This window comes from Bacillota bacterium (assembly GCA_012842395.1).
GTDB lineage: Bacteria > Bacillota > SHA-98 > UBA4971 > UBA4971 > UBA6256.
Map to the genome: position 1 here is coordinate 1 of DUSX01000002.1, position 57,671 is coordinate 57,671.

Genomic DNA, 57,671 nt, shown 5'->3' on the forward strand with positions numbered 1-57,671 from the left:
ACGGGTGACCGAACTGCCACGCCGACAGAACGACCCGGGGGAGGAATGTTGTGGTACGCGAGACTCGTATGCCTCGAAACCCAATGATGACGAGGCCTCACAGAAATGAGGTGTCAAACGCCAGTCCGAGAAATACCCCGCAACAAATGCGAAGAACCCATCCAGGTCGCACTCGTCGAAGTCGTTCACACTGAGCGAGTCTTTCCACGGCACCTCGCCGGTGAGGCCCTCGAGGGCGCCGTGATGGTCGTGAATGTCTTGCGCCAGCCGAAGGACCAGAAGTCGCTTTGTCGGCAGCTGGTCGCGCGGAACCTCCCACTGTTCCAGGAGCGTCGCGGCCATGTACGTGAAGAGTGCAGAACCCAGTGGAGCGTGGTTCACTCTCGGACCGCGCCCTAGGATGTGCGCCTGCCATTGCGACCTCGCTTTGCCTGCGTCGTGAGCGAGACCCGCCAGGAAGCCAAGCTTTGAGTCTATATCGCCCTCCGGGCTGCCACACCCCCGCGCGACCTCTAAAAGATGTGCCGACAGGAGGTGGCGTGTTCCCTGCTCGCTGTCGGGTCGGGCAAGACACTCCCGAAAAGCGATTACCTTCTGGTCCGGCATGGCGTTCCCCTCACTCTATCCTGCCTTAGCTCCTTATATCTCGCTAGAACGTCCTCGCTTTCACCATCTGCGATCCTCTTCTTGTGCCGGGCGCGTGGGAGCGCACCCATGCCGAATAAGGGCAAGGCAGACCTCTGGTTGCCGAGTTTCCTGTTGGCAAGTGTGCGACACAGGTATATCAGCGCTGCGGCAACGACGTGACAGCGGTGCGGCAACGCTGCGGGACGCCCCGGCTGTCCTCCTCGGGGCCGACATGATAGTCCCTATGGGAAGAACGATGTGACGCACGAGATAGGGAAAGGCTATCTGAGCACAGACTACCAAAGGCAGATCACCTCTCCCGTGCTGAGCCTCAGGAACCTATATGGTCTTGCCTGTTCCGCGACAGTCTGCGCGGGCTTAAGTCTGATGGGCCGCCCTGCCACTTCATAGACGATGTTTATCGTTCCTCGGAACCTCCGGTCGCCCACGTGCTCATACTGCATCCCGCCGACACGCCCGTACTCTGAGCCCTCACAAGGAATGAGCCGGGAGATCGCGTGACTCGGTAGGACGGTACGCGTCTCGAGCACTTCGTCGGACGAGAGGAGCATGTCTTCAGCATCAACAACCGCACGGAACCTCGGGAATGTGAGGCAGTAGGCGCTCCCTAGATACGTATGGTAACGTGACCTGTTTCCCTTGATCGACGCTGCGAGACTATCGAGACTATCCCCGGCATAGTACACACGGTAGTAAGGGTTCACGACTAGTTCTATGGCCGTTGGTCTGTTGAAGTTCTGGTCGCCGCCGAAAAGCCATCCCTTGCCGTGCATCGACATCTCCTGAGATACTGTCTGGACGCGAGAGAGCAACTGCAAGCCGAACCAGTTCTCTCCCTGAAGGCGCTCCAGCCCGAGTATGGACGCCAGTAGTCCGGACAGCACGGTGCGGGTTATGAACGGGTACGATGCGTGTGTCACCGTGGTGTCCGGCCTGCGGAAGTGGCCAATGCTGCCCCGGAGATCGAATATGAGAACCTGCAACGCGTGGTCACCCCCCTTCAACGACCTACGCGTGGGACTGTCCTACCATAACCTCGCCCGCTCTCCCGGCAGTTCTCCGGTCATGGACAGGCCGGGGTGCACCCAGTACCGGATACGCGCGATTTCTTCGCTAGAGCTCCTTAACACGTCCGCGAGCTCCGACACGTCAAGCGACACGTCGTCAAGCGAAGTGGGAGGCGTTCCGCCGAGCCATACGTCTCTTTCCGGCTTCAAGGCGATGTGATCCTCCAAGTACCCGATTCTGTAGAAAGGGTCCTTGTACTCTGTGTGTACCAGTAGGAGCGGCTGTTGGATGCCTCGGCCACGAGCCTGCCTATGCTGAGTGCCTTTCCAAAGGCCCTCGAGGAGCAATTCAACATCCTGATCCGTCATCCCTGTGTCCTTCGCGATGGTGGCGTTTATGACCCCAGGCATCGCAAACACAGCGAACGGCAGTATGTACGTCGTCCAGATCGTTCCCTGAGCTTTGCCGCTTTCTTCGCCTGCGTCCGTGGCCTTTGCGTCTTGGCTCGGCATCACGACCGTCCCTTGTACGTATTTCGTTTCAACCGGGTGCAACGAATGGGCCCAGCCAAACTGCACTGGTCCAGTTTTGTGGAAGCTTGCTCCCTCCACACTGTACACTGCGCCGAAGACGCGCACATCAAACGCTGCTTTCAGCAGTGCATCTCGGACATCGGCCTCGGCGCCAAGCCCGGCTCGCTCGACCAAGGTCTTGGCCAGGCTTTCGCGACCAAGGAGTTTCCCGTCTTCCTTGCGTTCTTCCCGACAGAACACGAACCACCGCTTATCGGGCCCACCGTCGGGGTGCTTTGCAAGCACGTAGTCCCTCACGTCCCGCTTGATGCTCACATCAGAGAGGGAGATTCGTCCGTCCTCCTCACCAAAGATCCGCCTCGCATCGCTGTCGTTCAACGGATCCCTGTTTGGAATGCCATCCTTCACGCACTTCACAAAGAGGATCTCTCCACTTCTAACACTTGACATGCCGTTCCCTCCTTGACATATCCCCTCTTTGCTTGTCACGCTCTTCTACTCTCACGCATTTCTACCGCTCTGCGCTGTCGTCATGATGCTCAGTAGCTACCTGGGAACCAGCAAGGTTATGGCCCGCCCAGAATGCCGCCATGAACGCGTGCCGGTTGCGAGCGATCTCGTCCTTCGTGCGGGCGAATTCGACCAACACGACGGCAAGACGCCGACGGAAATCCTCTGGTAGATGCATATCCAACCTGCGCGCGACCTCCTCCATGCGCGCCAAGCCTCGCTCGTACACAACCGTGGGCGTGAGGTCTGTGCCGAAGGTCATCACACGATGCTTGAGGAAGTCTTTGCCCTCGCGACCCACTTTCGTCGCGTGCCAATATTGGCGCGAGAAAAGCCCTGTGAGGTGTCCACATGCAAAGCCGAGCTCCTCCGCATCACGAAAGACCATGTCCTCCGGGCGACCCCCGGAAAGCATGGCGTGAATTTCCTTCCAGTCTCTCATTTGTTCACCTCCCTTTTCGCTACGGATTTCTCGGTTGTACTCCTGGAGAAACCGCCTGAACGTCAGGTAGAAGACTATCTCATCGTTCAAACGCGCGTAGCTATCAGGAAGCTGGTGGCCGAGCTCAGACATACGCGCGGCCGAGTTTGCAAGGAAGCGCTCAGAGGCTATGTTCCCTCTATGCATGGTAGTGTTGAGAGAGTCCCAAAGAAAGGGCGCACCAAACGCTGTGCCAAGAAGGTACGGGAGAGAAGTGTAGGTGTGCCGCACGAAAGCCTCTTGTTGCTCATCCATGTTCTTGCCACGCAGCCGACGCGCAATGTCCACTGCGTACTCTCCGAGGCCACTGACGAGCTTCGTGACCTGCCTCGCAGTTGACGGAAGGACGTCTTCGATCGTCGCCCTCAAATGAACGTCGCCGCGAGATGGGTTCCCCGTGAAATATGTCAGATAGAGCCGGTACTCTTCTCGGCTGAACTCTTCTGGCAACACCATCTCGAACCCGGTGATGGCCTTTAGATGCACATCGAGCCGGCGAGCATCGTGGTGCCTAGCGAGCATCCTAGTGATCCCTTCCACGAATTCGTCGCGTGCGTCTTCGTCGCTCAGGAACTCGTCAAGAATCGGCAAGGCCACTACTGACCCCTGTATTGGGTCTATCCGCGCTGCTCTCTTAGCCATGTCCTTGCCAGTGGCACTGGCGACAGGAGAGAAGATCTCCTTGGTGAGCCATGTGTCGAAAGAGGATGACAGCTTCATGAACACGTTGGCACCGTACGAGAGGGCCTTGTAGCATTCAGGGCACACTGCAATCCCCTTGACCATGTTGGCGTTGTTGAGACCGCTCTTACCTTCAGCCCATGAAATCGGGAACGGGCAGTTCCAAGTAGGAAGAAGCCAAGGCCAGGCCTTGCAGTATGCAGAAACCACGCGGCCAGACGCATCGCAGAAGAAGCACTTGCTATCGCTTCCACACTCTTCTCCACCTTCGGTGGCCTCGTCGATCTTTGCCTCCCAGAACCTCTCGAGGACCTTTTCGAGCCTGGCCACTATGTGTTTGCCAGCGGCTATCATGCTCGGCCCCACGTAGGACATTGACGGATCCCCGACCACTATGGCGTCGGCGAGCCCGAACGGGCCATCATCTGTCAACTCCGCTAGCACAACCACGCCGAGCGCCTTCTCCGAAGGGTCGAGCGATGCCGCCCTGATGGCACGGTGCAGCTCGAGGGCTACATTCTCCAACTCGTCCGAGGACAAGGCGAAACCTATTGTCCTTTCGAGGCGCCCAGCAAGAAAGGCTTTGACGCCTTCGCAAGTAGGGCTTTCGTTGAACGCTTTGATGTCTCCATCATATATCGGGTACACGGGGACGCCGTACTTGCCCTGTGGAGTTCTGGGATTCCCGCCCTTTGGCAGAACAAACGGTGCCCCCACGCCTCTCCCAATGTCCTGAACAAACACGTTTTTCTTCCCTTTTGCCCCGCGGCTTGCCCCATATGAACCCCATTGCTGCATGGCGAGCGCCCGTGCGATGCAGCAATGGCTCACTGGTGAAGAGGCTATTGGGCTGCCATCCCGCTTGATCTCCACCACGAATACGTGCGCAAAGAAGTTCCTGGCGTTCTCCGAAGCAACATCTGATATCTGCTTTAGCACCTCGGCTGGAGAGAGCCCGCCCTTCACAAGCGGCCTTCCGAGTCTAACGAGGCTCTCTATCAGCATCGCTTACACCCCCAGAATTCTTCGTTTCCAAGGTCAGCGGGCGCCTGCAGGGCAAAGCTCGACGCATCCAAATCCTTGCGAGTTCTTGGCTCCAAAACCCGCGTCGAGCCCGAGCTGGAGGAGAGCCTGCGGCCCCTCCAACTGGAGCGTGCATGAGTATCCCTTGATCACTGTCCCTAGATACTTGACGATATGCATGCGCGGTTGGCGAAATGGCCGCACGCGGACCGTTCCGTCGGGTGCCGGGCAACCGTGGACGGCCTCGTATTTCTTCCTCAGATTGTCACAGAGCTGTTCTTCGAACTCCGGTTCTCCTGGTTGAAAGTAGCACGTGTACTTTGCACCGTCGGCTTTCGAGAGCGTGCTGTACACAACGATCGGCGACAGCGTTCGCACGATTGCCCTTTCACCGGTTATGGTGGGAGACTGCACTTCCACCTTCTCGATGCCGACCTCTTCCTTGCCGAGTAGAATCGAACCGCGCGCAAGGAGACACGTTGCAAGGGACCCGCAGAAATCATCCGATGGAGATGAGACCACCAGCTTGAGCGAGCCATTGAAGCATATCACCCCTTCTCGGGCATTAATCTCGTAAGGCCCCATGAGCCGCGAGAAGGTAAACATCTTGAAAGACCGCGATCCATGGAGAAAGCCTCGGTCATGGAAAAACGCCGCGGTGATCTGGTCGAGGTTGGCGTAGAGAGATGCCTGGAGCAGCCTGTTGTAGTGTGTGGGTAACCTCAGACTTGAGCCCGCCGGAGAGAAAGTAATACTAAGGCGCATCCAGACGACCTCCTCCTGTCACTACTGAACGGCATTCGTGCGCATTCGCTTTCGCGCTTCTGGTCTTGCGGTACCTGGCTTTGCGTCCTCGATCGTGCGTATTCGGTTCCATGCTTGTTGGGATCACAACGCAGCGACGACGCGTCGGGCATCCGACCTAGCCCGCCACTGGTTCGGCACTTGGGGCCACCCGACGGGACTATCAAGCGGCAAAGAGGGAACTTCTCGTGGAGATCTGGGCTGAGTTGACTGATGCGGCTGCCGCTCAATTCTCGCGTGGCAACTGGCTGGACGGACCACGCTCTTCGGCTGAGCCGTGTGCGCCGAGCCCGACGAATCAGCCATCCCGAGCTAGTCTCTGATTTCGCCGCGAAACGACAAGTTCCTTCCAGAGAGCACGACAAGTCTCGAGCGACGACGCCCTGGCGGCTCCGGTCCATTTCCACTTCGAACAGCATGTCGGCGCGACGGGACCCGAAACGGCGGGGTACTTGTCGAAGACCTGCCTATCCAATAGCGAAAGGGAGGCCCGACGGCGGAGAGTGTGCTATCGGTGCAAGATCCAGCGTTGTCCATGCCAGCGTTGTCCACCCCAGCCACGCCGGATCTGACGATCGTGGCAGCGGTCGGCGGGAGGGCTGGCATACACTCGAGTTCGGCGAGATAGCGAGGTACAATGGACCAAGGCAGGGGCTCGCGGGAAAAGGGGTGCGCAAACGGTGCCATGTTTGAAACAGTGCCATGCTTGAAACGAGATGAGAGCCTGATCGCAGGAACCTTCATGTCCAGACCGAACCGCTTCCTTGCAACCGTGAGGCTCGACACGCACCTCGAAACCGGCGAGGTCGGCGGTGTCGTTGCTGTTCACGTGGCCGATCCCGGGCGCCTTGAGGAGCTACTGGTGCCCGGTCGCTTGGTCTATCTCGCGAGCGCGCGCACGAAGTCGCTCGGAGGTTTCGAAGCGCCAGCACCCGACCCTGTCGCGCCCCGGCCGACGGCGGCGGGGCGTCACGGCCCACGCGAACCTCACGGCTCTCGGCGCAAAACTTCGTACGACCTAGCGCTTGTCGACCATGAAGGGCTTCTCGTGTCAGTCGATTCGAGGGTTCCCAACGACCTCGTGTTTGCCGGCTTACAGGTGGGATTCTTCCCAGACCTCGCGCTCTACTCAGAAGTCCGGCGCGAATGCGCGTACGGAGAGAGTCGCATGGACTTCCGGCTTTCAGGATCGGCCGCAGGTGACTGCCTGCTCGAGGTGAAGTCTGTGACCCTCGTGAGGGGCGGGCGGGCCCTGTTTCCGGACGCCCCGACGGCGCGGGGGTTGCGCCATGTGCGCGAGCTTGCCCGGGCCGTTGCGCAGGGGCTCAGGGCCATTGTGGTGTTCGTCATCCAACGTGACGATGCTGAGTCCCTTTCTCCCAACGACGAGACCGACCCCGCCTTTGGGGCAGGGCTCCGCGAGGCGGTACGGTCAGGGGTTGAGGTGCGCGCATACACGTGCCGGGTGGCGCTGGATAGGATCTGTCTGCACCGGGAGGTGCCTGTGCTCCTCTAGTGAGAAGGGTGCAGGGTCGTAGTGAATGCGGCAGGTAACCAAGCCCGGGCTCGGACGTTCCTTGTACGCGACGCGGAGGCGACAGATAGCAGGCGAGCCAACTGCCCCTGGGGGCGTCGTGTCAGCCTTGGAGTTGCCTACGCATACTCACCGCGGATTTCGAAGAGGGGCGTCGCCAGCCTCCTTGCCACGCCGTTAGCCTTGGCTTCTTGGACGCGGTTGGGGCCTTTCGCTCAGGATTCGAACGAAGCCCGCCGCAAGCGCGCCATCCAAGCAGAGCTACACCGGCAACCCTGGGTGAAACCGACCTTTACATGCGCGCACAACCACATGGACCCGAGCATGAGTTGCAGGATTCTCGTCCCATCACGGCGAATAGAACAGGTGCTTAGCGCCGTGTTACCTCGTCGAACTCATCTGAGCACTGCGCAAGCGGGCAGTTCTGAGGACCGCGCAAGCGGGTGATGGAGTCCGCCGTAACCGCCCGACAGGGCTGATGACTCCTGCCATGAGCAAGCCATAGGGAGGGGTCATCAGCGTAATGGATATAGCGAGAGTGTTGCTGGTTGGGCTCGGCGGTTTTGTCGGGGCTGTCCTGCGATACAGCCTTGGGGGGTTCGTGCACAGATACCTCGATGCAGCGCGGTTTCCGTACGGTACCTTCACGGTGAACCTGCTAGGTTGCCTGGCCATAGGGTTTCTGGCCGGCATGGCTGACGCGCGCGGGGCGTTTACACCTGAGCTCCGCGTGTTCGTTTTTGTCGGCTTAATCGGGGCCTTCACCACGTTTTCCACCTTCACCTATGAGACAATGAGCTTCCTGCGCGACGGGCAGGCTCTAGCTGCCGTTGTCAATGTGGCGTTGCATGTCCTGCTGGGCCTCGCTGCCGTGTGGGCAGGCGATGCGCTATCCCGATGGATGTGAGGTGATTGCGATGGTGCTTCCAGAAGACGGATTGCTTCTCAGGGTCTTCATCGGCGAGAGCGACAAGCACGATGGCATCCCTCTATACGAGTGGATCGTTCGTAAAGCCCGGGAGCACGGGCTAGCCGGCGCGACGGTCCTGAGGGGCATCATGGGTTACGGCGGTCACAGCCGGATCCACTCCGCCAAGATCCTCAGGCTTTCCGAGGACTTGCCTGTGATTGTCGAGATCGTTGACGTGCGCGAGCGGCTTGAGGCATTCCTGTCCGTCATCGACGGCGCGATACCGGAGGGGCTGGCTACGACGGGGAGCGTCCGGGTTAGGTTCTACCGCGGCGGGACAGGGCGAGGGACGACGCAAGGAACTGGGCGGGGAGTGGGATGAGGTGCAGGGCAGGGCATTGGAGAGGTCAGGGAGGGGAGGGACGCACGCCATATCGCGGCACACGACTTACTACAAACTCCGGGACGCCATGACAAAGCCGGGCTGTCCCATATGCAGGCTTGTGAGCGACGCGGTTGCTCGCTACCTCGAGACGTTCCTCTATGAGAATGTCAACGATCCCGGCATGCGGGCGGACCTACGGCGGTCCAACGGCTTCTGCCCTGAGCACGCCGAGCTGCTTCGAGAGCACGGGGACCCGCTCGGCCACGCCATCATCTACGGGGACCTCGTCGACCACGTGCTCGAGTTGCTTGAGAGCCTCCTCCGGGTCTGCGGTAGCGGCAGTGTGCGGTTGCCCGCGACTGGGACGGTCGCCTCAGTGGTGGACGACTTGCTTCCCGGGCGCAGATGCCCGGCGTGCCTTGTGGCGCGTGAGGCAGAGCAAAGGTATATCGAGGTGCTAATCGCTGAGCTGGGATCGATGAGCGACATCGGACCAAGTTCCGACCCCGGGCGGGGCACGGGTGTTGGATCCAGCGTCGGCCTCGGGTCTAGCGCCCGGCTTGGGTCGGCCGCCTTCGAATCGGGCCCCGACCTCGAGAGGGCGCTTGCGTCATCTGACGGGCTGTGTCTTACCCACCTCGTTCAGGCATTGAAGGCGTCGCGATACGGGGCGGCTGCCACGAGGCTCCTGCAGGCGTCCATAGCGAAGCTGGAGGAGCTGAAGGCCCAGCTTGCTGAGATAAGGCGGAAGCACGACTACCGCTTCTCCGGCGAGCCGTGGGGGCCCGAGAAGGACGCTTGGGCGAGGGCCGCAGCGCTTTGGAGCGGGCATCCGGCACAGAAGGGGCATACCCCTTGACACGTGATCGGCTATATAGCACTCCTAGCCCTTGTGGGCGTCAGGGCGACCATAAGCGGCGTGATCTTCGGGGCTACCATTGCATCAACCGATGAGCGTGGAATGTGGAATACAGTGGAATAGAGATGTGGCGGCAGGCTTCGTCGAGATTTCTCTTGCACCATCTAGATGCATGGCCAGTCTGTGCCCACGCGTGACGCCGCGCGGGCATTTTCCGTCGCAAGGTGGGCAAGCTACTCCTAGACTGCATTGACCCGGGGTGGATGCTCATGGGTACCAAGGACGAACGAATCGAGGAGATCATGCGCTTCGTTACGAAGCACAAGGAGTCCCAGGCAACGCGGGCCGTCTTCGGGCGCATACTCGGCCGCTACGACATGGAGGTCGGCAGCGAGTCCCTGCGCCAACTACGCGACGGGCTTGACAAAGCCAGCGACGAAGAGGTCGAATCGCTGTACTACATCGTGCGCTGACGCGCTCGTCCGCCATCACCATATGCATATATGCATGCTCTGCCGCGGTGCCATGGTTCGTTACCACGCGCGGCTGTCCGCATCCTCACATCTTCCAGCCTTGGCATTCAAGTCCACCTGTGGAAAAGGGATAGTGCACAATTCGTGTGCACCTGCACACCGAACGGTCGCACAAGAAATGTGCGGCCTACGAGCGAGCCGCCTGCGTGATGCCTCCGAGCGCGGCGGCGCCGGCTCGACTTCGCTCCTGTCCTCCTAGAAATGCCAGTTCTGGCGGCGTTCCAGCGACGCCTTTAGCTTTTGGACGGTGTTCTGGCACGCGCCTTGCGAGGATCCTTGGCCGGAAAGACCGTTGCGCAACGGCTGCATGAAAGGAGGTCCATCACAGATGAAACGCTGGCTTTCGGTGGTTATCCTGGCGGTCATGGTTTTCGGGCTGATGGGCGTTCAGGAAGCCTTCGCTGCTACGAAGCTGATCGGGGTCACGCTGCTCACAAGGGAGCACCAGTTCTACAGGGATCTCGAGGCCGGGCTTCGCAGCGAGGCTGCGAAGTACGGGTTCGAGCTGCAGGTGGTGGCGGGCGAATTCGACTTCGGCAAGCAGGCGGCGCAGATCGATGACTTCATCTCCAAAAAGGTCGACGCGCTGATCATAGCCCCGTGCGACTCGCTCGCGGTGGGAGGCTCCATCGCCGAAGCTAACAAAGCCGGTATACCGGTCTTCACGGTCGACATCATGAACCTCTCTCCCCAGGGCAAGGTGGTTTGTGCGGTGCAGTCTGACAACGTCGAAGGCGGTCGCCAGGCGGGCAGGCTTATGGTCCAGGCGCTCAAGGACAAAGGCGGCAAGGTGGTCATAATCAACCACCCTGGCGTCACGTCGGTGTTGGACAGGGTGGAGGGTTTCCGCGAGATAATCGCTCAGCACCCCGAGATCAAGATAATCGCGGACGTCCCGGCGTGGGGTCAGCGCGACAGGGCCATGGCCGCGATGGAGGACATCCTTCTCAGAGTGCCCGACGTTGCCGGTGTGTTCGGTATCAATGACGACTCCGCGCTGGGCGCGGTCGCCGCCATCGAGGCCGCAGGCAAGCTGGGCAAGATCGTGGTCGTCGGCTACGACGCTACGCCTGAGGCGAAAGACGCGATCAAGGCCGGGAAGATCTACGGCGACGCGATCCAGTACCCGACGCTCATAGGCCAGAAAGCCATCCAGGCCATTGCGGACTACTTCGCCGGCAAGAAGGTGCCAGAGAAGATCAACGTCGAGGTCGGCGTGTGGACTAAGGACAGCAAGTAAACGCCGGGCGGTGATGCTGCCTGGCTAGCGTCCGGTCTTGCGCTGAAGGTGAGGTTAGTTAAGGAAACGGGCGCCCAGTGCCAGGTGTCCTCCGGTGTCCAATGCATGGCGTTGGGTGTCAGCGCCAAGGGGCAAATGGCAAGTGCGGGCAAGCGGGCACTCGGCACTCGGCACTCGGCGTTCGGCAGGCAGCAGAGGCGGCAAGCGGCAAGCGGCAGGCGGCGCGTGGCATGCCGGGCAGGGCGAGGGTTGGAGACGCGGCCATCACGGATGGCTGCCATAGCCGGTCCCACCTTCGACCCTGACCCGGCCGACCGCTGACCGCTGTGCGCGCGCATGAGTTGTGCACGCGAGCTGGAGCGTCTAGAGCGTAGGGAACGGGGGAGGAGGGCCTCCAATGCCGGTCAAAGCAGGGCAGGCAGGGCAGGGGGATGACCAAGCGGCTCCGGTGGGCGGTGGAGCGGACCAAGCACCGTATCTTCTCGAGATGCGCAATATCACAAAGGACTTCCCTGGGGTCAGGGCGCTGGACAACGTCAGCTTCACACTGGCCCCGGGAGAAGTGCATGCGCTCGCGGGCGAGAATGGCGCAGGCAAGTCCACGCTCATAAAGATACTCGCAGGCGCCGAGCGCATGACCTCGGGGGAGATATTCATCGGTGGCACGAAGGTGGACATAACGGGGCCCCTCCATGCGAAGAAGCTCGGCATAAGCGTGATCTATCAGGAGTTCGACCTCATACCCTTCCTGTCTGTCGCCGAGAACATCCTCCTCGGGCGGGAGCCGCGCAAAGGCGCATTCATCGACTGGCGTGCGCTTTACGCGCAAGCCGGCGGGGCCCTCCAGAGACTCGGCATAGACCTTGATCTGCGCGCCATGGTAAACGACCTCAGCGTCGCGCAGAAGCAGATGACGGAGATAGCGAAGGCGGTATCCACTGACGCCCGTATCATTGTGATGGACGAACCCTCCGCTACGCTCACCCTGCGGGAGCAGGCGCACCTCTTCGACCTCGTGCGGACGCTCAAAAAGCAGGGGGTGGCCATCATCTACATCTCCCACCGGCTCGAGGAGCTCTTCGAGATAGCCGACCGCGTGACGGTCCTCCGCGACGGCAAGCGGGTCATGACAGCCCCCGTCAGAGAAGTCACGAGGGAGCAACTCGTGAAGCACATGGTCGGGCGCGAGTTGACGGGCGACTATCCGAGGAGGACTCGCCAGCCGGGCAAAGAGATCCTCCGGGTGAAGGGGCTTTCGAGGCGGGGGATCATTCATGATGTGAGTTTTTCACTTCGCGAGGGCGAAGTCCTCGGCATCACGGGGCTCGTCGGGTCCGGCCGGACTGAGATCGCCCGCGCAGTCTTCGGTGCGGACCCGGCAGATGCGGGAGAGATATACCTTGCCGGGGAGCGTCTCCATATCAGGGAGCCGCGTGCGGCCATTCGCGCCGGGATCAGCCTTGCGACAGAAGACCGCAAGGAACAGGGATTGGTCCTCATCATGAGCGTCCGCGAGAACGTGACGCTTGCGAACTTGCGCGCGCTTGCGAGGCGCGGTTTCGTGGACAGGAAGCGGGAGAACGTGGAAGCATCGCGGCTTGTCCAGTCACTTGCCATCAAGACTGCGGGTCTGGAACAGAAAGTGCAGAACCTGAGTGGCGGCAACCAGCAAAAGGTCGTCCTGGCGAAGTGGCTCTTTACCAATTCGAAGGTAGTGATATTCGACGAGCCGACCCGGGGGATAGACGTCGGGGCGAAGCAGGAGATATACCGGCTGATGAACGACCTTGCCGAACAAGGCGTCGGGATAATCATGATCTCGTCGGAGCTTCCGGAGGTCCTCGGGATGAGCGACCGCATCCTCGTGATCCACGAGGGCAGAGTGCAGGCCGAGCTGACCCGGGAGGAGGCTACTCAGGAGAAGATCATGAGTTACGCCACGGGCGGGTCTGTGGCTCCGCCGCGGGCCGGCTGAGGGCGTGGCAACGGGCGGGGGCGGCACCGGCGGGCGTCGCGTCGCGTCGCGTCGGCCGGCGCACTGGGTCTAAGGAGGGGACTACGCGTGTCGAACTTGCGCAAGAACCTGGCTCAGGTGGTGCTGTTGGGGGTGGTTGCCCCGGGTGGTGCCGGCGCCGGTTGCGACGGGCGCGGCGGCGGCGCGACCGCAAGCGCGACCACAAGCACGGGAACGAACATGGCTACAGGCGCGGGCACGAGCACGGCCGCGGCGGTGACCACGACCACTGCTGGCCCGGCGAGCCCGGGCGCAACCGTCCTCCGACGCGGGACGGGCTTCGGCGCGAGGATGGGCCGCATGTTTGAGGATTACGGCATGGCGCTGGTCTTTGCCGGGATATGCATACTCTTCACCATCTGGACAAAGGGGCTTTTCATAAGGCCCGACAACATCGTGAACGTGCTGCGGCAGATCTCGATCAACGCTTGTATCGCGACTGGCATGACGTTCGTGATAATCACCGGCGGCGTGGACCTTTCGGTTGGGTCGGTCCTCGCGGTGGTCGGGATCGTCACGGCAAAGCTCCTCACGAGACTGCCCGGGGTGGTCGGGGTGCCGCTCGCGATCATCGCATCGTGCGTCGTCGGGCTCATGATCGGTGGAGCGATGGGCGCCGTGAACGGCTTCACCATAACGCGATTTCGGGTCCCGCCGTTCGTGTCCACCCTCGCGATGATGACAGCAGCCAGGGGAATTGCGTTCCTGCTCTCCGACGGCCGCCCCGTCTGGAACCTTCCGCTTCAGTTCAATTTCATCGGACGCGGGTACGTCCTAGACAAGCTTTTCGGACCGTGGATTCCGATGCCGGTGGTCATCATGGTCGTGGTGATGGCCATAGCCCACGTCATCCTCACACGCACCCAGATCGGCCGCTACGTGTACGCAGTTGGAGGCAACGAGGAGGCCGCAAGGCTGTCCGGGATAAACGTCGCGCGCGTCAAGATGTTCACGTACAGCCTGAGCGGCGTGACCGCGGCCCTCGGCGGCATCATCCTCATATCCCGCTTGGCCTCGGGGCAGCCGGGCGCAGGGGAGTCGTACGAGCTCTACGCGATCGCGGCCACGGTGCTGGGTGGCACGTCCATGTCGGGCGGCAAGGGGACCATGGTGGGCACAGCGATAGGCGCTCTCATAATGGGGGTTCTCAATAACGGCTTGAACCTGGCAGGGGTGGAGTCGTACAGCCAGAACGTCGTCCTTGGCGCGGTCATCCTGGGTGCCGTCCTGATTGATAGGCTGAGAAAGGGCGCCTGAGAGGCAGGGACGGGGGCCGCGCGACGGAAATCCGGGGTGCAGGAATGTTCGGCGTGGTGTCGAAGTCGAAAAACGATAAAGTTGAACCAGTCTGCCGTTATCCAAGGAAGGCAGGGGGCCTCGGTCGGCGTGGTTAAGCCACTCCGCACAAGAGCGTTGCCTGGCGCAACGAGCCTGCAGGCGAGGATCATCTTGTACCTCGTTCCGCTCCTTGCTGTGCTTGTTTCCACTCTTACAATGCTCGGCATGGGCATGATCAGGCGAGGCATCATCGGGCAGATGCAGCGCGATGGCGTGGCCCTCGCGCGTTCGTATGCCTTGAGCGCCGAGAACGCCATCATACTGGGATCGGGGCTCGGTCGCGTCACGGGCGAGGCATCGCGATCGAGCGGGGTTCGCTACCTCAAGATCGTGGACGGGAAAGGCGTGGTCATCGCCCACACTCACGTGTCGGACATCGGGAAGCGCGACGTGGACCCCTGGGTCGAGGAGGCCCTCTCAGGCCCCATCACCGCCGTGCAGGTGGGGAGCCAGCCCATATCCGGGATGAGCCCTGCCGAAGGCGACTCCGGTGGCGACCAGGTTTTCAGGGTGGTAGTCCCATTGGTCGTGCTTGATTCCGTGGTCGGCGCGCTCGACCTCGGCCTCGACACCGCAGGCGTGTTCGAGACCTTGAGGCAATCCGCGCGCCAGTCGTTGGTCGTTGCTGCGGTGGGCCTCGTGTTCGGAGCCTTCTACGCCTGGTCGTTCGCGCGTGCCTTCACGCGTCCCATAGGGAGGCTGGCTCATGCCGCGGACATGATCGCCCGCGGCGACCTCGACCAGGAGGTGGCGCTCGAGTCCAGGGACGAGATCGGGAGGCTCGCCGTCTCGTTCAACCGCATGGCGCGCAGTCTCAAGGAGTACATGGGAAACCTGCGTCGCGCGAACATTGAGATCGAGGCCCGCGCGGAGACCATCCAGAAGCTCATGAGCTACACTGAGGACATCCTCGCAAACATCCCGGCGGGCGTGATTACGGTGGACCTCGATGGGAAAGTGACCGTGGCGAACGCTGCGGCTCGGAGGCTTCTGGACGGTGCCAGGGAGAGCGCCAAGAGCGCTGCTTGTGCGGCCGGCTCCATATCCTGTGGGGGTGCGGCGGCTGGGTCCGATGCAGACGCATCGTGCGGGTGCGAGGCAGGCAGCGCGCGGGACGAGAATGCGGGAGGCCCCCAGGCGCAGGCGCCCTCGGGTCGCCCGTGCGAGGTCACCGATATCATCGGGATGAATTACCGCGAGGCCTTGGCGGCCGCCCCCGCCATCGTGGCGCTCATAGACGACGCGCTCGCACAGGGGCGCACGAAGCGCGGCTGCGAGACCACGATGCCCGTCAGGGGCGCCTCCGTGGCCCTTGTGGCGAGCAGCAGCGTGCTCTTGGACCGGAACGAGATGCCTATCGGCGTGGCGGTTACCTTCGAGGACGTGACGGAGTTGCGCGACCTCCAGCGGCAGGTCCACGAGGCGGCCAAGCTGGCGGCGGTCGGCGAGCTTTCGGCTGGCCTCGCGCACGAGGTGCGTAACCCGTTGGGAGCCATAAAGGCATGTTCGCAGTTCTTGGAAGACCGCGTGCCCGAGGACGAGTCCTTGAGGCGTTTCACAAGGATACTCGTGCGGGAAGTGGACAGGCTCGACCAACTCGTGGAGAGACTGCTGGGTTTCGCGCGGCCGAAGGAGAGCGACATGCAGTATGTCGACATCCACGAGGTGCTGGACCGCATGGTGTCGCTCGTGAGCCTGAAGGCGAAACAAGCCCGGGTGGAGATCGTGCGGCGCTACCAGCCCGACCTGCCGAGGGTGTTCGCGGACCCCGAGAAGCTCCAGCAAGCATTCCTCAACATCATGTTGAACGCCATCGACGCCATGCCCCATGGCGGGATCCTCGCGGTGGCCACGGCGGCCTGCGGAGGGCATGAAGGGACCGCAGGCAGCAAGGTGAGGATAGATTTCCGTGACACGGGTGTCGGGATACCAGCGGACCAACTCGACAAAGTCTTTACTCCATTCTTCACGACCAGGGAGGGAGGAACCGGGCTTGGCCTTGCCATCGCCCGGCGTGTCGTGTCCGAGCACGGCGGCGAGATAACTGTCGAAAGCCGGCCTGGCGTGGGAAGCGCGTTCTCGGTCTTCCTTCCCATCACCAGGGACACGCTGCCTGCGGGTCACCTGACATGAACCATGTCGTGATGTGAACCATGTCGTGACCGGCGCGGCGCCCGTCCCAGAGGCGTGAGAGTGTAAGCTGAGGAGACCACGAAAGAGGCCTGTCGGGCGGGCCTTGTCCGGATGGACGGAGGCCCGGCCAGCGAGCGGTTCGAGCGCATCGGTGCGGGGGAGGGAATACTGTCATGCGGAGATGGCACGGGTGGGCTCGCGTTCTGGTTCTCCTGACCGATCTTGCGGTCATGGCCATTCTCGTCGCAGGCACGGGTGCGTTAGCGGCAGGGCCCGTCCCTGCGAAGCGCCGGATAGCGGCGTCCCTTCTCACAAGCAAGCACGGGTTTTACCAGGAACTCGAGGAGGGCCTGGTCAGCGAAGGACGTAAATACGGGTTCGAACTGGACATCACCTATGCTGAGTTCGACGCGGTCAAGCAGGCCCGCCAGATCGAGGATCTCATCGCCAAGAAGCCGGACGCCTTGATCATCTCGCCGTGCGACTCCACCTCCATCGGCGAGAGCGTCGTGAAGGCGAACAAGGCCTCGATCCCCGTCTTCACGGTGGACATCGCGAATCGATCGGGCTACGGCAGCGTGGTCTCGCATATCGCGTCCGACAACTTCGAGGGGGGACGGCTTGCGGGGCAGCTCATGGCTAAGGCGCTCGGCGGATCAGGCAAGGTCATCATCATAAACCACCCAAGCATTACATCTGTGATGGACAGGGTGAGCGGGTTCCGCGAGTATCTCGAGCAGTATCCGGGGATACAGATCGTCGCGGACATCCCGGCGTGGGGCCAGAGAAGCCGTGCTACCGCCGTCATGGAAGACGTCTTGATGATGATGCCGTACATTGACGGGGTTTTCGCGATAAACGATGACTCCGCACTCGGGGCGCTTCAGGCTATCGAAGCCGCGCGCGTGAAGCGGCGCATCATCGTGGTGGGTTACGACGGCACGGCGGAGGCGGTCAAAGCCATCCGGGCATCGAAGATATACGGTGACGTGGTTCAATACCCGAGGCAGATAGGCGTGCTGGCGATCCAAGCCATACGCGACCATTTCAACGGGGTGCCGGTGAAGCCCTACATCGCCGTGGATGTGGGGACCATTACCGCTGATAACCTGTGAGGTTCGCGGGGCTCGTGGCATGGAGGCGAAGGGCTTGACAGGCGAGGGAGGCAAGGGAACCACGACCTCCATCCTCGTCGTGGACGACGACGAGGGCATCCGTGACACGCTTGAGGCTGTGCTCTCGGAAGAGGGCTACCAGGTGGCTGCGGCGAGCACGGGCAAGGCCGCGTTGGAGCTTGCTCGCGGTCGCGAGTTTCACTTGGTGCTTCTCGACTTGAGAATGCCTGACATGAGCGGTCTCGAGATCCTCCCGCGCCTGCGTAGCGAGCTCCCGCGCGCCCCGATCATCATCATGACCGCTTACGGGACGATCAAGACGGCGGTTGAGGCGGTGAAGCAGGGAGCGTACGACTTCGTCTCGAAGCCCTTCGACCTCGACGAGATGCGCATTACGATAGAAAAGGCCCTCGCCCACGAGCGGCTGAAGATGGAGAACGAGCGCCTGCGGACCATGCTCGAGGACGAGCTCGTATTTCAGGAGATCGTCGGGAGAAGCGCCAAGATGCGAGCGGTGTTCGAGCTCATCAGAAAGGTCGCGAATCACGACGTGACCGTTCTCATCGTGGGAGAGAGCGGCACCGGGAAGGAGCTGGTGGCAAGGGCGATCCATTACAACAGCTCGCGCCGGGCGGGCCCCTTTCTGAAGCTCAATTGCGCTGCGCTGCCGGACGCGCTGCTTGAAAGCGAGCTGTTTGGCTACGAGAAAGGCGCGTTCACCGGCGCGCAGATGAGGAAACCAGGGCGTTTCGAGTTGGCAGACGGTGGCACGCTCTTCCTGGACGAGATCGGGAACATGAGCCCGTCCATGCAGGTCAAGCTGTTGCGGGTCCTCCAAGAGAAGGAGTTCGAACGGGTTGGGGGCAAAAGCACCGTCAAGGTGGATGTTCGCATACTCGCTGCGACGAACTCCAACCTCAGGTCCGAGGTGGCGAAGGGAACTTTTCGGGAGGATCTGTACTACCGGCTCAACGTGGTGCAGATCTGCGTGCCGCCGCTTCGGGAGCGCAAGGAGGACATCCCCCTCTTGGCGCAGCATTTCATCAAGGAATTCAACGTGTCCCTCGGCAAGGAGTTTGCGGGTGTGTCGCCGCAGGCCATGAACCTTCTCACAAGGTACGACTGGCCCGGGAACGTGCGGGAGCTCAAGAACGCGATCGAGGCTGCCATGCTTTTGGGCGAGGGACCGTTCATCATGCCTGAGCACCTGCCGGAGGAGGTGACCGGCACCCAGACCAACGCCGCAGAAAGAGGGCAGGTCACGCCGGCAACAGCGCCGCCCATGGCGGGCTCCCCGGATTGCGCAGTCCCCATCCCTGTCTCCTCCCGAGCCTTCGACGATCCTAGCAGTTCTGCGTGTGGAGCGGTTCCCGCTTCCGTTTCCGCTTCCGCTTGCGCTTCCGTCCCGCAATCCACAGCCATACCGAGGCCGACGCCCACGCCGACTCCGACTTCGACTCCGACTCCGACTCCGGGTTCCGGCGTCTCTCCCGTTGACCCTGCCGCGAATGCATCTCTCGATGCTGTAGAGCGGGAGCACATCCTCCGCGTGCTGAGGCAGTGCTCGTGGAATCAGTCCAAGGCCGCCTGGGTGCTCGGTGTGCACCGCAACACGCTGCGCAAGAAGATAAAGCAGTACGGCCTGGAGAGAACGAGGGTCTGACGCGTGCTTCGGCGGGGAGGGAGAGGGGCGCCGTCCCGAGCGCAGCACCGGCAACCCGTAAGTGCTGGAAACAAAGCGAAGGCTAACCCACACTCACTCGGGCGGAGGGAAGTGGGCCGTCTGGGCTGTATTGCAGAAGGAAACCTTGCTGACATGACGAATAAACAAGGGACGCCGCGGCGGAGCCCAGAAAGGGGCGTTCAAGGGCAACGTGTGCCGCCGTGGTCAGTTCTTAGGGGGAGGGTAAACGGGTATGGCAGTGTCCAGAAGGCTAGGGAAGGCATGGAGCGTTGCGTTGCTGTGCGTGCTTGTACTCGCGCTTGGGGTGTCGGTGGGCGCCGCCGCTCCGAAGGCGAGGGTCGCAGTGGTGTTCGCCACCGGAGGTCTCGGAGACAAATCCTTCAACGATTCGGGCTTTGCAGGGCTCAAGCGGGCCGAGAAGGAGCTGGGGATAGAGTCCCAGTACGCCGAGCCGCAGCAGATAGCGGAATACGAGACTTTGCTCATGCAGTTTGCGCAGACAAAGAGGTATGATCTCATCGTGTCCATCGGTTTTGACCAGGCCGACGCGCTGAAGGTGGTGGCGGGCAGATTCCCCAACCAGAAGTTCGCCATTATCGACACGGCGGTCGATGCCCCGAACGTTGCTTCATACGTATACAAGGAGCAGGAACGCGGTTTCGTGCTCGGCGTAATCGCAGGCCTCATGACCACGAAGACGGGCGACCCGCGGATCAACCCTGAGAAAGTCATAGGTGTGGTGGGCGGAATGGACATCCCGCTCATCAACGCGAACATCGCGGGATACATGGCGGGCGCGAAGTACGTGGATCCTGAGATCAATGTGCTGTATTCATACGTAGGCGCTTGGGCCGACCCCGCCAAAGGAAAGGAACTCGCCCTCGTGCAGTTCAACCAGGGGGCGGACATCGTTTGGCAGGCTGCGGGCAGGTCTGGTCTGGGCGTCATCAAGGCGGCCGAGGAGACGAACAGGTATGCCTTGGGCGCTGATTCCGATCAGTGCTATCTCGCGCCCAAGAACGTGCTGACGAACGGCATGAAGTTCGTGGACAATACCATCTACACCGCGATCGAGCAGGTCATCTCCGGCAAGTTCAAAGGCGGGACTCACGTGCTCGGCCTTGCCGAGAAGGGCCTTGGCTACACCACGAGCCTGGTACCGCCGGACGTGGCAGCAAAGGCCGACGCGCTTGCCCAGAAGGTCATCTCGGGCGAGCTCAAGGTCCCCGAGACGATACAGGACGTGGACGCGTGGTTGAAAGCCCAGAAGAAGAAGTAGGGCAGAGCGCTCAGAGCTTGGGGCCGGCCTCGGAGAAGGCGGCTTGGTAGCAGATGAAAGATCCTGGTGCAGGGCAGGGAGGCGAGGGCTTCCCTGCCCTGCCACGGAAATCGGAGAGAGGTTCGTAAGGACATGTGGGCTGTGCGCATGGAGAAAATTACCAAACGCTTCGGCCCGGTGGTGGCCAACGACGCGGTGGATTTCGAGGTCGCGCCGGCCGAGATCCATTGCCTGCTCGGGGAAAACGGTGCGGGCAAGACTACGCTCATGAGGATCCTTTTCGGACTCTACCGCAGCGATGCCGGTGAGATCTACGTGGACGGGAAACTCGTGTCGTTTTCAGGCCCGCGGGACGCCATCGCGCACGGGATCGGCATGGTTCATCAGCATTTCATGCTGGCGGGGAAGCTCACCGTGACCGAGAACATCGTGGCGGGCACCGAACCCCGCAGGGGTGTGCTGCTGGATTATGCAAAGGCCAGAGAGATGGTGCAGGAGGTCTCCGAGCGATACGGGCTCAAAGTCGACCCGGACGCCCGCGTGGAGAACATCTCCGTGGGTCAGCAGCAGAGAGTCGAGATCTTGAAGGCCTTGCTCCGCGGGGCGAAGGTGCTCATACTTGACGAGCCGACCGCCGTGCTCACGCCACAGGAGGCCGGGGATCTGTTTGACATCATGCGCAAGCTCAGGGAGAGCGGGACGACCATCATTTTCATAACCCACAAGCTCAAGGAGACGCAGGCGGTATCCGACCGGGTGACGGTGCTGCGCGATGGCAAGCGCGTGGCCACCTTGAACACGGCGGACACGAGCCCGTCCGACCTCGCTGAGCTAATGGTCGGGAGACAGATCATCCCTCCGGTTCGAAAGAACCGTGTCCCCGGCAACAGGGTGGTGCTGGAACTGCAAAACGTCTCGGTGCGGGGCGGCGCCAGCTCAGGTGCGCGCTCGGGCTCCATAGGGGGCAAGGCCCGTTTGAACAACGTCAGCCTCCAGGTGAGGAGCGGCGAGATCCTGGGCATAGCAGGTGTCGAGGGCAACGGCCAGCTCGAGTTGGAGGAGGTCGTAGTCGGGCTGCGAAAACCGACCTCCGGACGGATCCTGCTCAACGGACGGGACGTCACGCGACTGGGGCCGAGGACCATTCGGGAAATGGGCGTGGCCTGCATCCCGTCCGACCGCCTGAGGCGCGGGATAGTGGACACGTTCACCGTGGCTCAGAACCTCATCTTTGGGGAGCAGAAGTCGGCGCCGTTCGCGATAAGGGGCATCCTGCAACCCCGTAAGATAGCGGAGCACGCTGCCGAGATCGTCGACAAGTACGATGTGAGGGCCGCTTCAATTGATCAACCCGTGGGATCGCTTTCCGGCGGAAACCAGCAGAAGCTCGTGGTGGGGCGGGAGCTCTCGCGGGGCCCGGACCTCATCGTGGCAGCCCAGCCCACGCGGGGGCTGGACGTCGGGGCTACCGACTACATACACCGGCAGCTCCTAGCCATGAGGGACGCTGGCAAGGCGGTGCTGCTCATAAGCGCGGAGCTGGATGAGGTGAGGGCCCTGTCGGACCGCATCGCAGTCATGTACGAGGGGCAGATCGTCGCATTGAGGCCCGCCGAGGAGTTTAGCGAGAGGGATCTAGGCCTCCTAATGGCGGGGCAAGGGGTCGGTGTGGCGTCATGAAGCATCGAGAGCGAGAGACGGGGCGCGGATTCGCACGTGGGCGGGTGGCCGGGTTCGTCACGAGGCCGGGGGTCGCGGACATGGCGTACTCGGCGGTGGCGGTGTTGCTCGCGCTCCTCATAGGTGCGGTGCTGATCGCGGCCTCGGGGTACAGCGTCGTCGAAGCCTACACCAATCTTTTCTATGGAGCCTTCGGGAACGTCTACAATCTGGCTAACACTCTGATGATGGCCACGCCGCTGCTCTTCACGGGGCTATCCGTTGCCGTCGCTTTCCAGTGCGGGTTGTTCAATGTAGGAGGCGAAGGGCAACTGTACGTGGGCGGGCTCGCATCCGCTGCGGTAGTGCTCTCCCTGGGACCGGGCGTCCCCGGGCTGGTGCGGGTGTTTTTGGCGCTTGTGGCGGGCGCGCTCGCAGGCGCGTTGCTCGCTGCCGGGCCCGGCTACATGAAGGCGAAGCTCGGAGCGCACGAGGTCATCACCACGATAATGCTTAATTACGTGGGGACTTTTCTGACTACGTTCCTTGTGAAGACCTACCTCAAGGAACCCGGGCCGGTGGACCAAACGCCGGTGCTGCCGGTAGGGGCGAGGCTGCCCGAGCTCATCCCCGGCACGCGGGTGTCGTGGGGCATCGTCTTGGGTTTGGTCGTGGTGATCGTGATCGACTACATTCTCAGGCGCACGTCGGTTGGGTACGAGATCCAGGCTGTGGGGAGGAACGCCACGGCGGCCGAATACGCTGGGGTGAACGTGCCGGGAAGGATCGTGCTCGCCATGGTCATCAGCGGAGCAGTGGCGGGACTTGCAGGGTCGTCGGTGGTGATGGGCACGCTCTACAGGTTCATCACGAACTTCTCGCCAGGTTACGGGTTCACCGGGATAGCGGTGGCGGTCCTTGCCCGGAACAAGCCGTGGGGCGTGGTGCCGGCGGCGCTCCTGTTTGGGATGTTGCAATCGGGCGGCATGTCCATGCAGCTCTTTGCGCGTATTCCTGCGGATCTGATGACCCTTGTGCAAGGCATCGTCATCTTGTTCGTCGCGGCACCGGCCCTCGCGAGCGTCTTCCTTGCGCGAGGGGCGCGTGGGGGCGGCAAGGGAAGGGCACGGGCTTGAGAGCAAAGCCAGCGCGGCGCGGGGCGCGGGGCGCGGGGCACGCGGTTCGTGGTGCGCGGTGCGCGGGCCTCGGGAGCCTTGCAGCTGCGATGACCGCAGGGTTTAGAAGGGCTTAGAGCAGGGTCAGGTCGCTGGGGAGGACGCATGCATGACGGGGGTTCTTGACGTAATCTTCGACATCAACAACCTCACCGCCACCATCAGAATGGCGACCCCCATTGCTCTCGCGGCGATGGGCGGCGCTTTCTCCGAGCGGTCCGGGATCATCAACATCGGGCTCGAGGGCATGATCCTGACCGGCGCCTTCTGTGGCGTGCTTGGGTCGTACGTCACGGGAAGCCCATGGGTGGGCGTGGCGTTTGCGGTCGTGGGCGGTGGCCTGATGGGTGCTATTCTCGCTTTGTTTGCCATACGTCTCAAGGCGGATCACGTGGTGAGCGGCGTTGGCCTCAACATCTTGGCGCTGGGTCTCACAACATGGCTGATGCAGGTCTTGTGGAAGAACAAGGGCACGTCGGTGTCGGTGAACGGCCTGCCTGTGGTGTCTATCCCAGGTCTGCGCGACGTGCCGATCATCGGGACCATCCTCGGGACTCACTCGCCTCTCGTGTACATGATGTTGATCCTCGTGTTCTTGGGATGGGTGGTCATGTTCAAGACTCCGCTCGGCCTGCGCATCAGGATGGCCGGCGAGCATCCGGAGGCCGCCGACACGGTTGGGATAGACGTCCACGCCGTGCAGTACTTCTCCGTCATCCTGAGCGGCTGCCTTGCGGGGCTCGGCGGAGCGTACCTGTCCCTTGCCCAGCTTAACTGGTTCAGTATGAACATGTCCGCGGGCAGGGGCTACATGGCCCTTGCTGCCAACATATTCGGCCAGTGGAATCCCCTCGGAGGGCTGGGTGCGAGCTTCCTGTTCGCGTTCACCGACGCGCTTCAGATGAGGATCCAGACGTCGCCGGTCAAGCTGCCGAGCGACATCATCCAAATGCTTCCCTACATCCTCACGATCCTCGTGTTGGCGGGAGCCGTCATTCGGTCGCGCCCGCCCGCTGCGCTAGGCAAGCACTACGAGTCTGGCCGGGCCAGCTGAGTGAGGGTGCGGGTGCGCGAGCGCGTTGAACTTTCCTACATTCTGAGCCAGGAGGACGGTGTCAACGGCGCTGCGCCCTTGTCACGGCGAACACGATCGGTGTGAGCACAACCGCAGCGAAGACGGCCTCGGGCACTCCCTGGAGGAGCGCGATGGCGAGAGCCCCGTCTTTGCCCGCGAGCGGGATGTACCCGAACGCCACCGCCAGCCCTAGCGTGCCCACGGTGTTTGTGGCGCTGCCGGCGGCAGCGGCGATGGGGATGCCCCACGTCTTCTTGCCGCAGGCCCGGTATACCAGAAAAGAGACTACGCCGATGAGTAGCCTGGCTGGGATGACGACACGCGGGTCACCCAGGAACCTGAGGGTGAAGAGGCCGAATATCAGCCCTACCAGCGATCCCACCAGAGGTCCTTCGAGAATCCCGGCAAGCTCAACAGGAAGGTGCATCAGAGTGGCTGCTCCAGCGGGAGTGGGCACCGGGATGAAGCCGATGCCTGTCATGCCGAGGACGAGAGTAAGGGCTACAAGGAGTCCGGATACAACGACCTGCCTGGTACTTAGTTTCATTTTTCGACACCTCCGTTCCAGCCCCTTTGCGGGTGCCGGACGATCTCATGCACTATGCACTGGGCGCCCTTGCGCCCTGGGCGCTCGGCCGAAGATGCCATCGCGGAGCGGACGCGAGTTCCAGGTCCGACGGGATCCTGGTCTCAGGCCCTTCGCCCTGCCACGTGCCCTTCGTTCCCTTCGCCTTGCCGCGGAGAGCGCTCGCGGCCGCCGGGCCCGTGCAGGCTTTGCCCCGCTGCCTTGCTTCGGACCGGGATTGTTTGGGTTAATCTTGACCAAGTCGATGGCGCGTTCCCCGTTCTAGCTCGTGTCTCACCTCCCTTCAGCCCCTTTTCGCCTTCCAGTTCGGCCTTCAGCTTTCTTCAGCTTTCGGTTCCGCCGCCCAGTTTCGATTCTGCGGGCCCACCGACGCCTTATCGTCCGCGCCATTCGCCATTATTACCGTATGCTTCGCCCGCCCGGCCTAGGCCCTTTGGCCGAGCCCCGCTTGGCCGAGCGGCCGCCCCGGCGTCAGCGTCGCGGCTGCTGTCGGCGCGACGGCACGTCGCGTGCCGCCGGGATGCCCGCCACCGAGACGGCGGCCGTAACAGCCCGAAGCACGGCCTTTGCGACCGCGTCGGCCGCCGCAGCACCAAGAAACGTTATATCCGCCGCCTTGTCGCCAGTGAAAGGCGCGTCGCCTGTGGAGAGCGCGAATACCACGTCGCCATCATACATGGTATGGACGGGCCGGATCACGCGAGCGAGCCCGTCGTGCGCCATCTGAGCCATCTTGTTCGCGCCCTCCTTGTCGAGGCTGGCGTTCGTGGCCACCACGGCGAGCGTGGTGTTGGTGCCAAACGGCGGTGCTGACTGTCCTGCAGATCCACCGAATCCCGGTCGCGCCGCAAAGCCGCTTGCGTCGCCATCACCGCCGCCGCAGGCCTCGTCGTCCGCCGGGCCAGTCGCCCGCGACGCGGCCCGCAGGAACCTCTTGGCGCCTCTGTCGTATGCGCCCGCCACAACCTCTCCGGAATCGGCGTCTACGACGTCGCCGAGGGCGTTCACCACGGCAATGGCCCCGACGACGAGAGGGCCGTCCTCGTCGCGGTCGCGCGTTGGGCGTTCAAGCCTCACTGCCCACGTGCCAACGCCGCCTTTCATGGCGTGTTGGGCGCCCCACGCCTTCCCGACAGTGGCGCCGAGCCCGGCGCCCGCGTTACCCTCGGCCGGGAGGGCGGGGGATGCCGCGGCGCACGCCTCGTACCCCATGTTCTTGTCAGGCCGCACCCTTGGGTCGCCGATATCGAGGTCGAAGATGACCGCAGCTCCCACTATGGGAACGACGCCAGCTCCTGTGGCGAAGCCCACGCCGCGTTCCTCGAGGAATTGCATGACGCCGCACGCTGCGTCGAGCCCGTATGCGCTTCCGCCGGCGAGCACCACAGCGTGAACCCGCTCAACCAGGTTACACGGTCGCATCAGGTCGGTCTCGCGCGTCCCAGGGGCTGAACCGCGGACGTCCACGCCAGCGACAGCGCCGCCCATCGTCAGCACCACTGTGCACCCGGTCAGGGCTAGATCGTCCTGTGCGTGCCCCACAAGGACTCCTGGTACGTCAGTAATGCCGGGCACTGCCCCATCCTCCTCCACGTCGTCTCACCGTTTCTTTGCTGTTGCCCCGTCCACCTCGGAGCAGCTTTGAGACAGTTGCTCTTCAAGGCAGCCGCTCTTCAAGCTATACGCCAGCGGCCTCTAGTTTCCTGCAACTTCGTTGACCCTTGATCTTTTTCACAGATCTTCGACCGGCAAAGAAGGAGTTGAGGCGGGAGCGTCGTAGTATAGCATTAGTTAGGTAGACTAACTAACCATATCGAGGAGCATCGACAAAGCTCGGCACGTGGGGATCGCACTCGGTTCGCACCGAGCGGAGAGCCCAGCGCTCCGGCGCAGGGCTCGGTCACCGGTGAAGGGTGAGCGGTCATCGATGAAGGGCGAAGGGAGATAGCGCGTTGATGGAACGAGGCCATAACCCGCAGGCTGCGAGGGACCATAACAGGGCACTTATACTCCGCCTCATCCGCGACGCTGGACCCACTTCCAGGGCGGAGCTTGCGCGGCTGAGCCGCCTCAGCAAGCCGGTGGTTACCGACATCGTGGACGGCCTGATTCGGTTCAAGCTCGTTAAGGAAACGACCAAGGGTGAAACTGTCCTCGGCCGCAAGCCTATCCTCCTCGACATCAACCGCGAGGCCCTCTGGGTCATGGGCATTGACCTTTCGCGGAACCACGTTGACCTCTTGATCACGGATCTCTTGGGCGAACCCCAGCGCAAAATGTCGAGGCGCGTGTCGTTCGAGGACGAGGACGCCGGTTATCCTGAGCGAGTCGTCAAGTACGTCACCGACATTATCCGGGATTCTGGGGTCGACCCGGCCCGCATCGCTGGGATCGGCATCGGCTATCCTCTCCCGCTCAGCCACGCGCAACGAATGATTGTGTCCGAAGGCCAGGTGGTTGGCTGGAAAACGGTGAGACTCAAGGAGCTTATCCAAAAGGAGTTCGACGTCCCTGTATATCTCGACAACGACGCCAACGTCGCCGCGCTCTATGAGAAGTGGTACGGTCAGGCTTCTGAGTTCAAAGACTTCCTTTTTGTGCTCGTCGGAAACGGTGTCGGCTGCGGCATAGTGATCGGCGGGAACATCTATCGCGGCACGCACGGGATCGCCGGTGAGATCGGGCACATGAGCATAGACCCCAACGGCCCCAGGTGTCTTTGCGGAAGCCGAGGGTGCTTGGAGACCCTGGTGTCGGTCCCGCGCCTTCTGTCACTGGTCCTCGAAGAGGACGTAAAGGCCGGCCGGGAGGGCGGCGTGCCCACCTTGGAACAGGTATGCGAGCGGGCAGCACGCGGCGACGCGGCCGTCGTGGACAAGATCCGCGAGATGTCTGAGTACCTCGCCATAGCCATAACGAATCTGGTGAACACGTTCAACCCCGAAGCGGTTGTGGTCGGCGGAGCCATGGCGAGGCTGGGCGAGTCCTTGAGAACGCCACTCCTGGGCGCTCTTGCGTCGCGAGCTCATCCGCTCTTTGCCGATAAGACAAAGGTCGTTCTATCGAATTACTCCGAAGAAGCCGTGGCAAGGGGAGCGGCCATGCTTGTTATCGAGAGCTTTTTCCAGAATCCCCAGAGATACGTGCCGGAGCTAGCTAACGGGGTACGCTCCCGCGCGTCGTCAGAGAGCTGACGGATGCGGGTGCAGCACTTCGGCGGTGCGGCACGAGGCACGCTATAGGGCACAGGGGCCCATCTCGTGAGGATCGTGCGAGGTGAAAGGAGGGGAGAAGGCGGGATCAACCGGCTCGTGTGGCGGTTCCGCTCGTGTTGGAAGGCATGATCGGGCATGGAAGGGCAACGCAGGCAGGGGAATCGTACGGTGTTAATGCGTGAAGGTGTGTAAGGTAAGGACTCGACCGGCTCCGTGTCCCACGTAGGGTATCGCATGATTCGGTGGACCTTTCAAGCGGAAGGAGGAAATCCAATGAAAACCTCGTGGATTCGTGGAGTTTCGCTGTCAGTCGTTTTACTGCTCCTCCTGGGCCTCTCGGTTGCCGAGGCTGCACCGATCACCCTGCAGATCATGGCCAACGCCGTGAAGGGGGGCAAGAACACCCAGGACGCTGAATGGATCGAGAAGATGATTCCCGAGTTCGAAAAGGACATGAAGGCCGAAGGCCAGGACGTGCGCGTGGAATTCGTGGCTTCGGGAATCAACGACGAAGATTACAAAGCCAGGCTGGCTCTAGACATCAAAGGTGGAGGCGGCCCTGACGTTATCGCGTTCGACCACTTCTGGGTGCCGGAGTTCGCCGAGGCCAATTTCCTTCTGCCCCTGGACTCGTATCTTAAGACGTGGCCGGATTGGAACCAGTACTACGATACCATGAAGGCCATGGGTTCATACAAAGGCAAGACCTACCTCGTCATGGCCGGGACCGACGTCCGAATGATCTACTATAACAAGGAGCTCTTCAAGAAGGCGGGCATCCCCGTCCCGTGGCAGCCGAAGAACTGGAACGAGCTTCTCCAAGCCTGCAGGACCATCAAGCAAAAACTCCCCGGCGTGACGCCCATCCAGCTCAATGCAGGAGTCGAGATGGGTGAAGCCACAAGCATGCAGGGCTTTTACATGGCGCTCTATGCCGCCGGCGGATGGATCTACAACTGGGATACCGGCAAGTGGATCGTCAAGAGCCCTGCTCTCCTGGATGCCCTCAACCTATACAAGACCATATATGTGGACGAGAAGCTCGGCGACGCCATGTTGCAAGTCTCCCCCAAGGCGCGTGAGAAATCGTTCGAGCTCTTCGCCGCCGAGAAGATCGCCATGTATGTCGAGGGCACGTGGATGTGGTCATCGGTGATCGCGCCGAACGGCGCGTGGGCGATCCCAGATCGCGACACCAGGATCGGCTGGGCAGCCTTCCCCGGCAGCGGAAAGCCCGGCGCCCCGCCCATCGCTTCCGTTTCGGGCGGCACAGGTTGGGTGGTGAACCCGAACACGAAGCACCCGGATCTCGCATTCAAGCTCCTTGCCAAGCTGAACTCGGCTCAGGCGCGGATTGACTACTGGAAGATGAAACCGGGCATTCCCGCGAGAAAAGACCTTGCCGACATGCCCGATGTGAAAGCGAATACCTTCATCTCCGAGACCACAAAGAAGCTGGTTCCGTACACCACCTATCGCCCGGGTCAGCCCGCCTATCCCGAAGTGTCGTATCAGGTGCAGCTCATGACCGAGCGGATCGTGACAGGTCAGATGACCCCAGAGCAGGCCCTCGATGCTTACGCAAAGGCGGTGACTGACCTCGTAGGCCAGGCGAACGTCGAGATCCAGAAGTAGTGCTGACATAGCACGCAAGGTTATGGTATCACCAAGTCTTCGTCTCGTTGCGTGAAGACGCTAAGTGGGGGTGCGAGAGTGCCCCCGACTCTTGGGAGGGGTTGCCGGTCGTTGCACGAGGGGTGTCAAAACCCGGCCACTGGCCCGACGGGCCGGATTTTGACGGAACGCGCGCCGCTCGGGGCGCCGTCCCCGGGTGCAACACCGGCAACCCTGGGCCGGAGCCCCATGTCCCCATGTCGAGGGGCGGCGTGAATGCTCTTCGCGTCCCGAGGTCAGCGTCGTTCTCTCGCGCCAGTGTGCGCCACTGAAAGGGGAGCCCTAGATGCAGTATGACAACCCCATCATCTCGCGGCGGACCGCGACGGTGTTCATGTTGCCGGCCCTGGTGTTTGTCGGAGTGTTCCTGGCATTTCCGGCCGTTTGGGCGATATATATCGGCCTTACTAACTTGACGCTCACGGGGCGGGCCGCCATAGAGCCCAAGGTCGTGTGGCTCGCGAACTTCGCGGCCATATTGAGAGACCCCTTCTTCCGCAACTCACTCTGGATCACGGTGCAGTTCGTGTTCGGGTCGGCCATCATCGGTCAGATGGGGCTCGGGCTCGCCCTAGCCCTTCTGCTGAACAACAGGAAGGGGATCCTTAAGGACGTCGTCTCTAGCGTGGTGATACTTGCGTGGATCATCCCAGAGGTGGTCGTGGCTTACCTCTGGGTCGCCTTCCTTGATACCGACTTCGGGCTGCTCAACTCGGTGGTTGGCGCCCTCGGGCTCAAGCCGGTGAATTGGTTCTTTGAGCATCCCGTGCTCTCGATAGTCATCTTCAACGTTTGGCGAGGGACGGCGTTCTCCATGCTGCTTTTCAGCGCGGCGCTCCAGACCATCCCGCCGTCGTACATCGAGACGGCGGACGTCATAGGCGCCTCGGGCTGGAGAAAGTTCCGTGACATCATTCTGCCGCTCATCCGTCCGCACATCGTTACGGGGGCAGTCCTGGTGACTATCTGGACCTTCAACGTTTTCACGCCGTTCCTGCTAACCGGGGGCGGGCCGGCATTCAAGACTGAGCTGCTCTCCATATACACGTATCGCAACGCATTCAAATACTTCAAGCTTGGCTACGGAAGCGCCATCTCTACCTTGATACTTCTCATCAACCTGGCCCTGGCCACGGTGTACATGAGGCTGGCGCGAGCAAGGAGGGGATAGCTGTGAGGAGAGCACTTTCCGCGTTAGCTCTGATGGTCTTGGCGGCGGCCTTCGCTCTGCCGATCTTGTGGCTGGTCACGGCACCCTTCAACGCCAAGCCGACCCTGGGGCTCTCGCTTTCCAAGCCCACGCTGCAGAATTTCTATGGGGTCTTCAAAAACCCCATGGCCGTGACGGGGCTCAAGAACAGCCTCGTGCTCTCCACCGCGACGATGCTCATCGCCACAGTCGCGGCGACGATGGCGGCGTACGCGTTTTCCCGGGCATCATTCCGGGGGCGCGAGACGATACTCTACGTTCTCATCCTCCTTTCGAGCGTGGTATCGGGCGTGTCGGCGATGGTGCCACTTTACGTGCTTATGCAGTCGCTCGGCCTTCTGGACTCCCATGTCGGACTCATACTCGTTTACGTTGGGGGCCTTCTGCCCACGAACATGTTCATCATGAAAGACTTCGTGGACTCGATCCCGCGCTCCTACGAGGAAGCCGCCCTGGTGGATGGAAGCACTCCGGCCCAGGTCCTCATGAACATAGCCTTTCCGCTGTGCCGACCGGGCATGGCGGTCATTGCTGTGCTCATCTTCGTGAACACGTGGAGCAACTTCCTGGTACCGTTCATTCTGCTGCGGTCGCCGTCGAAAGCGCCTGCGTCGGTGGCTATATACTCGTTCTTCAACGAGGTGGGCATACCCATCCTCGGGCTCATCGCGGCGTACTCGTTTATCTACACCATCCCCGTGGTGACTCTCTACATCATCGTCAACAGAAAGTTCGGGTTCAGGTTTTACGGGGGCATAAAGAGCTAGGGGGAGTCTCTATGGCCGGGGTTCGTCTCGTCAACGTATCCAAGAGCTTTGACAGGGTCAATGCCGTAAGCGATGTCAGCCTCACGATCGAGGACGGCGAGTTCTTCACGCTTCTCGGGCCTTCGGGGTGTGGGAAGACCACGACCCTCCGGATGATAGCCGGCCTGGAACGGCCTACATCGGGTAAGATCTTCATCGGGGACCGGGACGTGACGGACCTGCCTCCGAAAGCGCGTAACGTGGCCATGGTTTTCCAGAACTACGCGCTCTACCCACACATGACCGTGGCGGAGAACATCGGCTATCCGCTACGGATCCGAAACAAGCCCCCGAAAGAGGTCGAGAAGCGCACGCTGGATGTTGCACGCAGCCTGGCCATCGCCGACCTCCTGCGGCGGCGGCCGGCGGAGATAAGCGGGGGCCAGCAGCAGAGGGCCGCGCTCGCCAGGGCGATAGTGCACGAGCCGAACGTATTCCTGTTCGACGAGCCCCTCTCAAACCTTGACGCGAAGCTCCGGACCGACGCGAGGACTTTCCTCAAGCATCTTCAGCAAACCCTCGGGATCACGACAGTGTACGTGACCCATGACCAGTCGGAAGCCATGGCGATGTCCGACCGGATAGCCGTCATGAACAAGGGAAAGGTCGTGCAGATCGGGCCGCCCCTCGAGGTCTACAGGCATCCGGCCAACACTTTCGTAGCCGAGTTTCTCGGGAACCCGCCCATGAATCTCGTGTCCGGCAAGTACGAGGTGGTCGACGGAAAACCCGCTGTGCTCGTGGACGGGTCGCGGGTGCCCCTCCCGCAGGGTCAGCCGGGTCTTGATCGCGTTGTGCCAGGAACCGATGTCATCCTCGGCATTCGTCCGGAGGACCTGACCCTAGAGCTCGGCGAGGAGGGAGACAAAGCGGGGGAGGGCCATCGGAACGCTCCGGAAGGGACCGGCCTCGAGGGGATACTGGGGGAGGTCTTCGTGGTGGAGCCCCTCGGGTACGAGACCCTCATCAGCGTGAAGACGCGCGCGGGCACGGTTAAGGTCAAGACGTTCGAGGACCTTGATCTCACACCGGGGCGTCCGGTGCGTCTTGTGCCGAGCCCGAGGCGGCTCCGGCTGTTCGACGCTCAAGGAGAAAGGATCTTCTGCTAGTCGCCATGCGAACGTCCTGGCGACCTGCGTCTTTCCGCCCTATGGTCAGGGCCCGGTGCCGAGCGCTCTCTATTTGGCGATGAGATTTCGATGATGAGATGTGTCCCACGTGGACCGCGGCACTTGTCAGGATGGTGACTTCGCAAGATGGATGGCAGTACCGGATACTCCCGGCTCTTCTCGGGCACTTTGACGCGCACGGATTCACACACCTTCAAGCGGTTCGAGTTCTTCGTGCCGCCCGGCGCATCGGAGGTAATGCTGAGGCTCACCTACGCTCCACGGCGTGAGGAGCTACAAGTGCCACTGACGGCCCAGGAATTCCGTGGCCGCTGGTCGAGAGAGATCGCTCGTTACAGAGGGAAGGTCGAAATGGCAGGCGACCATGAGCTCGCCGCCTTCTTCGAACGATTCGTGGACGAGGCGTCTCGGCGCGTCCAGCCGCTCCAGAACCTCCTGAACGTTGCAGTTTTCGACTCGCGGGGCTCCTTCCGGGGCCGTTGGGACTCGCCCCAGCACTTCGGACAGTGGGTGACCGTGGGTGAGGCGCACGCCGCGCGGGGCTTTGTCGCAGGCGCCATTCCTCCGGGGAAGTGGATCGCTGTCTTGGAGTGCCATGCGGTGGTGACCGACATCTGTTCGTACGAGCTCGAGGTGCGATGCGCGACCTTCGCAGGGCTCTACTGGCGTGGCGAGCTCCACGCGCATACGAATCATAGCGACGGGATGCTTTCCCCGCGGGAGCTCGTGGACGCCGCGCACGAGGCGGGGCTTGATTTCATTGCGGTCACCGACCACAATACGGTGAGCGCGCTGTACGAACTCGGGGCGGTCTCTGCCGCAGACGCCCCGGACGCGGCCGGGGCGGGGGATTCATGCGGGCCGCTCGTGATCCCGGGCATGGAGCTCACGACTTTCTACGGCCATGCAGTCGCGCTTGACGTGTCGGAGTTCATACCATGGCACGATGCGTCCAAGGGCGATGGCCTGAACAAGCAAGCGCGGGAGGTGCGCCGGATTGGCGGGCTCTTTTCCATCGCACATCCTTTCAGCGTAGGGTACCCCGTTTGCGCAGGCTGCGAATGGGAGTACGACAACACGGACCCCGCTCTCGTGGACCTCATGGAAGTATGGTCAGGTCCGTGGACTGCCCGCATAATGTGGAACGTCCTCGCCATGCGCTGGTGGGACGAGCTTTTGTGTAAGGGCTACAGGATAACGGGCGTGGCCGCGCGGGACGTGCACAGGCGTGAGGACCTGTTCGGTAGGGAGACCGCGGACACGTACGTCTGGGCGTGCTCGCTTTCGAGGGGCGAACTGATGGACTCCCTCAGAACGGGACGCGTGTACGTGAGTTCCGGCCCACGCTTGGACTTCTCGCTTGCAGTGGGCGATTGTGACAGGCCTTACATGCCGGGGGACCGCGTACAGGTGACAAGGGGCGGAAGAGTCGGCCTGGCTGTGCGTGTCCTCTGGCCGGCGGATGCGGCGGATGACGACGACAGACACCCTCATGCCCGTGCCCGTACCAACGCCCATGCCGATGCCGGCCGCCTGGTGGCACGCGTCGTCCGGGGCGTCCGGGGCCAAGGAGCAAACGTGGCGTTTGAGTCGCCACTTCTGCGCGATGGCGACGGGCGCGTGGAGTTTGAGGACGCTCCTGTGACTGACGTATGGTACCGCTGCGAGATCGTTGCCGACAGCAGGTCGGGGCTTCCGGGGCCGCGTTTCGTCGCTCTAACGAACCCCATATACGCCGAGGTGATTTCGAGTGAAACCTGTTGAAGCCGTCGTCGTATCCCATACTCACTGGGACCGGGAATGGTACCTGCCGTTCCAGCAGTTCAGGGCGAGGCTCGTTGCCCTCGTCGATTACCTACTCGACCTGCTCGAGAGAGACGAGTCGTTCAGGTGCTTCACCCTCGACGGCCAGGCGGTTGTGCTCGAAGATTACCTCGAAGTGCGTCCCGAGAATGAGGACAGGCTGCGGCGCCTCATCCAGGGGAGGAGGCTCCTGGTAGGGCCATGGTACGTGCTTCCTGATGAATTCCTCTCAAGTGAGGAGGCCATGGTCAGAAACCTCCTGCTTGGTGCGAGGGTGGCGCGGCGCTTCGGTGCGGTGATGAGGGTGGGGTACGTTCCGGACCCCTTCGGCCACATCCGCCAGCTTCCGCAGATACTCCAGGGCTTCGGGATCGCATCCGCGATCTTCTCCCGCGGGATGGGCGACGAAGGCGAAAGCCTCGGCGCGGAGTTCATGTGGCGTTCCCCCGACGGGAGCGAGGTGCTTGCCCTATGGCTTCCGGCCCATTACGGGAGCTTTACGCCCGTTGGAAGCTTCAATCCCTGGGCGTCCGACGCGAGGTTCGCCGCAGGTGACAGAGAAAGTATGCCACTCGACGAAGCAGTGCGATTCACGCGTGACCTGGCGCGATTCCTGGCCGCGCGGTCGAGGACGGGAGTTGTGCTCCTCGACACGGGTTCAGACCACTTGGCCCCGCGGGCGGATCTACCCAAGATCATTTCCGGGCTGCAGGCCGCGCTGAACGAGGCCGCGCTCGGGGAGGCCGCGCTGGGCGAGGCCGCGCGCGCGCGATGCTCCGGACAGGAGCGGAGCGATGGTGTTCGCGACGAGGTCAGGGCCGATGAGGCTGGTGCGGTGCCGCGAGATGGCAAGGTCCTGGCAATCCGTCTCGCGCAGGGAAGCTTTGAGGATTATGTGGAAATGGTGCGCGCACGGGTCGCGCCTGGCGGGGATGGGGACGCCGGGTGCGAGAGCAGCACGGCCATCGGCTGGCCCGAGTGCGGGTGCAGGCGACCGGTGTTGCCGGTGTACGAGGGAGAGTTTAGGGGCAGCCGTTATCAGAACATGCTCTACAGCGTGCTTTCGTCCAGGATGCCGCTGAAACAGCTCAATCAGGAGGTCGACGCGTGGCTCACGTGTTATGCGGAGCCGCTGGCGTCTGCCGCATGGCTTCTGGCTGGAACGGGATACCCGTCGGCCATGCTCGGCCTCGCTTGGAAGTTGTACCTCCAGAACCAGGCTCACGACAGCATCTGCGGGTGCTCCACGGACGAGGTCGCGGCGGAGATGACGGCTCGATACACACAGGCCCGCGAGATTGCGGTGGCGGTATGCACCGAGAGCCTGGCGAGCATCTCCCGGCGCGCGAAGACGGTTCGCGCCTCCGGGGGCGCGGGGGCCTACGGAAGCAGCACCCAGCCGGTGTTGGTGTATAACCCCAATCCGTGGCCAGTTAGCGGTATCGTGACGGTACATGTTCCGTGCGACGAGATGGCGGGCGACACGGCGTCCGTGTGCGGCAGAGCCGACTGTTCCGCGACGCAGGGCTCAGCTGACGATACGGCGGATACGGCGGGTTGCTCACCCTTGCCCGGTGCTACGGCTTCCACCTCCACAGGCGGGTGCCAATACTTCGTCTCGGCAGGGGAAGGGGACGACGCCGTGCGCGTCCAAGTGCTGCGGTGTGGCGGAGCTGAGCCAGGCTTCGACCCATCGGCCTTGTTCCACGATGCGGTGCGGAGAGGCAAGCCCGCGATGCACTTGGCGTTTCCCGTACGGGACGTGCCGGCCGTCGGGTATCGAGTGTACCACCTCTCACGTGGACCACGCGGACACGTTCAGGGCGGATGGGGCTGCAGCGCGCCCTCCGCTCATGGTGTGGCAGACGCGGATGCAGCTGCCACATTCGTTGCGGTGGGCGAGCGGTCCCTTGAGAACGAGTTCCTGAAGGTGCAAGTCTCCTTGTGCGGGGCGCTTGACATCCTGGACAAACGTACCGGGCTCACGTACCACGGCCTGAACGTGTTCGAAGATTCGGGGGATGCCGGTGACGAATACGACTATTCCCCGGTTCCGGACGAGCCGCTAACAACAAGGAACGTCACTGCCAGCGTGGGAGTAGAAGAGCCTGGACCCTACCTCGGGAGGCTTCGGGTCGAGATACCGTGGGAGATCCCCGCGTCCCTCGACCCGGGCCGGAAGCGGCGCGCCAGTACGTGTGTGCCGCTCTCGATTGTAACCCACGTGACGCTGGCGGCGGGGGCACCTTACGTAGAGATACGTACGGAAGTGAGCAACGCAGCCCGGGATCACCGCCTGCGGGCGCTCTTCCCCGCAGGGGTGAGGGCGGATCGCGTCGTGGCGCGGGGGCAATTCGACGCGGTGGAACGGGCGCAGAGGCCGCGTCACACCGGAGACGATTGGTTCCAACCCGAGGCGGCGGTTGGCCCGCATCAAGGGTTCGTCGACGTGGGCGACGGGACGCGCGGCTTGGCCGTGGCGACGCGTGGGCTTCCGGAGTACGAATGCGTAGAGGAGCGCGATGGGACGTCGACCATCGCTGTAACGTTACTGCGCTGCGTTGAGTGGCTCTCCAGGGATGACCTTGCGACACGGAAAGGCCATGCTGGCCCGCCTGTCTTTACCCCTGGAGCGCAGTGTCTGGGGAGGCACGTGTTCGAGTACGCCATCGTGCCGCACTCGGGTGACTGGTCGAACGCAGCGACAGGCTCGATCATGTCGATCGTGCGCCGATTCATGTGCCCGTGCGTAGCCTACTTGGCCACGCCGCACGAAGGCGACCTCCCGAGCGAGCTTGGCCTTCTCAGACTTTGCGACGGCAAAGGCGGAGACGATGATGAGGCTGTGTTCGCGCTCGCGGTCAGCGCCGTCAAGAAGGCAGAGGACGGAAATGCCCTTGTCGTGAGGGTTCACAATCCGGGCGAACGAGACATCGGCGCACGCTTGAAGGCTGGGATCCGTCTCGAGGGAGCGTGTCTTGCGAGGCTCGACGAGACCCCGGTTGCACCTGTGCGACTCGAACCTGGCAGCGGCTGCGAGCTGGTGGTGGATGTCAAGCCCAAACAAATCGTTACTCTCGTTCTCGTTCCCGGCAGCGCCCTCAGCCCACTCGCCTGAGGACATCCAGGGCCAGACTCAGCACGCTGTTGCCGCAGGTGCGCGTTTTAAAGCGGACGCTGCGTGCGAGCATCCGAACAAGACGCGACCTAGTTCGCAGTATCGGCAGAGCGCGCAGGAACCGGGAGAGGCGCGATCTTGCCGCTGATGCGGCGACGACATAGGCTTGAGCAGCCTGAATGAGCTTCGCCGTATAGAGGCCTATCTCGGCCCACGCCGAAAACTCCTCGAGCCAGGGCTTCACTTCCTCGACGAACTTGCGGTTGGGGTTTCCGCTCAACATGGCTGCGGACGCCTTCATTTCAAGCATGTATGAGGACAGTATCCCGGCCGCCTCTCCTAGCTCCCCGCCTTCCGCTCGCTTGCGCGCCTTTTCGAGGACCGATGCGATCCCGGGCGGATCTTCCGGGTGAAGCGGGCTTATAGCACAAGCGTCAGTGAAGAGAACGCAAGCGCCCAGGGCGTCTTTACCTAGGACGTGCACGACCGCGTCTTCCCACGCAGACCTGGGGTCGTATTGGACAGGGCTTGTGAGATATCGCGCGGCCGCGGCGAGCGCGATCTTGGAGGCTTCGGCCTGGTTCATGGGGTTCAGGAAGATTCCCTTGGCCGCCTCAGGGAGGTACGGGCTCCGGCCTGTGTAGGGCCCGATGTGGAGCTCCGACTTCATGGGCCCGTCGTTCACCGGATAATTGTCCCAGTATGTGATCGGCCGATTCAGGGACCCGGCTACGGCCTTGGTGTGCTCGAGCGTAAGCTCCTTGGAACACACCGCCGGCCCCGTCCACATGACGTCGATGGCGGGGTCCAAGCCCGCCCCGAGCTCGCGGACATACTCCGTGGCCGGGTCACCGCAGTACTGCGTTGGACACACTATAAGCGAGGTTTGGTCCGAGAGTTCCTTGAGGCGGGCGAACACGGCGTTCGTGAACGAGATCTGCGCGGCTGCCAGTGAATTCCCGAAAGCCTTGCGATCTTCTTCATGGCGCAACTCAGCAGGGATATCGTCGTAGAGGAGGGCGAAGGCGTGTACCCCCGCGTCGTGCATGGCTTTCAGTTTCGCGAGGAGGGCGTCCTGGTCGCGCCTGTCCGAGTAACGCAGGGACAGCCCGGGGCTCACCGCGAAGACGAAAGTGATGCCGTGCCTCCTTGCGTGCGACGCGAGCTCAGAGAGGCGGGCAAGGAGATCCGCCGGGTACGGCGCTCGCCATCGCTGCCTGTGGTATAGGTCGTCCTTCGGCGCGTAGAGGTAGGCGTTCATCCCGACATCCGACATGAAAGCGAGCATGTCCATCCGCTCGCTGTGGGTCCACGGCTTGCCGTAGAACCCCTCCACAACCCCCCGCCAGACAAAGCCTTCGGCCATGATAACACCCCCGCCGTCCGGGCACTTTACTACACGCTGGGTGGCCACACAGCCAATCGGCCGACCGGATACTGCTTCAACCAACCTGCGCTCCTTGCGGGGTCTTTGATTCTGCATGGCACCATACAGAAGATTCAGCGAGGACCAGCGAATTCCTGCTCTGACCGTCCTGCCGGCTTGCGTCCTACCTGCCTGCCGGCCTGCCAGGCACCGGCCAGGCGCCGGCAGCTGGCCAGCGTGCCAGCGTGCCAGCGCGCCGGAGAGGCTAAGCGGCTGGTGGCCTGTCCGGCGTCTTCCCTTGTCACACGGTTCGCCGGGGCGACGCGGCGAGGGCTTGTGACGTGACGTGCCGAACGAATATGGGGCAAACGGTGATGCACATCATGCATCGTTTTGCATGCGTGACGGATGGAAGGGATCTAGGCTCGTCCGCGATTCGAGCAGCCGGGCAACCCCGGCTCGAAAGTGCGCCGCATATGGCGGCCTGATCGAAGGCACGGGGGCAAACACAGCGGAAAGGCAGGTGGACAAACACCTAGGCAAGCACCCAGACTAGCACATGCACAAGCACGTGGACAAGGACGCAGGAGGGGAGGGACGTGCTTGCTGCAGCTCAGGCCGCCACCGCGAAGTATCCTGGGCACCCGCACGACCGCGGAGCCCCTTCCCCTTGTCGTCACTCAGCCTACAAGATGAGCTTTCAGCTTTGGGCCGACGTGCCGAGGTTCACCGGCCAATACAGGTACTCAGCCCCAGTGCCCGAAGCGTCTCTCACGTCGACGAAAATGTCGTACCTCCCGGGTCGGAATGCCGGCCCGAGCTTAAGCCGTATAAGGAGAGGCGACGCTGTGCTGTCGGACTCGAACCCCACCGCAAGCTCGGCAAATTCCGGGTGCTCCGAGAGCGGGTAACCGTTGACGTTCACGCGCACCGAGTTTATGTCCAGGCACTTAAGATCTGCAAGCTCCCGGCGCCCGCGCGGGATGGCAGGCCATGCCTTGAACACGATCTCCCGATTGCGGAACACCATGTCAAGGAGCTCGGCCTGCGTCGGCATCTCGCGGCCTCCCGGGAGCTCGCTCCCGTTGCGGTTCACGACGGTGATGACCGGCTTCATCGCGGCCGCGAAGTCCTTGCGCGCCGCCTCGATAGACCGCCGCTTCAGGAGCACTGCGTTGGCGAATGCCAGGATGGCTTCCTGCACGGGCGCCCGGCCGTCCTTGGACGTGGCGCCGAGGCTGTCGAAGGTGTTTGTGATGAACGCGTCCACCGAGGGCTTCGCGACCTTGTTCCAGAGCACGTCCGCTACCAGATCCGACTTAAGAATGGGTCCTATCACGGGAGCGTGATCCAGCGTGCGCAGTGGATTTTCAATGATGTCCATGGCGCGTGCCACGGTTTTCGTCGTGATGGTGCCGTCCGGTGCGGACAAGGACGACGCTAGAGAGTACGCCACTTTGAATATCACGGTTCCTGGGTATTTGACCCCCGCGCTCTCCAGCGGTCCGATGGGGCTGTCAGAAGGCCGGGCCCGTCTCCCAAGGCGGGCAAGGTAAGCGATCTCGTCGAAGCTCTTGCAGAAGAGCCCGTCCAGCACCCGCTCCACGGACAGGTCGACGTAGTCCGAACGCACGACTTTCGCGGCCTCACGCCTGATGAGGGGCTGGCGCAGCCGCACGAGCTGCTGCATGACGTACATGCCGAGGAGTATGAGATTCATGTTTCGCCAGAGCACCGGGATGTGGTCTTCGGGGAGCCGAACGAACCCGTCGAAGTCCTCGGAGGCGAGGGTGATGATGTTCGTGTTTCCGTTCTTGAGCGTTGAAAGCCGGGGAAGGGAGAGGTTCTCGAACCTGTGGCCGTCCGGGCCGAAGATGAGGAGACTATCCACTAGAAACTCGGTGAGCCCGTGGTCGGCGAGGTTATAGCGCCTGAGAAAGGGGAGCGGGTAATCGTGGCCGAGGACCCGGTGTGAATCAGAATAGCCCGAGAACGTGGTGAGTTCATCAGCTATGGCATCGGGCGGATCGCATACATCGCCTTGACCGTCGATGCAGGCATAATGGGCGTACCAGTCGGCAAGCTGGTGCGACAACCACCCACACGCCACTGCGAGGTCACGCAGCCGGTCTGCGCTGTTATGCCATGCTGTCTCAGGAAGGCGTCGCCATGTCTCGATGAGGGTGTATCCGAAGCTCGGGAGACCTTGGGCGTGGTCGGGGATGGAGTTGTGGGTGTAGTCATACGCGGTGAAGTTGTTGAGCGTGTGGTAGCTCGAGATGGCGTCCGCGCTGTTGGCCGCTAGTATGTACGCGTTTTCGACCTCGGGTGACGAGGTCAAGAGCGCGAGGAGCTCCTTGTTGACGGGCCGCGCGCCTGTCCCGAGGCTGATCGGGGCATCCTTGTCGCTGGCGTTCTTGGCTGAGCCCGCGGTGCTGGCCGCGCCCATCACACCGGTCCCGGTCGTTGTGCCATCGAGACCATCGCGACTACCGGGGACGTCGCGCTGCGGGCTTCCCTCCGGTCCCGCCGCGGCGAGTTCCTTCGCCTTCTGGAGAGCCATTCGATTGATGTGCACGTGCGTGAAAGGTCCCCACATGAAAGCGGGGAATACCGGGCCGAGGAGGGCCCCGAGGGCCACACGCCGAAACCAAGACACTGTAATTCCCTCCCAGCTCGTTGTGGTGGTGCGCGAGAGCGTTGGACTCTCCCCAAGATGCCATCTCAGCCCGATTGAAGCCTACAAAGCCGTCGCTTGGCTCGTCCGAATCGTCAGCTACTGGGACTGGGGAAGTTCAACGTCCCGGTACACAATTACTGTATGCGGTGCCGCGCGAGGTGGCGCCTTGGCGCCCGCCCCGGTCTCCGGCCCCTGCCCCTGCCCTTGCCCCTGCTCCTACCCCCGCCCCTGCCCCTGGCCGTGACCCTGATGCTGACCCTGGCCTTGGCTCCTAGCCCGACTCGCCTAGCCCCTCGAGGCCGCTGAGGTCGAAGCGTGGGGTGAACGACGAGTCCTGGGACGAAGGGTCCTGCATGAACCCGTTCTGGAGCCCGATGTCGTCGAAGTAGTCCAGGACCTCCTCGTACTCGCGCGAAGTGAGTCTGCGGTTGATCTCAGGGTGCTTCGCCGCCAGGTGCATGGGGACGTACTGGGACATCACACTCACGTAGGTGTCGCTCGGGAGGTTGGCCCTGATCCAGTCGAGCACCCTCTTGCTGTCCGGGACGAGGCCCGGCAGGACTAGATGCCTTATCAGCACCCCCCGCGTCATAATGCCATCGGCAGAAAACCTTGCGGGGCCCACCTGTCTGTGCATCTCAAGAATCGCGCGCGTGGCGCGGGTGAAGTAGTCGCGAGCGGACGAGTAACGGCTCGCGGCCTCACTGCTGCAATACTTGATGTCTGGGAGGTACACGTCCACGAGGCCCTCGAGAAGCATGAGGGATTCGGGCAGCTCATAAGCGTTCGTGTTGTACACCACTGGAATCGTGAGCCCCTGATCGCGGGCGAGGTGGACCGCCCAAGCCACCTGCGGCAGGAAATGTGCCGGGCTCACGAGATTGATGTTGTGGGCCCCTTTGCGGGCGAGCCTCAGGAAGACCTGCGCGAGCTCTGGCACGGTGATGTCCTTGCCGAATCCGCCATGGCTTATGACGTGGTTTTGGCAGAAAACGCAGCGCAAGTTGCAGTGGGAGAAGAACACGGTGCCGGAGCCCCTGGTCCCGCTCACGCACGGCTCCTCCCAATAGTGAAGAGACGCCAGCGCGACCCTGGGCAGGGCGCCTGCTCCACAGAACCCGACCTCTCCGGCGAGCCGGTTCCTGCCACATCCTCGCGGGCAGAGGCGGCAGTTCCCGAGCGTTTCCAGCAGTGACGCCGGCATGCCGCCGAAGGCGTCCTCGGACAAGCCTCCTGCCCCGAGGGCGGCGTCGTTACCCGCGGGTCTGCACGCCGGGCCGTGGAGCGGACCGGAGGCCGGACCAGGGGGCGGACCTGCAAGCGGACATGGAGGCGAGCAGGTGGGCGGACCTGCGGTCGGGCACCGAGGCGGGCAAGGAGGCGGGCAGGGGGACGCCGCCGAAAACCCGCTTGGCGAGCTACTCACACGGCAACACCTGGACATAGACCTTTCTCGCCCGCGGGCCGTCGAACTCACAGAAGAACACGCCCTGCCAAGTGCCCAGCGCAAGGTCGCCGCCTTCCACCGGGATGGTGACCGAGGAGCCGACGAGCGTGGCCCTGATGTGGGAAGCGGCGTTACCCTCTGTGTGGTGATAGGCCGCGCGCCTCGGGACCATGTTCGTCAAGGCTTCAAGGATATCGCGGGCGACGTCTGGGTCCGCACTCTCGTTGATCGTCACTCCTGCCGTGGTGTGCGGCACGTACACCACACACGCGCCGCGCCGGACCCCGGATTCACGGACGAGCCTCCTGACGTCGGCGGTTATGTCAACCAGCTCATCTTGAGCTCTTGTCCTGATTCCCACGACGTTCACCTTTGATTCGTGACTCCTTTCCCGCGTGTCTACCGCGTGTCGGGGCCTGGCGAGGTTGCGGCGCAGCCCACCGGAGTTCCTTCCGGTCTCGGTTCAGCTGATAGCACTGTGCGCGCCCGCGCCCCCTCAACGGAGGGGCCAACTGAACGCCACCGCCGCGCCGAGCCCAACCCCAGCCAGCACCTCGAGCGGGGTATGGCCGAGAAGCTCGCGGAGGCGTTCCTCCCGGACGCGGTGCTTCCTATAGAGGTCGTCCACTATTCTGTTGATCACGCGCGCCTGCCGTCCGGCCGCGCGCCTGATGCCTGCTGCATCGTACAGCACGATGAGAGAGAGGACCGATGCCACGGCGAACACAGGCGAACTCCAACCCGAGATACGGCCCACCATCACGGACATGCTGGAGACAAGGCTGGAGTGCGAGCTCGGCATGCCGCCGGGGTTCACCAGCCTGGTGAAATCGGGCCTCCGGTGGACCGCGTAGTCCACGAGGAACTTCAAGATCTGCGACATTGCCCACGCCAGAAGCGGCGCGAGAAGAGCAGGGTTGCGCAAAACCAACGCCTTCACCTCGGATTCACACGACTGGGGTCAGACCGCTCGCCCCGGACGCTGTGAGAAGCCGGCGAGCCACTCCTTGAGCCGCACGTGCCAGCGTGGTGCGACGATGCGACGGACTTCCCGGCAGCAAAGACCTGCCGGCGGCCGGACGCGGTCCGCGCATCGTTCGCGGATCCCCGCCCACCAGGCTTGCTATGGCCGCCTCTCGGCGACGTCCGCGACGACGGCGCCGGTGATGCGGACGAGGTCGGCGGGAGCGATGGCAAACAAGCTTCTGGGTGTCCCTGCCGCGGCCCATATCTCGTTGTACCGCAGCAGGTCGCGATCGAGGAAGACCTGCAACGGCGACTTGAGACCCACAGGAGGGACGCCGCCTATGGAGAAACCCGTGACCTCGCGCACCGTTTCCGCGTCAGCCTTCACCACAGGAGCGCCAGTGAGAGCGGCGAGCTTTTGCACGTCCACGCGGTTCGCACCGGACGCGATGACCATGACCGGGCGCCCTCCGGCCATGAACACCAAACTCTTCGCTATCTGACCCACGGTGGCGCCGACAGCCTCGGCCGCCTGCGCCGAGGTGGCCGTGCTTTCCGAAAGCTCGCGGACGACCGACGCGCACCCGAGAGCCCTGAGGGCTTCCTGGACTCTCATCGACGACGGATGAAGCTGTCGTGCCATGCGCTCACCCCTTGGCTTCCTTGGTTTTCTCTTGGGCCCGCGGCCGGTAGCAGGTGGGGTAGCAGGCGGCATCAGGTGGCCGCGGGACCTGGACGCCGCGCCCGCAGGCAACCTGAAGGGCCCAGACCATCCGAGCGGACGCCCAGGGCCGCTCACGCGGTTATCCACTCCATTCCATCTTAGTTTGCGGGCGCGCGAGTGTCAACCTCGGCTCTGGATCCCCGCCGCTTCTGGACTTGACGAGCCTTGCCTTGCAGTCGCCGCGCGGCGCCGCATCTGCGCCGTGGAGCTAACCCCTTTCGGATCCCGCGGTGATTGCATGCGGCCGTGGTGGTATAATTGTCGCGGGCGGTCCGCGAAGGATGTTCGGTGGGGCGCGCATACTCTCGCACCCTCGCTTCACGTGCCTTTTGGCGCGCCCGCGTGCTCTTGCGGGACCCGTCACACGCAAACCGTGGAAGAAAGGCAGTGGTGTTGGTGGCTCGTTACGAGTCCGGAGACAAACTCCGCAAGGTGGCCCGGCGCATGGTTGACCTCATGAGGTCGGATGCTCGGGTCCTCAGCGCGACCCAGGGGCTCAGGCTCACGGTAGGATTCACCATCACGGACCTCGACGAGACTTTCCTTCTCACGTTCCGGGACGGGGAGATAGGCGGCGAGGTCGGCGCGGACATAACGTCCGCTCAGATCAGGCTTGCCATGGACGCCGAGACCCTCGACGGGGTTTTCGCGGGTGAAGTGGACCCGATGGGGGCAGCGATGTCCGGCCAGATCATGTTCTCCGGGGATCTGGGACTCGCGATGAGCCTGCTCGGAGTCGTGGACGACCTGCGCGAGATCTACAAAGCCGCCAGGGACCAGGCGGAGGCGGAGTGACCGGACGGGGAGCGCGCATGGAGCAAGGTAAGGCTTTCACCCTCCACGTCACTGACCTGAACCATTCGGGCGAGGGGGTTGGCAGGAAGGATGGGCGCGTGGTGTTCGTGCCGTACGCCGCTCCAGGCGACGTGGCTGTGGTCAGGATCACGGAGGAGCGGCGGGGCTTTTCCAGGGCGGAGCTCCTCTCGCTCGAAAGGGAGTCGCCGGATAGGGTGCCACCGCCGTGTCCGGTCTACTTGCGATGCGGAGGGTGCCAGCTCCAACACATTTCGTACGAGGCACAGCTCGCCTACAAGAGGCGCCGTGTGGAGCAGGCTTTGAGGCGTATCGGCAAGTTCGACGACGTTCCCGTCGGGGATTGTCTCCCGGCGCCCGCGGTGTTTCATTACCGCAACAAGGCGAGATTCTCGTACTGCACCTGCCGGGACGGCCCAGGCCTAGGCCTAGGCCTAGGCCTAGGCCCAGGCGACGGCAGCGGCGGTGCGGCTGGGGATGGGCACGCCCAAGGCGCCAAGTGCGGTGGCGAAAGGAGCGGATTTGCGTCCGGGTTCTATGGCCGTCGCACCCACGATGTGGTCGACTTCAGCGAGTGCCTGATCCAGCATCGGACCAACAACGAGGTTTTCCAGGCGCTGAACGCTCTCCTGGTCCGCTACGGCATACCGATATGGAATGGCGCTTCGGGGGGACCGGCGGCCGCGGGCGCCGGCGGGGTGTGTGGCGCAACCCGTGGTCTGCGCTGGGAACCTGGGCAGGCGCGGGCTCGCGTATCCCGAAAGGGCGCGCTCAAGCATCTCGTAGTGAGGTGCAACCGCGACGGCGAGCAGGCTCTTGCCGTGCTTATCCCGGCAGGCGGGCGTCTCGACGAGGCGGAGCGAATAGCGGATGAGCTCATGGCCGCCGTTCCCAAGCTGGTCGGCGTGATTGAAGCGGTCGAGGAGCCCGGGTCCACCGGCAGAGGCGGCGCGACGCTCGAGCCCGGGCAGCCTGGTCAAGTTTCGGGAGGGCTGAGCCAGCCGCGGTGCGCGGGCGCGAGGCTCGTGAAGGGCGAGAGTTTCTTCCGCGAGCGCATCCTCGGCCTTGAGTTCGTAGTGTCGGCCGACTCGTTCCTTCAGGTCAATCCCGAGGGGATGGAGGTGCTTTACCGCGAGGTGCTCCGGGCCGCGGGCTTATCTGGGGGCGAGGTAGCGCTTGACGCTTACTGCGGCGTCGGTTCCATTTCCCTGGTCCTCGCTCGGGAGTGCGGGCAGGTATTCGGCATCGAGGAGGTCGGCTCTGCCGTCGCGGACGCGAGAAGGAACGCCCGACTGAATCACCTCGAGAACTGTACCTTCATCGCGGGAAGAGTGGAGGACGTTCTTTCCGCGCGTTTCGGCTTCGGCATTGACGCCGGTGTTGTTGCTGAAGTTCCTGCAAGTCTGCCTTATAGAGAAGCGGGGGGCCGTGAAGATGCTCCGGGACGGGGAACGCGAGAGATTCGAGAAGCCAGTGTTCTGCCGCGTCACGTGGACGTGGCGGTGCTTGACCCCCCACGCGCCGGCTGCGACGCCAGAGCGCTTCAGGCGCTCGCGCTCCTCGAGCCTAGCCGGATCGTGTATGTTTCCTGCGACCCGGAAACCCTTGCGCGCGACTTGAGGATTCTGGCGGGAATCGGTTATCGGCCGACGCTGGTGCAGCCTGTGGACATGTTCCCGCAGACTTCGCATGTGGAATCCGTGGTGCGACTCAAGCAGTCTTGAGCCCGGTCAGATGGACAATAGCCGTTCCACGCTGCGCGGTCGAGTGGCGGTCTACTTTGGCAGTCTACTTGCCTTTCCGCTGCGTGCCTCCAATATGCATGTATGCATGTTGCCATCGTCCCAGACAGAGTAAACGGCAGGCTTTCCGCCTTTGGCGCAACACCAGCCGTACTCTATCGATGGTGCGTTGAGACAACGTTTCGTCAACTCGTTTGGTGGTACCTCCGGCGTGCAAAAGGGGAGAGTACTGCGCGGACTCAGGGCACCAAATGGCCTATAGGTGGCCAACCTCGAAACACAACGAGCGTAGTGCTGTTTCTCCGTATCTTCCTATACCGCCGTATACTGCGCCATCTTTCGCCGTGCACGGTCCCACTCCGGGCTAGGGCAGCTACAGACATCTCTCGACCAAGTCATGAAGGCAGCAACACCGTGATCGCACATTCCACGCTCCGACCGGGGGCAGTTCACTGCCACGGATGACGGCCACGGAAAGCTGCCAAGAGAAGACGCAGGCCGGGGTAGTTGGCGGGCACAGCGAGGCAAGTGCCTTGTGAGGGTATAGGCTGGTGAGTGGAAAAAAGCGATAACCGATGACGGTTTCAGGCAGGAGTCTACTCCATTACGTAGAATATTCCATCAAACGGTATAAGAGGAAAACAGGTACGCTATCGGGCGGCTTGTCTCGGTTTCGGCTCGGAGATGAGGAGAAGGCTGAACCAGAAGTCGGTTGCTTCTGGCTCTTCGCTTCTCTTTATTTTGTGCCCGTCTAGCCACGTATGCGGTCGCTTACCGTTTTGGCTCGACTTGGCTATTGTGAGGTGGATAGGTGCGCCTGGTGTTCGATTCAGTTACCGTTCACTACGTCATAGGCAGATTGGGGCGCAGGGTAGGTGAGGTTGCTTGGCCTGCGCACCGAGGAGGCGAAGACCATGAGAGAAGAGGGCAGCCGACAGACTCTCATGGGGACGGCACCCTTGCAGCACCTGGCGGAGCATCCCGTAATTCCGGCAATCAGGCAGGCGGCGGAGATAGATGAAGCCGCAAGCTGCGGCGCACGGTTAGTGTTTTTCTTGACCGGATCCATCTATGACGTGCGTGACGTCGTGCAGAGGGCTGCAGCGCACGGTCAGCAGGTCTTTTGTCACGTGGACTTGGTACAAGGCATCGGGAAAGACCCCGTCGGGATGAAGTGGCTTGCCAGGGAGATTGGCGTGAGAGGGATTCTGACGACAAGGAGTTCGCTCATCAGGGCCGCCAAAGATGAGGGGCTCATTGCAGTGCAGCGTCTTTTCGTCCTCGACTCGGAATCGCTTAGGACAGGTTTATCAGTCGTTGCGTCGTCCCAGCCGGATGCCGTAGAGATCCTACCTGCACTCGTCCTTCCGAACATCATTCATAGGTTGCCCGTGGACGAGATCTCACCGTTCATCGCGGGCGGCCTGGTGGAAAGCGTGTCGGAAGTGGAGGCAGTGCTCGCTACTGGGGCTCTTGGAGTCTCGACTAGCAAGAGGGAGTTGTGGCGCTATGCTCGCGCGTAGGTCCGCCGCGCTATCTTCACTGCCGAAAGTCCTAGGTCTGATTGTCAGCGTTGTGTGCTGTCTTGCAGTGTCGGTAGGCGTGGGCCCGGCCTCGCTTGGGCCGGACGGCTCTCGAGCTCTGGCTGTCGCGGCGACTGTCGTCTCCTTATGGGCGGCGGGCACTCTGTACCCTGCAGTGACGGCCCTGGGGGGGTTGTTCTTGCTTCTGGCGATGCTACCGCGTCTCGGCCCTTTGGCTCTTCTTGCAGGCTTCTCTGAGCCGGTGTTGTGGTTCCTTGTCGGCGTTCTCGCGCTCGGCTCGGCGGTTGCATCAAGCGGCCTAGCGCACCGTATGGCGAGGTTCATGGTAGCCCTCTGCAAAGGGAACAGCTTTCGTCTCATGCTACAGTCGGTCGCGTTTCTTCCGTTGATGACGCTCATTGTCCCTTCTGCTTTGACTAGGAATGCGATTCTGATAGCCCCCTACAAGAGTGTATTGGAACATCCTGCATTCCGAGGGTCGAAGAACCTCGCAAAGGCTGTGTCCCTCATTCTCGGAATGCTGAATCCCATGGCTTCGTCGATGATCCTCACGGGTGGGATTGCACCTGCCCTGGCAGCGAGTCTGCTCGGAGGCGGATTCACGTGGTTCCGCTGGCTTGTCTTGATGGCTGTCCCGTATGCTATGGTGATCCTATCGGGTTTTGTCCTCATTCTGTTTCTTTGCCAGTTCCACAAAGGTAGTGAAAGCGCCCTTGTGAATAAGCCGGTGTGGTTGGGACACGCCCCGGATGTCAAGATAGGCGAACTCCTTCCCTCCGACGAGCGGCCAGGAATGGTATCAGTTCAAGAGTGGAAGGTCATGGTTGCTCTCGGCCTAGCGTGCGTTCTCTGGCTTACTGACTACATACACCATTGGAATCCAGCAGCCCCAGCACTGCTGGGTGCGGTTCTCGTGCTGAGTCCCTGGTGCGGCACCATGTCATGGCAGGAGTTCGCCTCAAACGTGTCTTGGTCGCTGTTCGTGGTGACTGGTGCCGCTCTCTGCATAGCGCACGTCCTTGAGTCGACAGGGGCATGCGCCTGGCTGGGCGACGTGTTAACTATGGGTATCCTTCGCTGTCGCGTACCTTCTTACATGATGGTCTCGTCAACGGTGCTAGTGTCGGTTCTTGTTCATGCGGCAATCCCCAGCATCCCGGCATGTTTGGCATTGCTTTTACCTATAATAACGGGGTTTGCGCGACAGGCTGGTTTAAACCCACTTGTATACGGCCTGGTTGCTTTGATATCAGTGGATTCTGTGGCGCTATACCCTGAGCAGACTGCAACCGCACTCATGGTGTACGAGCAGCACGGGAATTTGACTCGCTCTGATGTCTTGAAGTTCGGCCTTGGGATGCTTTTCGCTACGTTGCTTGTAGTAAACTTCATTGCTGTCCCGTGGTGGGCGATCTTCGGACTCGTACCTTGAGTGGGGCCAGTGCTCCCTCGGGTCGAGGTGACCTATGTACTGGGGGTGGTTCTGGGAAGACGTGTACCAACGTGCGTGTACTTGGAGCGGATGATTGTGAGTTACTCGTGAACAATGGGGGCTCACCGGACTACGCAGGGAGGTGGTTGAGGTGAGAGGGTGTGGTGTTCTAAGTGTGTCGCCACAAGTCCGCGCTACTCTTCAGCGGGGCGGTCCCGCCCAGGGTTGCCGGTGTTGCCCTCCGGGGACGGCGCGGTTGCGGCGCGCCTCGTTCGAATTCGGCGCTTAAGACAGCCGAATTCTCCACGCCCCGTCGTGCAAGCACCGGCAACCCTAACGCCGTCAAGAAAGGAGACGACGACTTATGGCGCCATGCCTAGTGCTTCGCGAATCGTTGGAGAAGGCCGCGCGAAGCGTCGGTGCGCGAGGCGTCAGGCTATTCGCCGCCAACAGGCTGGGCGGAGCCAGAATGGGTGGATTCTATGCTTAGCCTGAACTCAAGACCAATGTATTCGAAAGCAGTTTCCAACTCAGACCCTGGCACGGGGCGCTCTTGCCCTTCCGTCGAGGACTTCGAGGGGTACATTCTCGACCTGGATGGCACCGTGTATCGCGGTGACAAACTGATTCCCGGCGCGCGAGAGGCGATAATGGGCCTCCGGGCGATGGGCAAGCGCGTAGTCTTTCTCTCCAACAAGCCCATTCAGAGCAGGCAAGAGTACGCCGCCAAGCTCACAAAACTCGGCATACCTACGCCAGCGGATGATGTCATAAATTCATCGCTGGTGATGGCACGCTATCTGGCGGACTGTGCACCAGGCTGTCGAGCGTACGTCATCGGGGAAATGGCGCTTGTTCACGAGCTTCGGGCGGCTGGCGTGGAGGTTGTGGAAGACCCGACAACACTGGGCGCCCATGTGGACTATGTCGTCATCGCGTTCGACCGGACGTTCACCTATGCGAAACTGAACCACGCTCTACAGGCCGTGAGGTATGGGGCTCGGCTGGTGGCTACGAATGCTGACAGAACCTGCCCGGTGGAAGGGGGGGAGATTCCTGACGCCGCAGGGATGATTGGGGCAATCGAAGGTACGACCGGACTCAAGGTTGAGTTGGTTGTAGGTAAACCGAACCCCATGATGCTTCAGACTGCACTCGGCCGCCTCGGCCTTGGGCGAGACCAGTGTCTCGTAGTGGGTGATCGCCTGGAGACCGATATATTGATGGGGAAAAAGGCGCAAATGGCCACGGCTCTAGTGCTGACTGGAGTAACTCGTCGGGAGGACCTGTCCAGGTCAGCGATTCAACCTGATTATGTACTGGACTCCATAGCAGCCTTGCCATGCCGGCGGCGCGAGTGGAAGGAAGGGTTTTGCTCCAGAGGCTGGGAGTCAGGCGGAGCGGACGGGAGACTTTGAGAGAGTCCTATCTGCCAAGCTCGTTGCTCGACAGCGCGCTAAGTTGCCCTTGCTTGCTGCATGCGCAACGGGGCTTGTTGCAGGCTGGACTTTTCTTTATGGCACGGGGGACGGAAGACGGAAAGACGCGCATCACGGGGGGATGTGGGTTGCACGGTACACGGTCTACGCAGTCGACGATAATGAAAGCTGACGTAGCAATCATCGGAGCTGGCGTGATCGGCGCCGCAATTGCGAGGGAGATGGCTCGATACGATCTGGCCGTGGTCCTCCTCGAGCGCGAGGTGGAGCCAGCCTTCGGCACGAGCAAGGCCAACAGCGGTGTTGTGCACGCGGGGTTCCACTCGGCTCCCGGGACGCTGGAAGCCTCGTTGTGCGTTGAGGGGAATGCCATGTTCGATGAGATCGCCGCGGAGCTGTCCGTGCCGTTCAGGCGCAACGGGTGCCTCATGGTCGCCATGTCTCCGGAGGAGGTCGACGTGTTGCGCGAACACCTCGACCGGGGGCGCCGCAACGGCGTGCCGGGCCTTCGCCTCCTTGATGCGGGTGAAGCCCGCGCGCTGGAGCCCGGGCTCGCCCCGGAGGTGGTGGGTGCGCTCCATGCTCCGACCAGTGGGATCGTGTGCCCGTACCAGCTCACCTTCGCCCTGGTTGAGAACGCCGTGGCCAACGGCGTCCGTTTCATGGCAGGCTCGCCGGTGACCTCGCTTCACGTGAGAGAAGGCCGGATCGCTGCTGTCGAGACGGCCGAAGCGATCATCGAGACCACATGGGTGGTGAATGCCGCGGGGCTATTTGCAGACCAAATCGCGGCCATGGCAGGGGACGAGTCCTTCGAGATACGCCCGAGGAAAGGCGAGGAGTACTTGCTGGACAAACGCGTCGGGAGCCTCGTGCGGTCGACGGTGTTTCCGGTGCCGACCCCGGTGTCCAAGGGGATCCTAGTGATCCCCACGGCGGACGGGAACATCATGGTCGGCCCCACCGCTGAAGATGTCAGCGACCGCCTAGACCTCGCTACGACGAGAGCGGGGTTTGAAGCAGTGTTCGCCGCCGCTCGTCGCATGGTGCCGGCCGTCTCCCCTCGCGACGTCATAGCGTCCTTCGCGGGCCTGCGCGCGGCGTCTTCCGAACGCGATTTCATCATAAGGCCGTCCGGGGTGACTAGGGGCATGGTGCACGTGGCTGGGATAGAGTCACCCGGTCTCACCGCAGCGCCCGCCATCGCGCGCATGGTGGTCGGGATCCTGCGCGATGAGGGGCTCGAGGCGCGTGCCCGCCGCGGGTTCAACCCCATCCGTCCCGCGCCTGTGCGGTTCTCGCAGCTTTCCCGCGCCGAGCAGGCCCGGCTTGTGGAATCAGACCCTTCGTTCGGTCGCATCGTGTGCAGGTGTGAGACGGTGACCGAGGCCGAGGTGCTGGACGCCATCCGCAGGGGCGCGAGGACGGTGGACGGGGTCAAGCTTCGAACGCGCGCAGGAATGGGAAGGTGCCAGGGCGGGTTCTGCATGCCAAGGGTGATGAAGATACTCAGCCGGGAGCTTGGGGTTCCCCTCGAGGCGATCACGAAGCGAGGCCCAAGCTCGCCCATCGCGCCGTATCCGGCGAAAGCCCTGCTGCGCGAAGCCCAGGAGGAAGCCGGCGATGGCCCGGGGCCGGCCGTGGCCCATGTGTCGCATCATATGTCACCAGCAACAGGGAGGTAGGTTCTTTGGAGGCGTTTCCAGGACCGAAGGGAAAGGATCTGCGCGCGGACGTGGCGGTGATCGGCGGTGGCCCCGCCGGGCTTGCCGCTGCCGTCGCCGCGAAGCGGGCTGGGGCGGAGCGGGTCGTGGTCATCGAACGCGACGTCCGCCTGGGCGGAATCCTTCCTCAGTGCATACACACGGGGTTCGGGCTGAAATGGTTCGGCGAGGAGCTGACAGGCCCCGAATACGCCGCTCGGTTCGTCGACGAGGCGGCCTCGGCGGGCGTCGAGTTCATGCTCGAGACCATGGTTCTCGAAGTCACGCAAGACCGTCGCGTGGCGGCCGTGTCGCCCCATCATGGCTTCGTCGTGCTCCAGTGCGGTGCCATAATCCTTGCCATGGGATGCCGGGAGCGCCCGCGCGGGGCGCTCGTGCTCCCCGGCACGAGGCCGGTGGGGATATTCACCGCAGGCACCGCCCAGAGGCTCGTGAACATCGAGGGCGTTCTGCCGGGGCGGCAGGCGGTCATTCTGGGATCGGGCGATGTCGGCCTCATCATGGCCCGGCGACTCACCCTTGAAGGGGTGAAAGTCCAGGCCGTCGTGGAGATCATGACGTATCCGGGCGGGCTTGCCCGGAACATACAGCAGTGCCTCCGCGACTTCGATATCCCGCTGTACCTGGGCCATACCATCTCCCGTATCCACGGCCGCGACAGGCTGGAAGGGGTGAGCGTCGCTCCTGTGGACGACGCGAAGGTGCCCATCGCGAGCGCGGAGTGGTTCATCCCCTGCGATACACTGCTCCTCTCGGTGGGCCTCATCCCTGAGAACGAGCTTTCAGCGGCGTGCGGCATCGAGCTCGATCCTGCCACGGGAGGGCCCGTCGTCACCGACGAGATGGAGACGAGCGTGCCTGGCATCTTCGCCTGCGGCAACGTCGTCCACGTGCACGACCTCGTGGACCACGTGACCGAGGACGGCATGGTGGCAGGCGCTGCTGCCGCGGCTAGAGCCAGGGTGGCAGCCCGGACCCCGGTCCTAGGCGAGGCGGGCAAAGACGCGGGACTTGAGTCACTCCAAGCGATCCGCACCACGGGGGAGATCCGACCCGGCCGAAACGTCCGGTACGTGGTCCCGCAACGATTCGTCCGGCACGGCGATGCTGTACCTGCAGCGGCGGCCGCCGCCGCGAGGACCCTCACCATATCCCTGCGTCCAAGCGAGCCCGCGGAGAACGTGGTGCTCGAGGTGTCGATCGCCGGAAGGGTGTTGCGGCGTCAGAGAAAGCAGAAGGTTCGTCCTGGCGAGATGATGCAGGTGAACGTGGACAGGCTTGCGATCCCGTCCGAGAAGGGTGACGCACTGACCGTGTCCATAGTCGAAAGATAGTCGAAAGGGAGGCGTGATTCTGCGTGCGCGAGGATTCGAACGAGTTCACGGTGACGTGCGTCGTCTGTCCTGTTGGGTGCGAAGTCACTGTCCTGGACGCGGTGGAGGTAAGGGGCAACAAGTGCGACCGGGGACGAGAGTACGCGCTGCTCGAGCGGTACGACCCGAGGCGGGTCTTGACATTCACTGTACGCACAACGTGTCCCGATCACCCGCTCCTTCCCGTGAAGACCGACCGGCCGATTCCCAAGCGCCTCCTTCTGAAAGCTGCGAGGCTGCTGGCTGAGGAGTGCGTCAGCCCGCCGGTGAAGGCCGGCGACGTGGTGGTACGCGACGTCTTCGGCACCGGTGCGGATGTCGTGGCCACGAGCGACCTCGGTGGCTCCTGCGGCGACATTGACCAAATGGTAAGCGAACCGTACAATGCCGGTGAGACCTGAAACTCGGAAGCATCTTCTCATTCCTCCTGAGCTCAAGCCTCTTGGCGAGGGAAGAGAACGAGAAAACTATAGAATTCCTCCTCACCAGGCCCGTGAGCAGGCAGCGAGTGCTGACGGAGAAGCTCGGGGCGTACGCCGCTTACGTCTTGCTCTTCAGCGCTGTGGTGTGGTTCGCCTCGTACGGGGCGATCCTCGCGTTTTACGAGGGCGACTTCAGCGCGGGGAGCTTTTGGAACCTGGCGCTCATGACCACGCTAGTCCTCCTGACATTCGCCAACCTTGGGTTTCTCGGGTCGGTGTTCGTCTCGAGGACCCGCACCGTGTTTTCAGGCGCGCTCGGACTCGTCCTGGTCGCGTACGCTCTGCAGATAGCGGCCGACACCAGCAACAAGCTGGGGTTCCTGCGGTACGTAACCCCGATGAAGTGGGCCAGCGCTGCGGACGTTCTCACCCAGGGAATCGACGGCGTGTACGTGGCGCTCGTGCTTGCAGTCAACGCGGCCGCGCTTGTGGCGACCTACATTGTCTACAGAAGAAAAGACATCCTTGCCTAGAGACGATGCCGAGCGCCGCGAACGAAAGATGCGACAGCCGTCTTGGCTGCATCCGCTGGGCTCTCCGCGGACTGGAAACGACTGTAGGGGGCTATTGACATTCCTTTCCCCCCAAGGTAAGCTGGTTGCAAATCACATTGGGGGCATCGGCAATGGTCAGGGCGACGATTGAACTCTCAGGTCACATTATCGATTCCCGGATTCTCCCCAGAGTGATGGACGCCATCATGGACATGGGTGGAGACTTCCATATCGAGGAGATCAGGGTCGGTCGAACGAAGCAGGACACGAGCTACGCCAGGATCGAGATCAAGGCATTGACGCCGGACGAGCTCGAGGCCATAGTGGAGGAAGTGCGGGGCCTCGGCGCGACCGTCGTGGATCAGGACGAAGTGGCGTTGGAGGCGGCGACGCAGGACGGCGTCTTCCCAGAGGGTTTCTACTCCACTACAAACCTGGACACCTTCGTGCGGGTGGCAGGGTCCTGGATCCCTGTAAGCGACATCGAGATGGATTGCGGCATTGTGGTCGATCTCTCTGGCACGCCCCCGACCGCCCGCTGCGTGCCGCTGCACCGCGTCAAGAAGGGAGACCTTTTGGTCGTCGGGTCAAGGGGCGTCAAGGTGGTCCCGCTGGAGAGGGCGAGGCATCGAGAGATATTCAGCTTCATGGGGAGCCCCGTATCGAGCGAAAGGCCCAAGGCGCTCGTTGTTGAGGAGATCGCCAGGACCATGAGGGATATCAGGGCCCGCGGCAAGAAGATACTTGCGGTCGCTGGCCCTGCGGTCATCCACACCGGCGCGGGCAAGCATCTCTCAGCCCTCATCCAGGCAGGTTACGTGAACGTGCTTTTCGCAGGGAACGCTGTGGCGACCCACGACGTAGAGTCGGCGCTGTACGGCACGTCCCTAGGCTTGTACCTCGAGAACGGCGCGGCGGCCGCGGAGGGCCACGCGCATCACCTCCGGGCCATCAACACCATCCGCAGGCTGGGCGGCCTGCGCGCCGCCGTGGAGGCGGGGGTGCTCAAGAAGGGCGTCATGCACGCCTGCATCACGCACGGCGTGGACTACGTGCTGGCGGGGTCCATCCGCGATGACGGACCGCTGCCTGACGTCATCACCGACACGGTCAAGGCGCAGGACGAGATGCGCTCGAAAATAAAGGACGTTGAACTCGCGTTGATGTTGGCCACCATGCTTCATTCGATCGCCACCGGGAACCTGCTCCCCAGCCGCGTGAAGACTGTGTGCGTGGACATCAACCCCGCCACCGTGACCAAGCTCGCGGACAGGGGAAGCCT

45 protein-coding genes (1 of these 45 running past the window's edge) are annotated in these 57,671 nt (G+C 62.5%); 32 read left to right on the forward strand and 13 right to left on the reverse strand.

What is annotated here, in order from left to right:
• The 5 genes from GX515_00385 to cas6 all read right to left on the reverse strand — a co-directional run.
• Window positions 1-606, reverse strand: a 606-nt coding sequence (locus tag GX515_00385) for a hypothetical protein (GenBank protein HHY31467.1), incomplete at its 3' end; no start/stop codon positions are given.
• A 317-nt stretch (window positions 607-923) separates the two neighbouring features.
• On the reverse strand, window positions 924-1,631 hold the full coding sequence (cas5, locus tag GX515_00390) for a CRISPR-associated protein Cas5 (GenBank protein ID HHY31468.1): 708 nt from the start codon (window positions 1,629-1,631) through the stop codon (window positions 924-926).
• A gap of 42 nt (window positions 1,632-1,673) precedes the next feature.
• Complete coding sequence (locus GX515_00395) at window positions 1,674-2,639, reverse strand: type I CRISPR-associated protein Cas7 (GenBank protein HHY31469.1); 966 nt, start codon at window positions 2,637-2,639, stop codon at window positions 1,674-1,676.
• A gap of 61 nt (window positions 2,640-2,700) precedes the next feature.
• Entirely contained in the window at window positions 2,701-4,866 is a 2,166-nt protein-coding gene (locus tag GX515_00400) for a hypothetical protein (protein HHY31470.1), read from the reverse strand.
• A 33-nt stretch (window positions 4,867-4,899) separates the two neighbouring features.
• Entirely contained in the window at window positions 4,900-5,649 is a 750-nt protein-coding gene (gene cas6 / locus GX515_00405; GenBank protein ID HHY31471.1) for a CRISPR-associated endoribonuclease Cas6, read from the reverse strand.
• 781 nt (window positions 5,650-6,430) lie between these two features.
• Here cas6 and sfsA point away from each other — a divergent pair.
• From sfsA to GX515_00480, 15 genes are all read left to right on the forward strand, one after another.
• Window positions 6,431-7,204: a DNA/RNA nuclease SfsA gene (gene sfsA, locus GX515_00410; GenBank protein ID HHY31472.1), complete on the forward strand. Its 774-nt coding sequence runs from the start codon at window positions 6,431-6,433 to the stop codon at window positions 7,202-7,204.
• Between the two features lie 541 nt (window positions 7,205-7,745).
• Complete coding sequence (crcB, locus tag GX515_00415) at window positions 7,746-8,129, forward strand: fluoride efflux transporter CrcB (GenBank protein HHY31473.1); 384 nt, start codon at window positions 7,746-7,748, stop codon at window positions 8,127-8,129.
• A 10-nt stretch (window positions 8,130-8,139) separates the two neighbouring features.
• Window positions 8,140-8,514, forward strand: coding sequence for a DUF190 domain-containing protein (locus GX515_00420; GenBank protein HHY31474.1), 375 nt, complete (start codon window positions 8,140-8,142; stop codon window positions 8,512-8,514).
• A 1-nt stretch (window position 8,515) separates the two neighbouring features.
• The gene (locus GX515_00425) at window positions 8,516-9,376 is read left to right on the forward strand and encodes a hypothetical protein (GenBank protein ID HHY31475.1); all 861 of its coding nucleotides are present in this window, start codon (window positions 8,516-8,518) and stop codon (window positions 9,374-9,376) included.
• Window positions 9,377-9,645: 269 nt separating this feature from the next.
• Complete coding sequence (locus GX515_00430; GenBank protein HHY31476.1) at window positions 9,646-9,849, forward strand: hypothetical protein; 204 nt, start codon at window positions 9,646-9,648, stop codon at window positions 9,847-9,849.
• Between the two features lie 388 nt (window positions 9,850-10,237).
• On the forward strand, window positions 10,238-11,149 hold the full coding sequence (locus tag GX515_00435) for a substrate-binding domain-containing protein (GenBank protein ID HHY31477.1): 912 nt from the start codon (window positions 10,238-10,240) through the stop codon (window positions 11,147-11,149).
• Window positions 11,150-11,546: 397 nt separating this feature from the next.
• Window positions 11,547-13,124: a sugar ABC transporter ATP-binding protein gene (locus GX515_00440; GenBank protein ID HHY31478.1), complete on the forward strand. Its 1,578-nt coding sequence runs from the start codon at window positions 11,547-11,549 to the stop codon at window positions 13,122-13,124.
• 330 nt (window positions 13,125-13,454) lie between these two features.
• Entirely contained in the window at window positions 13,455-14,420 is a 966-nt protein-coding gene (locus GX515_00445) for an ABC transporter permease (GenBank protein ID HHY31479.1), read from the forward strand.
• A 129-nt stretch (window positions 14,421-14,549) separates the two neighbouring features.
• Entirely contained in the window at window positions 14,550-16,634 is a 2,085-nt protein-coding gene (locus tag GX515_00450) for a HAMP domain-containing protein (protein ID HHY31480.1), read from the forward strand.
• Between the two features lie 173 nt (window positions 16,635-16,807).
• Window positions 16,808-17,749 carry a substrate-binding domain-containing protein gene (locus GX515_00455; protein ID HHY31481.1) on the forward strand — a complete coding sequence of 314 codons (942 nt, stop codon included), beginning with the start codon at window positions 16,808-16,810 and terminating at the stop codon, window positions 17,747-17,749.
• A 34-nt stretch (window positions 17,750-17,783) separates the two neighbouring features.
• Window positions 17,784-19,412 (forward strand): sigma-54-dependent Fis family transcriptional regulator, encoded by a 1,629-nt coding sequence (locus GX515_00460; protein ID HHY31482.1) that lies wholly within the window; start codon window positions 17,784-17,786, stop codon window positions 19,410-19,412.
• Window positions 19,413-19,665: 253 nt separating this feature from the next.
• Window positions 19,666-20,712 carry a BMP family ABC transporter substrate-binding protein gene (locus GX515_00465; GenBank protein HHY31483.1) on the forward strand — a complete coding sequence of 349 codons (1,047 nt, stop codon included), beginning with the start codon at window positions 19,666-19,668 and terminating at the stop codon, window positions 20,710-20,712.
• A 132-nt stretch (window positions 20,713-20,844) separates the two neighbouring features.
• On the forward strand, window positions 20,845-22,392 hold the full coding sequence (locus tag GX515_00470; protein HHY31484.1) for an ABC transporter ATP-binding protein: 1,548 nt from the start codon (window positions 20,845-20,847) through the stop codon (window positions 22,390-22,392).
• Window positions 22,389-23,507 (forward strand): ABC transporter permease, encoded by a 1,119-nt coding sequence (locus tag GX515_00475; protein HHY31485.1) that lies wholly within the window; start codon window positions 22,389-22,391, stop codon window positions 23,505-23,507. The genes GX515_00470 and GX515_00475 overlap by 4 nt, the downstream gene beginning before the upstream one ends.
• 148 nt (window positions 23,508-23,655) lie before the next feature.
• A complete protein-coding gene (locus GX515_00480; GenBank protein HHY31486.1) occupies window positions 23,656-24,600 on the forward strand; it encodes an ABC transporter permease in 945 nt (314 codons plus the stop codon).
• A 61-nt stretch (window positions 24,601-24,661) separates the two neighbouring features.
• Here the strand turns inward: GX515_00480 and GX515_00485 are convergent, their stop codons facing one another.
• Complete coding sequence (locus GX515_00485) at window positions 24,662-25,168, reverse strand: ECF transporter S component (protein ID HHY31487.1); 507 nt, start codon at window positions 25,166-25,168, stop codon at window positions 24,662-24,664.
• 510 nt (window positions 25,169-25,678) lie between these two features.
• Window positions 25,679-26,782 (reverse strand): P1 family peptidase, encoded by a 1,104-nt coding sequence (locus tag GX515_00490; GenBank protein HHY31488.1) that lies wholly within the window; start codon window positions 26,780-26,782, stop codon window positions 25,679-25,681.
• Between the two features lie 377 nt (window positions 26,783-27,159).
• On the opposite strand from GX515_00490, the gene GX515_00495 reads away from it, so the two are divergent.
• The 7 genes from GX515_00495 (at window position 27,160) to GX515_00525 (ending at window position 38,163) form a co-directional block, all read left to right on the forward strand.
• Window positions 27,160-28,401, forward strand: coding sequence for an ROK family protein (locus tag GX515_00495; protein HHY31489.1), 1,242 nt, complete (start codon window positions 27,160-27,162; stop codon window positions 28,399-28,401).
• A 294-nt stretch (window positions 28,402-28,695) separates the two neighbouring features.
• Window positions 28,696-30,057, forward strand: a complete 1,362-nt coding sequence (locus GX515_00500; protein ID HHY31490.1) for an extracellular solute-binding protein — start codon at window positions 28,696-28,698, stop codon at window positions 30,055-30,057.
• Between the two features lie 325 nt (window positions 30,058-30,382).
• The gene (locus GX515_00505) at window positions 30,383-31,267 is read left to right on the forward strand and encodes a sugar ABC transporter permease (protein HHY31491.1); all 885 of its coding nucleotides are present in this window, start codon (window positions 30,383-30,385) and stop codon (window positions 31,265-31,267) included.
• A gap of 32 nt (window positions 31,268-31,299) precedes the next feature.
• Window positions 31,300-32,073, forward strand: coding sequence for a carbohydrate ABC transporter permease (locus tag GX515_00510; protein HHY31492.1), 774 nt, complete (start codon window positions 31,300-31,302; stop codon window positions 32,071-32,073).
• Window positions 32,074-32,084: 11 nt separating this feature from the next.
• Window positions 32,085-33,221: an ABC transporter ATP-binding protein gene (locus GX515_00515; GenBank protein HHY31493.1), complete on the forward strand. Its 1,137-nt coding sequence runs from the start codon at window positions 32,085-32,087 to the stop codon at window positions 33,219-33,221.
• Window positions 33,222-33,368: 147 nt separating this feature from the next.
• Entirely contained in the window at window positions 33,369-35,006 is a 1,638-nt protein-coding gene (locus GX515_00520) for a CehA/McbA family metallohydrolase (GenBank protein HHY31494.1), read from the forward strand.
• Complete coding sequence (locus GX515_00525; protein ID HHY31495.1) at window positions 34,993-38,163, forward strand: hypothetical protein; 3,171 nt, start codon at window positions 34,993-34,995, stop codon at window positions 38,161-38,163. The genes GX515_00520 and GX515_00525 overlap by 14 nt, the downstream gene beginning before the upstream one ends.
• On the opposite strand, the gene GX515_00530 is transcribed toward GX515_00525, so the two are convergent.
• The 6 genes from GX515_00530 to GX515_00555 form a co-directional block, all read right to left on the reverse strand.
• Window positions 38,147-39,529, reverse strand: a complete 1,383-nt coding sequence (locus tag GX515_00530) for a hypothetical protein (GenBank protein HHY31496.1) — start codon at window positions 39,527-39,529, stop codon at window positions 38,147-38,149. The two genes, GX515_00525 and GX515_00530, sit on opposite strands and share 17 nt — an antisense overlap.
• Window positions 39,530-40,229: 700 nt before the next feature.
• Window positions 40,230-42,188, reverse strand: a complete 1,959-nt coding sequence (locus GX515_00535) for a hypothetical protein (GenBank protein ID HHY31497.1) — start codon at window positions 42,186-42,188, stop codon at window positions 40,230-40,232.
• Window positions 42,189-42,480: 292 nt separating this feature from the next.
• Entirely contained in the window at window positions 42,481-43,398 is a 918-nt protein-coding gene (locus tag GX515_00540) for a radical SAM protein (protein HHY31498.1), read from the reverse strand.
• 229 nt (window positions 43,399-43,627) lie between these two features.
• Entirely contained in the window at window positions 43,628-44,026 is a 399-nt protein-coding gene (locus tag GX515_00545) for a YjbQ family protein (GenBank protein HHY31499.1), read from the reverse strand.
• Between the two features lie 126 nt (window positions 44,027-44,152).
• Entirely contained in the window at window positions 44,153-44,539 is a 387-nt protein-coding gene (locus tag GX515_00550) for a divergent PAP2 family protein (GenBank protein ID HHY31500.1), read from the reverse strand.
• Between the two features lie 240 nt (window positions 44,540-44,779).
• On the reverse strand, window positions 44,780-45,265 hold the full coding sequence (locus tag GX515_00555) for a YbaK/EbsC family protein (GenBank protein ID HHY31501.1): 486 nt from the start codon (window positions 45,263-45,265) through the stop codon (window positions 44,780-44,782).
• Window positions 45,266-45,733: 468 nt separating this feature from the next.
• Between GX515_00555 and GX515_00560 the strand changes: the two genes are divergently transcribed.
• The 10 genes from GX515_00560 to GX515_00605 form a co-directional block, all read left to right on the forward strand.
• Window positions 45,734-46,141, forward strand: a complete 408-nt coding sequence (locus GX515_00560; GenBank protein ID HHY31502.1) for a hypothetical protein — start codon at window positions 45,734-45,736, stop codon at window positions 46,139-46,141.
• Between the two features lie 17 nt (window positions 46,142-46,158).
• Entirely contained in the window at window positions 46,159-47,883 is a 1,725-nt protein-coding gene (locus GX515_00565) for a class I SAM-dependent RNA methyltransferase (protein HHY31503.1), read from the forward strand.
• Window positions 47,884-48,815: 932 nt separating this feature from the next.
• Window positions 48,816-49,424, forward strand: a complete 609-nt coding sequence (locus tag GX515_00570; GenBank protein ID HHY31504.1) for a glycerol-3-phosphate responsive antiterminator — start codon at window positions 48,816-48,818, stop codon at window positions 49,422-49,424.
• On the forward strand, window positions 49,411-50,877 hold the full coding sequence (locus GX515_00575; GenBank protein HHY31505.1) for a hypothetical protein: 1,467 nt from the start codon (window positions 49,411-49,413) through the stop codon (window positions 50,875-50,877). The genes GX515_00570 and GX515_00575 overlap by 14 nt, the downstream gene beginning before the upstream one ends.
• 506 nt (window positions 50,878-51,383) lie before the next feature.
• Window positions 51,384-52,295, forward strand: coding sequence for an HAD-IIA family hydrolase (locus GX515_00580; GenBank protein HHY31506.1), 912 nt, complete (start codon window positions 51,384-51,386; stop codon window positions 52,293-52,295).
• A 182-nt stretch (window positions 52,296-52,477) separates the two neighbouring features.
• Window positions 52,478-54,001, forward strand: coding sequence for an NAD(P)/FAD-dependent oxidoreductase (locus GX515_00585; protein HHY31507.1), 1,524 nt, complete (start codon window positions 52,478-52,480; stop codon window positions 53,999-54,001).
• A 38-nt stretch (window positions 54,002-54,039) separates the two neighbouring features.
• Window positions 54,040-55,374 carry an FAD-dependent oxidoreductase gene (locus GX515_00590; protein ID HHY31508.1) on the forward strand — a complete coding sequence of 445 codons (1,335 nt, stop codon included), beginning with the start codon at window positions 54,040-54,042 and terminating at the stop codon, window positions 55,372-55,374.
• A 23-nt stretch (window positions 55,375-55,397) separates the two neighbouring features.
• Window positions 55,398-55,814, forward strand: coding sequence for a DUF1667 domain-containing protein (locus tag GX515_00595; GenBank protein HHY31509.1), 417 nt, complete (start codon window positions 55,398-55,400; stop codon window positions 55,812-55,814).
• 41 nt (window positions 55,815-55,855) lie between these two features.
• The gene (locus GX515_00600) at window positions 55,856-56,368 is read left to right on the forward strand and encodes an ABC transporter permease subunit (protein ID HHY31510.1); all 513 of its coding nucleotides are present in this window, start codon (window positions 55,856-55,858) and stop codon (window positions 56,366-56,368) included.
• Window positions 56,369-56,520: 152 nt separating this feature from the next.
• Window positions 56,521-57,671: the 5' portion of a TIGR00300 family protein gene (locus GX515_00605; protein HHY31511.1), read on the forward strand. The gene runs 70 nt beyond the window's last position; 1,151 of the gene's 1,221 nt are visible here — the first part of the coding sequence; it begins with the start codon at window positions 56,521-56,523; the stop codon falls past the right edge of the window.

Excerpts from the sequence above, each read along its gene's own strand:
- GX515_00530 (HHY31496.1), bottom strand. The coding sequence starts at position 39,529 with ATGGCCGAAGGCTTTGTCTGGCGGGGGGTTGTGGAGGGGTTCTACGGC.
- GX515_00550 (HHY31500.1), bottom strand. The coding sequence starts at position 44,539 with ATGTCGCAGATCTTGAAGTTCCTCGTGGACTACGCGGTCCACCGGAGG.
- GX515_00455 (HHY31481.1), top strand. The coding sequence starts at position 16,808 with ATGCGGAGATGGCACGGGTGGGCTCGCGTTCTGGTTCTCCTGACCGAT.
- GX515_00570 (HHY31504.1), top strand. The coding sequence starts at position 48,816 with ATGAGAGAAGAGGGCAGCCGACAGACTCTCATGGGGACGGCACCCTTG.
- GX515_00510 (HHY31492.1), top strand. The coding sequence starts at position 31,300 with ATGGTCTTGGCGGCGGCCTTCGCTCTGCCGATCTTGTGGCTGGTCACG.
- GX515_00435 (HHY31477.1), top strand. The coding sequence starts at position 10,238 with ATGAAACGCTGGCTTTCGGTGGTTATCCTGGCGGTCATGGTTTTCGGG.
- GX515_00445 (HHY31479.1), top strand. The coding sequence starts at position 13,455 with ATGGGCCGCATGTTTGAGGATTACGGCATGGCGCTGGTCTTTGCCGGG.
- GX515_00430 (HHY31476.1), top strand. The coding sequence starts at position 9,646 with ATGGGTACCAAGGACGAACGAATCGAGGAGATCATGCGCTTCGTTACG.
- GX515_00400 (HHY31470.1), bottom strand. The coding sequence starts at position 4,866 with ATGCTGATAGAGAGCCTCGTTAGACTCGGAAGGCCGCTTGTGAAGGGC.
- GX515_00485 (HHY31487.1), bottom strand. The coding sequence starts at position 25,168 with ATGAAACTAAGTACCAGGCAGGTCGTTGTATCCGGACTCCTTGTAGCC.
- GX515_00585 (HHY31507.1), top strand. The coding sequence starts at position 52,478 with ATGAAAGCTGACGTAGCAATCATCGGAGCTGGCGTGATCGGCGCCGCA.
- cas6 (HHY31471.1), bottom strand. The coding sequence starts at position 5,649 with ATGCGCCTTAGTATTACTTTCTCTCCGGCGGGCTCAAGTCTGAGGTTA.
- GX515_00475 (HHY31485.1), top strand. The coding sequence starts at position 22,389 with ATGAAGCATCGAGAGCGAGAGACGGGGCGCGGATTCGCACGTGGGCGG.
- GX515_00575 (HHY31505.1), top strand. The coding sequence starts at position 49,411 with ATGCTCGCGCGTAGGTCCGCCGCGCTATCTTCACTGCCGAAAGTCCTA.
- GX515_00480 (HHY31486.1), top strand. The coding sequence starts at position 23,656 with ATGACGGGGGTTCTTGACGTAATCTTCGACATCAACAACCTCACCGCC.
- GX515_00580 (HHY31506.1), top strand. The coding sequence starts at position 51,384 with ATGTATTCGAAAGCAGTTTCCAACTCAGACCCTGGCACGGGGCGCTCT.
- GX515_00395 (HHY31469.1), bottom strand. The coding sequence starts at position 2,639 with ATGTCAAGTGTTAGAAGTGGAGAGATCCTCTTTGTGAAGTGCGTGAAG.
- GX515_00465 (HHY31483.1), top strand. The coding sequence starts at position 19,666 with ATGGCAGTGTCCAGAAGGCTAGGGAAGGCATGGAGCGTTGCGTTGCTG.
- GX515_00420 (HHY31474.1), top strand. The coding sequence starts at position 8,140 with ATGGTGCTTCCAGAAGACGGATTGCTTCTCAGGGTCTTCATCGGCGAG.
- GX515_00505 (HHY31491.1), top strand. The coding sequence starts at position 30,383 with ATGCAGTATGACAACCCCATCATCTCGCGGCGGACCGCGACGGTGTTC.
- GX515_00515 (HHY31493.1), top strand. The coding sequence starts at position 32,085 with ATGGCCGGGGTTCGTCTCGTCAACGTATCCAAGAGCTTTGACAGGGTC.
- crcB (HHY31473.1), top strand. The coding sequence starts at position 7,746 with ATGGATATAGCGAGAGTGTTGCTGGTTGGGCTCGGCGGTTTTGTCGGG.
- GX515_00440 (HHY31478.1), top strand. The coding sequence starts at position 11,547 with ATGCCGGTCAAAGCAGGGCAGGCAGGGCAGGGGGATGACCAAGCGGCT.
- GX515_00500 (HHY31490.1), top strand. The coding sequence starts at position 28,696 with ATGAAAACCTCGTGGATTCGTGGAGTTTCGCTGTCAGTCGTTTTACTG.
- GX515_00555 (HHY31501.1), bottom strand. The coding sequence starts at position 45,265 with ATGGCACGACAGCTTCATCCGTCGTCGATGAGAGTCCAGGAAGCCCTC.
- GX515_00470 (HHY31484.1), top strand. The coding sequence starts at position 20,845 with ATGTGGGCTGTGCGCATGGAGAAAATTACCAAACGCTTCGGCCCGGTG.
- sfsA (HHY31472.1), top strand. The coding sequence starts at position 6,431 with ATGTCCAGACCGAACCGCTTCCTTGCAACCGTGAGGCTCGACACGCAC.
- GX515_00520 (HHY31494.1), top strand. The coding sequence starts at position 33,369 with ATGGATGGCAGTACCGGATACTCCCGGCTCTTCTCGGGCACTTTGACG.
- GX515_00565 (HHY31503.1), top strand. The coding sequence starts at position 46,159 with ATGGAGCAAGGTAAGGCTTTCACCCTCCACGTCACTGACCTGAACCAT.